Raw genomic sequence first — 57,671 nt, 5'->3', positions numbered from 1 at the left:
CGCGCCGGCCGACTGTGGCGAGCCTCTCCCTGTGTTCGAGACCGGTGCTATTCTGATCTACCTGGCCGAGAAGACGGGACGCTTTCTGCCAGTGGATGTGCGCGGCCGTACCCGGGTTGTCCAATGGGTGATGTGGCAGATGGGCGGTCTTGGACCAATGCTTGGTCAGCACGGTCATTTCCGTCTCTATGCGCCGGAGAAGATCCCGTATGCGATCGACCGTTATCAGCGTGAGGCAACGCGACTTTATGGTGTGCTTGATAATCAATTGGGCAAGACCGGGCGCTTTGTTGCTGGCGACGAATACACGATAGCCGACATGGCCTGCTTCCCCTGGACGATGACCCATAAGGCGCAAGGCTTCACACTCGACGACTATCCGAACGTAAAGCGCTGGTATGCGGAAGTTCGCGAGCGGCCACAAGTGCAGGCCGGCCTTGCGGTCGGCAAATTCGTGAAAGAGCCGTTTTCCGACGAAGCAAGGCGAATCATGTTCGGCGCATCCAGGTTCGTCACGGAGTGAACGCCATGGAGCCCTCTGGCGAGTGAAAATCGGAATGCCGGCTCGCAGAATGGCGCACCCGAGAGGTGGTGAGTGTAACGATCGATGATCGAGTTTTTCTTCGACTGCTCAAGTCCGTGGACCTATCTCGCCTTCCACAACATTCAAAAATTGGCGAAGGAGTTTGGCGAGTCGCTTTCGTGGCGGCCCGTGCTGGCTGGCGGCATTTTCAATACGGTCAATCCGGGCGTTTATGCCTCGCGCGAAAATCCGATCGCGCCGAAAGCGCAGTACATGCTGAAAGATCTCGCCGATTGGGCTCGCTCGGCCGGTCTTGTGATCAAGATGCCACCGACGGTCTTTCCAGTGAACAGCGTAAGAGCAATGCGCGGGTGCGTCTGGCTCGGCAGCGACGGGATGGTCGCGTTCGCAACTGCCGTGTTCGAAGCCTATTGGGGTGAGGACAAGGACATCTCACAGGATTCCGTGCTGACGGACATCTGCAAGAAGGTGAGCATCGATCCTGCGGAATTTTTCCGAAGCATCAACGAAGAGGCGGTCAAAAATCAGCTCAGGCTCAACACGGAGGAGGTAATCGCACGCGGCGGCTTCGGATCGCCCACAGTGTTCATCGACAGAACCGATATGTATTTTGGCAATGATCGTCTGCCTTTGATCCGCGAAGTGTTGGAGCGTCGGAAGACACGGTGTCATCCGGCCTGCAGTATTGCCCCCGGGACCTTCGAGGTCCTTCATTCCCGTGATGAGTAGCGCTGCAAGCGATACCGCGAGTGTGTTGGCCGGAGGCGCCGAGGTTGAAAGAGGTTGAGCGTCAAACGACCCAAAAACAGCTGCCAAAAACAGCTGCAATGACTTCCCGAAGCAACGGCGAGAGACCCGGCCGTCACGAAAACCCCTGTCGCCCCCAAGTTCCAGCTCAGCTCCGCGGGAGCCATGATCGCGTGAAAAACTTGCATAAAAGGTAGAAAAACGATTGCGCAAACGTTTTCGCGTGCCATAGTCCTGCAAAACTTGGATTGCCCAACAATATCCAGGCACGGGGGGGGACGTGGCGACCATCGCGGATGTCGCGCGCAAGGCGGGTGTTTCGGTCTCCACCGTCTCGCATGTCGTGAACGGCACGCGGCGCGTTGCGCCGGATACTGCGCGCGCCGTGGAAATGGCGATCGCCTCCTTGAGCTACCGTCCCAACATGATGGCGCGGAGCCTGAAGGCCGCTTCCACCCGCTCAGTCGGCATCGCCATCTCCTCGATTTCCAATCCCTATTTCAGCGACATCATCTGTTCGATCGAGGCCGAATGCGCGCGCCTCGGCATGATGATGTTTCTGTCCGACACCGAGGATGACCCCGACCGTGAGCTCGACGTCGTGATGGCGCTGCATCAGCGGCGCGTCGACGGCATTATTCTCGCGCCCAGCCCCGATCCCGGGCGTCGCGCGCTCGCCTATCTGCGCGACGTCGGCTTGCCCTGTGTGCTGGTGGATCGCATGCCCGATCCCGCCTTCGATCAAGTCGGCATCAACAACCGCGAGGCGATGCGCAATCTCGTCGAACGCGTCGCCGCGCTCGGTCATCGCCGTATCGGCTATGTCGGCGGCAATCCCGGATTCGCGACCACGCTCGAGCGCATCGCCGGCTATCGCGAGGGCCTCGCCGACGTGATCGACGAACGCCTTCTCGTCACCGGCAGTGCGACAACGGACAGCGCGATGCAGGCCGCGGAGCGACTGCTCGACCTCGACGAGCCCCCGACCGCATTGGTCGGCGGCAACAATCTCGCGACGATCGGCATCATGAAGGCGATCCACAGGCGCGGATTGCGGGTGCCGAAAGATATCTCGATCGTTGGCTTCGACGATTTCGAATGGGCCGATTGCTTCGAGCCGCGCCTGACCCTGGTCGCGCAGCCCTGCGCCGAGATCGGCCGGCGCGCCGCCTTCCTGCTCATGGAGCGGATTGCCGCGCCCCAGGGGGCGCGGCGGTCCATTCAACTCGACGCTGTTATCATCGAGCGCGAATCCTGCGGGAGGCCGAAATGAACACGGGCTCTCGCGCCCCGCTGCTCGCCATGCGTGGCATCATCAAGAGCTTTGGCGGCGCGCAGGCCTTGCGCGGCGTCGATTTCGATCTCGCGAGAGGGGAAATCCACGCGCTGCTTGGCGAGAACGGCGCCGGCAAGTCGACCCTGATGAATGTTCTCTCCGGCGTGATCGCGCCGGACCACGGCGAGATCCGCGTCGACGGGACCTCCGTCCGCTTCACCGATCCACGCTCCGCGCAGGCCGCGGGCGTCGCGACGATCTTTCAGGAACTCGATCTCGTCCCAAGCCTCGATGTGACCGCCAATCTCTTCCTCGGCCGGGAGTTGACGCGGGCCGGCGTGCTCGATGGCCGCGCGATGCGCCGCGCGGCGCGGGCCAGGCTCGACGAGATCGGCTTCGATGTGGATGTCGATCAGCCGGTCGGTGAGTTGTCGGTCGGCAGGCGGCAGATCGTCGCGATCGCCAAGGCCCTGACCTACGCGTCGCGAATTCTCGTGATGGACGAGCCGACGGCCGCGTTGACCGCCGCGGAGGTGCAGCGGCTGTTTCATGTGATGCGCGACATCGCAAGGCGCGGTGTCGGCATCGTCTACATCTCGCATCGGCTCGAAGAGGTCCCGCGCGTCGCCGACCGCGTGACGGTCTTGCGCGATGGCAGGATCGCGGGGACCGCGCCGCCGACCGCGCCGCAATCCGATCTGGTGGCGTTATTGGTCGGACGGCCCCTCGCGGAGCTCTATCCGCGCCGCAGCGGCACATTCGGCGGCCGCGTTCTGCATCTTGAGCACGCCGCCTATCGCCCGCGCCGGCCCAGGGCTGGTTGGCGTGCGCCCCGCAAGGTCTCGCTCGAGGTGCGCGCCGGCGAGGTCGTCGGCCTCGCCAGCATCATGGGAGCGGGAAGGACCGAGCTGCTCTCTGCGCTCTATGGCGCGGGCGGCCCCGGCGCCTGGTCGGGTCGCGTCGAGGTCGAGGAGCGGCCGGCCAGACTGACCTCGATTTCGGATGCTCGCCGCGCCGGAGTTGCCTTCGTCAGCGACGATCGCCGCGGCGCCGGCTTGATGCTGCGCGACAGCGTCGAACGAAATCTCGTCGCCTCGGTGCTGCGGCGCGTGTCGCCGTTCTTTCTGATGTCGCAGGCGCGACAGGCGAGGCTCGCCGGCCAGGCGATCAAGGCATTCGACGTACGTCCGCCGCGGCCGGAGCTCGCGGTCGGCGCCCTCTCCGGAGGCAACCAGCAAAAGGTCGCACTTGCCAAGGAGGTGCTCGGGGAGCCGCGCCTGCTTCTGCTCGACGAGCCGACGCGCGGCGTGGATGTCGGGGCGAAGGGCGAAATCTACGCGCGGATTCGCGAACTCGCCGCGGAAGGCGTCGGCATTCTCGTCGCCTCCAGCGAAATGCCCGAACTGATCGGCCTGTGCGACCGCATCGTCGTGCTGAGGGGCGGGCGCACTGTTGCCGAGTTTCCCGCCGGCGCCGCGGAGGACGACATCCTCGCGGTAGCCGAATCCAATGAGGACGACAGCGATGAATGACGCCGCTACACTCGTGAAGTCCGCGCCAGCGCAGTCGACACCGGCACGCCGTCTCGATTTCTTCGCCATCGCGGTGCGCTTTCAGAGCGTCATCGGCCTGATCCTCGTTGCGATCGGCGGCGTCATCTTCTCGCCGCGACGGCACGGCTCGGTGCTGTTTCTGGCCCCGGACAACATCGCGAACATCGTCCGGGCGATTTCCGAGACGGGCATCATTGCGGTCGGCATGACCTTCGTCATCATCACCGCGGGGATCGATCTGTCGGTCGGCGCGCTGCTCAGCCTGTGCAGTGTGCTCACCGCCACGATCATGACGACCTGGGGCTGGGGTCTTGTTCCGACGGTGCTGTTCGTCATGATCTGCGGCGCCCTGTTCGGTTGCATGCAAGGTGCGATCTCGACCCGATTCCGCCTCGAGGCTTTCATCGTGACACTGGCGGGCCTCCAGGTCGCACGCGGCCTGGCGCTGGTGATCTCGAACAATCAGTACATCAACATTTCCTACGGCAATGGTCCGGGTCTTGCGCCGCCGATTTTCTCGGTGCTGGGCGATCGCCTGTTCGACAACACGGTTCCGGTCGCGACGCTGGTGTTTCTCGTCGTCGCCATCGTGGCCACCTTCGTGCTGAACTTCACGCGCTTTGGCCGCTATGTCTTCGCCGTTGGCGGCAACGAACGGGCGGCTCGGCTCTCCGGCGTGCCGGTCACACTGGTCAAGATTTCGGTCTACGCGATCACGGGTCTCGTGTCGGCCATCGCCGGCATCGTTCACGCCGGCCAGTTCAATTTCGGCAGCGCCAATGACGGCACGGGCTATGAATTGACCGCGATCGCGGCGGTGGTGATCGGCGGGACCAGCCTGTTCGGCGGCGCAGGCTCGATGATCGGAACGATCGCAGGCGCGATCATGCTCGGTGCATTGGCCAACATCCTTCAGCTCAACAACATCAATGCGGCGCTGCAGCTGCTCGCGACCGGCGCGATCATCGTCGTGGCCGCGGTTCTTCAATCTCTCGTTCGTCGCCGCGAGGGATTGGGTCGTTGACCCCAATGGCGACGTAAGGATCTGGTGGTGACCAGCGGCCGCCGGCAAGTGACCGCTCGTGAGTGCGGATATTCGAAGCAAAAGGGGAGTGAAATCATGCGACGCGTATCTACGAAGACAAGGTTCTGGTCGAATCTGGTGCTGGGCGCCGGCACGGCGACGCTCGTCGCCGGTGCAGCGCAGGCCGCACCGCTCGCAAAGGAGTGCAGCAAGACCGGGGAGTTCGTCATCGGCTTCTCGCAGGCGAACAATGCTGAGCCCTACCGCCAGCACGTCAACGACCAGCTGACCGCTGCGGCGAAGAAAGTGCCGCAATTCAAGCTGCAGATCGCCGACGGCGCCGGCAACGTGAACACGCAGACCTCACAGATGGACAATTTCATCACCCAGAAGGTCGATCTGATCCTGATCTCTCCGTTCGAGGCCGCACCTCTGACGCCGGTCGTCGCGCGGGCCATGAAGGCTGGCATTCCCGTCATCGAGCTCGACCGCAAGACAGTCGGCGAGCCCGGTAAGGAATATACGGCCTTCATCGGTGGGGATAATTTCAAGATCGCCGAGGAGGCGGGAAAATACGTCGCGGACAAGCTCCTGCCGCAAGGCGGCGAAGTGGCGATCCTCCAGGGCCTGCCAAGCTCGACGCCCGCCGTCGAACGGCTCAACGGTTTCAAGTCCGGCGTGAAGGACAATGCGAAGGTCCAGGTCGTCGCCGAACAGGCCGCCGACTGGCTGCCGGACAAGGCGCAGACCGCGTTCGCCGCGATGCTGCAGGCCCATCCGAACATAAAGGCCGTCTATGCGAGCAACGATATGATGGCCGCCGGTGCGCGTCTCGCGGCGAAGGGCGCCGGCAAGCTCGATCAGGTGAAGATCCTCGGGACTGACGGCTTGCCCGGACCCGCCGGCGGCATCCGCGCGGTCGCGGAAGGCGAGTGGGCGGCAACCTTCACGTATCCGACCGGAGGCCCGGAGGCGATCGATATGGCAAAGTCCATCCTGCTCGATTGCGCCGACAAGGTGCCGACCGTGGTGACCGTGCCGACCACCGCGATTACGCCCGATAATGCGAAGCAGCTGATGCAGAACTGAACGGAGTTCCTCGCACATTGCTCGGTGTGGCGGGCGCGGCCTGACAACGGCCGAGCTCGCTGCGCTGCTGGCAGGCATCACCAACCGATCCCCAAAAGGCCGACCTCACCGCGACCGCAGACGCCATTGTCGTCAGCGAAGGCCCATCATCGGCTCTTGACGAGATAGAGACTGCTCTCGGCCCGAACGGTCAACCGCGAGCGCCGGTTCGCCAATCGCGATCACCTGGGGCGAGGACAGGGCTCATCGTCCCCGTTCATTTTTAGATGTGAATTGCATGCCCCAGCGACATCAGAGCGGCCTCGTGAAAGGCCTCGCTTTGGGTTGGATGCGCGTGGATGGTGAAGGCGACGTCCTCGAGACGAGCACCCATTTCCAGCGCCAGGCTGAACGCCGCAGAAAGCTCGGCGATGCCGGCTCCGACGCCCTGGATGCCAAGCAGGACATGATTGTCCGCCCGTGCCACGGTTCGGATGAAACCGTCCTCGCGTTCCAGCGTCAGTGCGCGGCCGTTGGCCTTGAACGGAAAGAGGTCCGTCTTGATGTCGAAGCCCTGGCCGGTCGCCTCGTCGGGCGACAAGCCGACGGTGACGATCTCGGGGTCGGTGAAGCAGATCGCCGGGATCGAGACCCGGTCCCAGGCGCGGTGACGGCCGGCGACGATCTCTGCGACCATCTCGCCTTGTGCCATGGCACGATGCGCCAGCATCGGCTCTCCCGTGACATCGCCGATGGCGAAGACGCCGCGCATCGAGGTGTGGCATCGGTCGTCAATCCCGACGAAAGGTCCGTTCATGTCGAGATCGAGAGTCTCCAGGCCGAAGCCCGATGTCACGGGCCTACGGCCTACCGTCACCAGAATCTTGTCGGCATCGAGAATCTGCTGGCCGTCAGCGGTCTCGACCGCGAGCGCTGTGCCGTCCGAAACGAGGGCTTTCGCCTTCGCGCCCGTCAGAACGTTGACCCCGAGCGCGCTCAGGCGCGTTCGGACCGGCGCGCTCAGCCCGGCATCGTATTGCGGCAGAATGCGTGAGGTGGCCTCGACGACCGTGACGGCCGCGCCCATCTTTGCGAACGCCGTGCCGAGCTCCAAACCGATATAGCCGCCGCCGACCACGATCAACTTGTTCGGAATGTCGGTGAGCGCCAGCGCCTCGGTGGACGAGATCACACGACCTCCGAACGGTAAAGTCGGAATCGCAATCGGCTCAGATCCTGTCGCGATCACCACTGTTTCCGCATGAATCATCTGCGAGCCGGATGGCGTCTTGACCTCGACGGACTTGCCGTCGCGAAAGCGAGCATGCCCGGCAATGAGCCTGACGCCGGCCTTCTTCAGCAGGCCAGCCACGCCACCGTTCAGGCGCCGGACAATGCCGTCTTTCCAGGCGATGGTCTTGGCGAAATCGAGCCCCGGTTTTGCGCTCGAAATGCCGGGCACGCTCTTGCCCTCGGCGGCGGCTGCAATCGTTTCATACTCGCCGGCCGCGTGGATCAGGGCCTTCGAGGGAATGCAGCCGACATTGAGACAGGTGCCACCCGGCTTTTCGGCTTCGACGACAATCGTATCGATGCCGAGCTGGCCGGCGCGAATCGCGCAGGTATAGCCACCGGGGCCGGCGCCGATGACGAGGAGCTTACAGGTGATCTCGGTCATCTTTCCTTCAGTCGATGAAGATCATGGCCGGCGTCTCCAGCAGCAGCTTGATGCGCTGCACGAACTGGGCGGCATCGAAACCGTCGATCACGCGATGATCGAAACTGGAGGACAGGTTCATCATCTGGCGCGGCACGAAGGCGGCACCGTCCCAATGCGGGCGGATGGCGATCCGGTTGACGCCGATAATCGCGACCTCCGGATGATTGATGATGGGCGTCGTCGCCAGTCCTCCCAGCGCACCGAGCGATGTGATGGTGATGGTCGAGCCGGTGAGTTCGTCGCGGGTGGCGCCGCCGTGTCGGGCAGCTTCCGCGAGCCGCGCGACTTCACTGGCGCAATCCCAGAGGTCGCGCGCTTCAGCGTGCCTGATGACGGGGACCACCAGGCCGGTCGGGGTCTGGGTAGCGATCCCGATATGAACGCCGGCGTGCTGGTGCACGATCCCGGCCTCATCGTCGAAATGGGCATTGAGATGCGGCAGCTCGGCGATCGCGCGCACCATGGCGCGCATCAGAAACGGTAACAATGTCAGCTTGGGCTTGTCAGGCAGCTTCCGGCCGTTGACCTTCGCGCGCAAATCTTCGAGCGCCGTGACGTCGATCTCCTCGACATAGGTGATGTGCGGAATGCGCGCGCTCGCAATCGACATCTTCTCGGCGATCTTGCGCCGCAACCCGACGATCTTGATGTCGGTAACTGCAGTTTGTGCCAGGTACGGCGCCGCCATCGTTCCCGCGCGGCCGCGGGAGAGAAGGGCGTCGAGATCGTCGTGAGTGATCCGCCCAGCCGGGCCCGTCCCGTGGATTTGCCGCAAGTCGACGCCTGCCTCCCGCGCACGGAGCCGGACGGCAGGGGCGGCCAACGGCCGTTCGATGGCGTGGTGGAGTGGCGGAGCAGAGCGCTGCGATCTCTGTGCATCGGGCGGCGCACTCGCCGGGGCGCGTGGGGCGCTTGCGCCGTGATCCGCCCTCTTGGCCGCTGCGCTTGCCGCGGGCAATGCCTGTTTCGCCGCCTCCGGCGCCCGCTCGCCCGCGCCGCTGACCTCCAGCCGAACGAAGTCCGAGCCGATGGCGAGAAGGTCGCCCACATTGCCGGCGAGCCAGGTGACGCGTCCATCGGCCGGCGAGGGGATTTCGACGGTCGCCTTGTCGGTCATGACGGCGCCGAGCACGGCATCCTCACGAACGACATCGCCGACCTTCACGTGCCATTCCACCAACTCGGCTTCCGCGATGCCTTCGCCGACGTCAGGCAGCCTGACCACACGCTCGGCCATCTCAGGCCTCCATCGTTTCGATCAGCGCGCGACCGATCCGCGCCGGACCCGGGAAGTAGTCCCATTCCTGGGCGTGCGGGTACGGCGTATCCCAGCCGGCGACGCGCAGGATGGGAGCTTCAAGATGATAGAAGCATCGCGTCTGGACCAGAGCACAGAGCTCGGCCCCGAAGCCGGATGTGAGCGTTGCCTCGTGCACGATCACGCAACGTCCGGTCTTCTTCACTGAAGCTTCGATGGTGTCGAGATCGAGCGGCAGCAGCGAGCGAAGGTCGATGATCTCGGCATCGATGCCGGTTTCGGTCACGGCGGTCTCGGCGACATGAACCATCGTGCCGTAGGCGAGGATGGTGACGTCCTTGCCCTGCCTGCGGATCGCGGCGCTGCCGAGGGGAATTGCAAAGTGTCCGTCGTCGACCTCGCCGAGATCGTGCTTCGACCACGGCGTCACCGGCCGGTCATGGTGGCCATCGAACGGGCCGTTATAGAGACGCTTCGGCTCGAGGAAGATCACGGGATCCGGATCCTCGATGGCCGAGATCAGCAGACCCTTGGCGTCGTGCGGATTCGACGGCACGACGGTCTTGATGCCGCAGACATGGGTGAACAGCGCTTCCGGGCTCTGGCTGTGCGTCTGCCCGCCAAAGATGCCGCCGCCGGTCGGCATGCGAACGACAAGCGGGCAGGTGAACTGGCCGTTGGAGCGGTAACGCAGCCGCGCAGCCTCCGAGACGATCTGGTCGTAGGCCGGATACATGTAATCGGCAAACTGGATCTCGACGCAAGGCTTCAATCCGTAGGCCGCCATGCCCACCGCGATGCCAACGATGCCGAGCTCGCTGATCGGGGTGTCGAAGCAGCGGCTCGTTCCGTACTTCGCCTGCAGTCCCTGGCTCGCGCGAAACACGCCGCCGAAATAGCCGACGTCCTCGCCGAACACGACGACACCGTCGTCGCGCGACATCATCACGTCCATGGCATCCCTGATGGCCTCGATCATGGTCCGCCGCGTCATGATTCAAACTCCAGCTTCCTGGCGCTGGCGGCGCAGATGCGGGGGCATCTCGGCGAACACGCCCTCGAACATGTCGCGTGCCGTGGGTCGCTGCTCGGAATGGAGCGTACCGTAGCTTTCGGCCTCCTTTTGCGCCGAGATCACGGTGTCGAGGATCTCGGCCTCTGTCTGCTTGTGCCGCTCCTCAGACCAGGCACCGCGAACGATCAAATGGTTCTTCAGCCGGATCACGGGATCGCCCAGCGGCCATGCGTCGGATTCCGTTTTCGGCCGATAGCCTGCCGGGTCATCGGAGGTGGAGTGGGCGCCGACGCGGTAGGTGACGTGCTCCACGAGAGTGGGGCCGAGATTGCGGCGAGCGCGCTCGCAGGCCCATTTTGCGACCGCATGAACCGCAAGGTAATCGTTGCCGTCGACGCGCAGCGCCGGAATGCCGAAGCCGAGACCGCGTGCGGCGAACGTGCCGGAGCCACCGCGTGCGATCCCCTGGAAGGTCGAGATGGCCCATTGATTGTTGACGATATTAAGCACGACCGGCGCGCGATAGGTCGAAGCGAACACCAGCGCGGCATGGAAGTCGGACTCAGCCGTTGCGCCATCGCCGATCCACGCGACGGCAATCTTGGTGTCGTTCTTGATGGCTGACGCGATCGCCCAGCCGACCGCCTGGATGTACTGGGTGGCGAGATTGCCCGAGATCGAGAAGAAGCCGTGCTCCCTGGAGGAATACATCACGGGCAATTGGCGCCCCTTCAGCGGGTCGTGGGTGTTGGAATAGATCTGGCAGGCCATCTCGACCAGCGGGTAGCCGCCGGCGATCAACAGTCCCGCCTGGCGATAGGTCGGAAAATTCATGTCGCCCGGAAGAAGCGCCTTGCGGAAGGCGCAGCTCACCGCTTCTTCGCCCATGTGCTGCATATAGAACGACGTCTTGCCCTGGCGCTGTGCCATTTGCATGCGCGCATCGAAGGCACGCAGCGTCATCATGTGGCGCAGGCCCTCGAGCAGCTCGCTGTCCGACAGCGCGCCGGCCCAGGGACCAACCGCTTCGCTGTCGCGATTGAGCACGCGGATCACGGAGAAGGCGAGATCGCGGATGGACTCGGGATCGACGTCGACACTTGGACGATCGACCTGGCCGGCGCGCGGGATGCGGATGTTCGAGAAGTCGGGCGTGCCGCCCGGGCGCACCGCCGGTTCCGGCACGTGAAGCTTCAACGGCTCGGGCCCGGGGGATTGAGCCACCTCGCGCCGCGGGCTCATGGTGTCATGAGGGAGGTCGTGGTCGGGCATTGGCTTTCACCTCTCACCTCGATCGCATCGATGCAGAACAACGCGCCGACGCGGCGAGCGATCCGGTCGACGGCGTCGCGATCATCGATGTCTATGGAAGCCGAGATGCGGCATTCGCTCGCGTCCGCCCGCGCGCTGACGGCCGCGAGCCGAAGCCCCGCGACACGTGCCTGGTCAAGCAGGCGGCCGAGTGCGGCGTGCATATCGCTGGTCTGGAGTTCGAGAAAAAACACCGCGTCTGTCTCAGTTTGTTAGTAAATCGTACTGCTAAATGTCAGGATTGTCGTTCCTTTAATCTGGGTGTACCGTAGTTTGTCAGGATGAAATTTCTGCACAACGCTAGAAGACCCGGAAAAAGATTCTCGGTATGGCGCCAGCCAGACGTGCCACAAGGCCGGTCAAGGCATCGCGCAAGGATGCGCTTCGGCTCGACGAGATCGATCGCAAGATCCTGCGCGCCTTGCAGCAGGATGCACGGCTGACGACGGCGCAACTCGCCGAAAGGGTCGGGCTTTCCACCACACCGTGCTGGAATAGGCTGAAGCGTCTGGAAACGCAGGGCTATATCGACGCCTACGTGGCGCTGCTCAACCAGGACAAGCTCGGCCTGCCCGAGACCGTCATCATAGAGTTGACGCTCGATCGTCACGACGAGGAGATGCTCGAGCGTTTCGGCCAATTGCTGACGAGCTTGCCGGAGGTGATCGAGGCCTATCTCACCACCGGCGACTATGATTACGTCGTGAAGGTCGCGGTCGAAAGCACCGCCGGCTACGAACGCTTTCTGCGCGAGAAGCTCTACCGCATTCCAGGCATTCGCCACAGCCGCTCATCGTTCGCGCTGCGCTGCCTGAAGAAGCTGACCTCGGTGCAGGTCTAGCCAAATGCATCCGCGGTCACCGCAGTAATCCTGGACGGTGTCAGTTTTCGCAACGAGCGATGTGTGTCTTCAGGCGCGGTTGAAGCAACCGGTAGTTCAGAAAAACCAAACAGGGGATCAGAAAAAGCGTGGAAATTGCGGCGCGGTTCCGTTCTTTATCGATAATGCGCTAAAAGCAACTCCGGAACATCCAAAGCGATCGCAGGCGGTGTCGGCACCGCCATCGCGGCTGTGGTCGAGAGCGGCCATGGCCAAGCCTATATTTCGGACCTGGCACGACTGCTTCGCAAGGCGAAACCGGCAGCCTGGGCCAGGAAATGCGTGTTGAGACAGGAAAGACCGAGCGAATGACGAAGACCGATATCCGATTCCCCGTAGACGGCCGAACGCGCAAGATGTTCGTCGATGGCGCCTGGGTCGAAGCCCGCTCGGGAAAAGTCTTCGAGACGCGCAATCCTGCGACCGGCGAAGTGATCGGGCGTGTCCCGCGTGGCGATGCCGGCGACATCGACATCGCCGTCACCGCCGCGCGTCGGGCCTTCGTGGGACCGTGGAGCCGCTTCAAGCCGTTCGAGCGGCAGGCGTTGCTCCTGCGCATCGCCGATCTCTTCGAGAAGCATTGGGAGGAGATCAGCCAGTCCGACACAGCGGACATGGGCATGCCAATCGCGAGGACGCGGGCGAACAAGCTTCGCGTGCTCGGCATGCTCAGATATTACGCCGGCATGGCGACCGCGATTCACGGGCAGACGATCGACAATTCGCTTCCCGGCGACATCGTCTCGTTCACGCGGAAGGAGCCTGTCGGCGTGGTCGGGGCGATCATTCCCTGGAACGCGCCCACGGCTGCATCGGTCTGGAAGATCGGACCGGCGCTGGCGACCGGCTGCACGATCGTGCTCAAGCCTTCCGAAGAGGCGCCGCTGACGCCGCTCCTGATCGCAGATCTGATGAACGAGGCAGGCGTGCCGCCCGGTGTCGTCAACGTCGTCACCGGCACTGGTCCCGAGGCTGGTGCGCCTTTGGCCGAACACCCCGGCGTCGACAAGATCGTCTTTACCGGGTCCACTGCAACCGGGCAGGCCATCATCCGCGCCTCTGCCGGCAACCTCAAGCGGGTGTCGCTGGAGCTTGGCGGAAAGTCGCCGGTGATCGTCTGCGCAGATGCCGACCTCGACAAGGCGGTTCCGATCGCCGCGATGGCCGCCTTTGCCAATTCAGGTCAGATCTGCATCGCGGGCTCCCGGCTGTTCGTCGAGCGGAAGATCCACGACGAGCTGGTCGAGCGGCTGGGGAAATTCGCCTCGGCCCTGAAGATCGGTGATGGCGCTGATCCCACGACGGAGATTGGCCCCCTTGTTTCCGAGCGGCAACTCGACAAGGTTGAAAGCTTCCTGAAGAGCGGACGCGACGAGGGCGCGAAGGTCGTGGCCGGCGGCCGGCGGTTGAAGGAAGGAAGTCTCGCCAAGGGCAACTTCGTCGAGCCGACCGTGTTCGCCGGCGTCTCCGACACCATGCAGATCGCCCGTGACGAAATATTTGGTCCGGTCATCTCCGCATTGCCGTTCGACACGCTCGATGAAGCCGTGGAGCGAGCCAATGCGACGCCATACGGGCTGGCGGCGGGTGTCTTTACGCGCGACGTGAGCAAGGCCCACATCGTCTCGCGCAGCCTGCGCGCGGGCTCGGTCTGGGTGAACACCTACCACGCCATCGATCCTGCTTTGCCCTTCGGCGGCTACAAGATGAGTGGATACGGCCGTGAGGGCGGCACTGAACAGCTCGACGAGTACCTGAACACGAAGGGGGTCTGGATCAAGCTGGACTGACCCGCCCTAGGATATGTTCATTTAGGTCAGCAACGGGTCAAAAGGGCCTCCCGCAGGTTGACTGGGCCAACGAACGGCAATTTCATGTCTCCGATCGTGTACGAGGACTTCCTCCCGGTCAGTGCGGCCGGCATCTTTCAGTCGAACCTTGGCGGCGACGCCCAGAGGAACTACGCCGTGGCCGCCGCATTAGAGGCGGCGCTTGGTGCACCCGTTCACGACGAAACTGAACCCTATGCGGAAGCCGAGAGAGCCTCGCTCGATCGGGCGCCTCGGTGAACTCGGCCTCTCCGAATTGCAGCGCCAGGCAACCGCGTGAGGAGGAATAGGGATTGACGAAACCACCCCTTCAGTTCGATCAAAGAGCTGTCGCGCGCGCACGATCCGCGTGATTGCGACCGTTCAGATTCACGCCGAGCTTCGGAAACACTGCCATGTCCGTCACACCCGCCGCGCGCACCCAGGCCCTTACCGTTGATCTCGCCATGGAGGCAGACAGGCTTCTTTCGACACTCGGCGTGCTCAGGGAGAGCTACACGAAAGGCTCGCTGGTGGTTCGCTCGCCGATCACCGGCAAGATCGTCGCCGAGGTGAGGGAAACCAGCGTCGAGGCCGCCAAAGCCGAGATCGAACGCGCCGAAGCGGCGTTTCGCGCATGGCGGCTGGTGCCGGCACCCAAGCGCGGCGAGCTGGTGCGGCTGCTCGGCGAGGAGCTGCGTGCCGGCAAGGAGGCGCTCGGCCGGCTGGTGTCGATCGAGGTCGGCAAGATCATTTCCGAGGGCCTCGGCGAGGTCCAGGAGATGATCGACATCTGCGATTTCGCCGTCGGACTGTCGCGCCAGCTCTACGGCCTGACGATCGCGACCGAGCGCGGCGAGCATCGCATGATGGAAAGCTGGCATCCGCTCGGCGTCACGGGCATCATTTCCGCGTTCAATTTCCCGGTGGCCGTGTGGGCCTGGAATGCGGCGCTGGCGCTCGTGTGCGGCAACAGCGTCGTCTGGAAACCGTCGGAGAAGACCCCGCTGACCGCGCTCGCAACCCAGGCCCTGTTCGACCGCGCGCTGGCGCGCTTCAGGAAGGACGGGGGCAGCGCGCCGGAAGGGCTCGCCACGGTGCTGCTCGGTGGCCGCGACATCGGCGAAATGCTGGTCGATCATGCGAAGGTGCCTCTGGTGTCGGCCACCGGCTCGACGGCGATGGGCCGCGCGGTGGGCCCGCGGCTCGCCAAGCGGTTCGCGCGCGCGATTCTCGAGCTTGGCGGCAACAACGCGGCGATCGTCGCGCCGACTGCCGATCTCGACCTGACGCTACGCGGCGTGGCCTTTGCGGCGATGGGCACCGCCGGCCAGCGCTGCACGACGCTGCGTCGCCTGTTCGTCCATGAGAGCGTGTATGACAGCTTCGTGCCGCGGCTGACGCGCGCCTACGCGTCGGTGACCGTCGGCAATCCGCTCGACAATGGCACGCTGGTCGGTCCGCTGATCGATGGTGCGGCGTATCGCGCCATGCAAGACGCGCTCGAAGCGGTCAGGGCGGTCGGCGGCAAAATCCACGGCGGCGAACGGGTGGCGATCGATGGCGCGGCCGACGCCCATTACGTCCGCCCGGCGCTGGTCGAGATTGCGTCTCAGACCGGACCGGTCGAGCACGAGACTTTCGCGCCGATCCTCTACGTGATCAGATACAGCGACTTCGATGCCGTACTCGAGTTGCACAACGCCGTTCCGCAGGGACTGTCGTCGTCGATCTTCACCAATGATCTGCGCGAGGCGGAAACCTTCCTGTCGGCTCGCGGCTCCGATTGCGGGATCGCGAATGTGAATATCGGCCCGTCCGGCGCGGAGATCGGCGGCGCATTCGGCGGCGAAAAGGAAACCGGCGGCGGCCGCGAGTCCGGCTCCGATGCTTGGAAGGCCTATATGCGCCGCGCTACCAACACCATCAATTACGGCCGGACGTTGCCGCTCGCGCAGGGCGTCAAGTTCGACGTGGTGTGACAAAGGGCGAGACGTGAACGTTCACGTTGCAATGCCGTCGTCGTCGTTCCGGCCGTCGAGCCGCCTACACTGGGTGACCTATGCCGACAGCGTGCTGATTGCGGGTGGCAAGCCCGCGCTGGTCCCAGTTATCCGCCACTCGATAGGCTGGCGAGTTTCGCAGCGAGGTCGCCAATGCTGAATGGCTTGACCATCCGCGGAAGATCAGGCGCGACGCCCTCGCTTTCCGCGTAGCCGGACACCAAGAGCACCTGCGTTCCAGGCACTTGTGCGCGTACGAGCCGGGCCAAATCAGTGCCGTTCATTCCCGTCATCAAATGATCGGTAACAAGGAGCTGAGGTTTGACGCCGCCGCCGATCAGCCGGATTGCTTCTTCCGCCGAGGTAGCTTCGAGAACCGCGTATCCAAGGTCCGTTAGCATGTCAGCGGCTGCTGCACGAACGAGAGGCTCGTCATCGACGAGAAGGGCGGTCCCAAGCGCCCCGCCGCTGGGCACCGACGCCGGCTGCTGGTTCTCCGACGCGACAGGCTCATCGGTCGATGGAAGCCACATTTCTATATTCGTACCCACCCCAGGCCGGCTTTGAATGGTCAGCGCGCCGCCCAACTGCGATGCCAGCCCGTGAGCCATGGATAGACCGAGACCCGTGCCTTTTCCGATGCCCTTGGTTGAGAAGAATGGCTCGATCGCCCGGGCCTTCACAGATTCGTCCATGCCGACTCCGCTGTCCGCAACGGATAGCCTGACATAGCGTCCAGGCCTCAAGTTGGTCCGATGTCCCGCATCGATCTGTTGGGCGTCTGCGGTAATACGCAACGTGCCGCCATCGGGCATCGCGTCACGCGCATTCACCGCGAGATTGAGGAGCGCCATCTCCAGCTGATTTTCATCGACCTTTGCGGCCGGCAGGTCCTGCTGGATCTCCACAGAGACTTTGACCTGCGGGCCGGACGTGCTGGAGATCAGCTCGCCCATTCCGTGAATCAGGTCCCCGACCCGCGTTGCTCTGGCTTGGAGAGGTTGCCGCCGGGCGAATGCGAGCAGCCGCTGGACGAGAGTCTTGGCCCTATCTGCTGATTGCATCGCTCCGGCGATCAATCGCTGCTCGCGCTCCCCTCCTACGCCTCTTCGCTGCAAGGCATCGAGGGCTCCGACGATTGGCGTCAACAGGTTGTTGAAGTCGTGGGCGACTCCGCCGGTAAGCTGACCCATCGCCTCCATTTTCTGCCCTTGACGGAGCTGCTCCTCCGCCCTTGCGAGCCGCTCCTGCTCCCGAATACGCTCCGTCACGTCATAGACGAACTGATAGGCGCCGATCCGCTCTCCTTTGCTGTTCCGCAAGGTATTGTACTTCATCTCATAGTGGCGACGTTCGCGATCTCCAAACGCCGCGATTTCGGTGAATTCCTCTCCGGATAGCGCGCGGGCCCAAACCGCGCGGACGGCTTCTCGCTCGATAGGTAGATGCGTCAACAGGTCGAGCATGCATTGCCCGGCCTGTGGACGAACTCCGAATATCTTCTCGAATTCATTAGCCGCGGCCTTGTTGATGGCGAGCCAACGGAATTCCAGGTCTACGACCTGGACGAACGCATCCGTCCCTTCGACAATGTCGGCCAAAACCTTCCTTTCGGCCAGGACCTCGGAGATGCGGCGCTCCAATGTCTCGTTCAGCTCTTTGAGCTTTGCTTCGTCAGCCTTGCGCGCAGTGATGTCGATCGCGGTGCCGGTCACTCGCATACAGCGGCCATGGTCATCAAACACGCCGCGTCCCTTCGCAGCGACCCAGCGAACGCGACCGTCTTCTTTGCCGATGGTTCGATACTCAACATCGTAGAGAGCACGCTTATCGGGATCTCGCGCCGCTGCATAAGCTTCGCTGACGAACTCCCGGTCTTCGGGGTGGAGGCCCGAATAGAACTCCAGCATCGAAACGGGGCTGTCTGGCGAGATACCGAACATCGCCTTGACCAAGGGTGGCCAGTGCAGGACCTCGCTGATCTCATCCACGTCCCAGAAGCCGACGTCCGCGTTGGCAGTAGCGAGTCGCAAGCGTTCTTCGTTTTCTCTCAGGGCGACATTCATCGCTCGCAATTCGTCTTCGGCACGGCGACGTTCGGCTTCCAATTCCTCTCTCTCGGTTACATCGACGTTGACGCCAATCATCCCGAGGAATTCACCGGAAGCTCCGAAGCGAGGATGCGCGACGGTTTCCAGCACCCGGTATGCTCCTGAGGCGCTGCGGTATCGCCCTTTCAGTTCTACGGGGACGCGTTTCTCCATTGCGGCCCCAACCTGTTCGCCGACGGCCTGAGCGTCGTCGGGATGAATGGTCGCCGACCAATCGAAGTCGGGAATGGCTGCTTCCTCTATCCCCCAGAAGCTTCGGAGCAGCCGATTCAGGTGAAGGCATTTGCCGGCGGAGTCGCTTATCCAGATCATGACAGGAGCGTGCTCCGACATGAGACGAAAGCGCAGTTCGGATTCCCTCAATTGCTCTTCCGTCATTATTCTGTCCAGTGACAGGCTCAACTGGCGTGCAATTGTGCTGGCTAGACGTGTCTCCCCCTCGCTAAATTGATGCGGGCACCTATAGTACGTCATGAACTTGCCCATGACGCGTCCGTTGCGGACAAGCGGAATGAAGGCGAGACCACGAATCCCTTCGCCCTCGATTACCTTCTTGAGGGCATCAGGTTCGTTCGTATCCCGAATATCAGCCACGAAGATCGGGGCAGCATCAGTCGTCTCTAGTGTCCACGGCGAGTGACCGTCTACGGCTTTGCGGTACTCCTCGCTGATCCCCTTCCATGCGACGAAGCGCATGACGGAAGCCGAATCGAAGAGCAGGATCGATGCACGCTCGCAGTCGAGCGCATCGGTGATCGCCTTGAGCGCCGCCTCGTAGACCTCATGGGCGGATTTCGCAGCCTGTAGGCGCTCGGTCAGGTGGAATAGCGTTCCAAGCTCGCGAACAGTCCGCGAAAGCGATTCCGCAGCGCTCTTACGCTCGCTGATGTCTCGGCAAAACGATGCTCCGCCCACGATCGATCCGTTCTCATCGCGCAGCGGGACGACCGTAATCTCCACGGCGAGGCCCCTACCATCTTTGGCCACCCTGACAGTTTCGAAGGGGCCAAAGGATTCGCCGGCGCTCACGCGAGCGATCATGTTCTCGGCGGCTGAACGCTCCGCGTGCGTGACCAGATCCAGCAGGGAACGACCGGCGATCTCCGAAGCCTCGAAGCCCAACAGGCGTTCTGCCGCGGGATTCCACTGAGTGATGACGCCGTCGGTGCGCCAGCACCAGATCGCGTCGGGCGAGCCGGCAAGGATCGCCGAAAGCACCACCGGTCCGGGTCCTACCTCCATGCGCAAGGCGGAAACCGGCCGGTCGGCCCCACTGGACATCTTTACCCCTCCCGGCCACCTTTCGAGAAGACGGCTTCCAAACGCCTGTTTTTAACCCGGCCAACAAAACCTTACCCAACCAAGCGGATTGAGTTTTGTTCCAAGAATGGGCCGGAGAATCCACGCGGGGCAGGCAGAGAGCATCAAGCGGGGCTCTCCTGCACGGGTGCAATCGGACAGAGCGTCAAGCGATTTCTCGAGCAACTTCGGCTGCGAAGATGATACACGTTCCTGGGCGCCGGACCCGGGCGGCGGGGTCCGTGCCGTCCCACATCCGCCACCCTCCCAAAGTAGACAGCACTGCGAGCCGCGACGGCATAGGGTGTGTCCAGCCAAGCTCCACAGAAGGGACTTTTCATGCCGGGAGTGCTCGAACGCAACAACGTGAAGGTCCGCGGAGCCGGTGAACAGTCCATGATGTTCGCGCATGGCTACGGGTGCGACCAGAATATGTGGCGGTTCGTCGCCCCGGCCTTCGAACCCGATTTCAACACCGTGCTGTTCGATCACGTGGGGGCGGGCGGGTCCGACCTCAGCGCCTACAACAAGCGCAAATATTCCAATCTAAGCGCTTGTGCCGATGACGTCGTCGAGATCGGGCGAGGGCTGGAGCTGCACGATGCCGTGTTCGTCGGCCATTCGGTAAGCGCCATGGTCGGTGTCCTCGCCTTGCAGAAGGGGCCCGGGATGTTCGGTAAGCTCATCCTAGTCGGCGCATCTGCCCGCTACATTGACGACGAGGGTTACGTCGGCGGCTTCAGCGCGAAGCAGATCGAAGAGCTCCTTGAGTTTCTTGAGGCCAATCACATGGGCTGGTCCGCGCAGATGGCCCCCCTGATCATGGGGAATCCGGACCGGCCAGAACTCGCGGAAGAGCTCACGAACAGCTTTTGTCGCACAGATCCGGACATCGCAAAGGCGTTCGCCCGTGTGACCTTCACCTCCGACAACCGCAAGGATCTCGCCGGGGTGACCGTCCCGACTCTCATCCTCCAGTGCAGCGAAGACATCATCGCCTCCGAGGCGGTCGGCTAGTTTGTGAATCGCAACATTCCAAAGAGCCGCATGATCGTTCTCAAAGCCACCGGGCACTGCCCGAATCTCAGCGCACCGGACGAAGTCGTCGCCGCCATGCGGACTTTCGTGTGAGCCGCGTGGACATCAACTCGCGCCCGGACTTCGAGGACATGGTAGAGAACGGGCCGTTCGGCTAGGTGTCTCTGCTACCCAACGCTCGCGTCGGATACGTGAACAGAGCGCTCCTGGAATGGAGCGGATGCACGGCTGGCCAGATGCTTGGAAGGCCGCTGCTCGAACTTCTGACGGTGCCCGGGCGCATCTACTACGAGACCCATCTTGCTCCTCTGCTTCGCATGCACGGCTTCTTCTCCGAAGTTGCCCTTGACCTCCTCGAGGGCGACGGCGAGCCGCTGCATACGATCGCCAACGGCAAGGAAACGCGGGACTCAGAGGGAAGGCCGACTTCGATCCGGATCGCGTTCGTCAAGTCCATCGATCGTCGCCGGTACGAACAGGAGCTGTTGAGATCACGCGAGATGGCCAGGGCCGCCGCCGAGGCGACCGAGGAGAAGCTGCAGCGAGAGCATCAGATGGCCGAGTTGCGCGAGCAGTTCATCGCCGTGCTTGGTCACGATCTGCGCAACCCTCTTGCCGCGCTCAGCGCTGGCGCTCGAATTCTTGACCGCACGGTGCAGAGCGAGAAGGAGCGCCAGATTGTCGCAATGATGCAGACCACGGTCATGCGAATGGCCGGCCTAATCGACGACGTCCTCGATCTCGCGCGCGGCCGCCTCGGCGGCGGAATCGCCGTCGAGCACAAGGCAGGCAAGCCGTTGGAGGCCGTCCTCACCCAGGTCGTGGTCGAGTTGCGGCTGGCCTCGCCGGGTCGGGAGATCGTGGTCGATCTCCACGTCGACCGGCCTGTCGATTGCGACAGCTCGCGCATCGGGCAGATGCTGTCGAACCTGCTTGGGAACGCCTTGACGCACGGCTCGGCCAGCAAGCCCGTCATGGTCCGTGCGGAGACGCGCGACGAAGCCTTGGAACTGTCGGTCAGCAACGCGGGAGAACGGATTCCCCCCGAGGCCATGGACAAGCTGTTCGAGCCGTTCTTCCGCGGGAAGGCCCGCGCCAGCAGGCAGGGATTGGGGCTTGGCCTCTACATCGCGTCCCAGATCGCTAAGGCACATGGCGGCGAACTCGTTGCTACGTCAACCCCTGAAGAGACCAGATTCACCTTCACGATGCCTGTGCAAGCGGAGTCGCGTGATCAGACCGATGGTCCAGTGGACAGCACGTGAGCCGACATAGTGCGCGGTGAGTCGCCGTTATGTCCCACCTGCTTTCGTTGGTCCTTCGGGGACGATCCGATGCGACATCAAGAGCTTTGGCGCCCAATTGTTGCAGCGCGCTTTTCAGAACCGCGTAGTGGAGAGTCGTGAACTTCTCTAACACGTAGCGGTTCTTGCGGCGGACCTGGACGCGCCTGTTCCCGGAAAGGCAATTGAGTAGAGCCGGCACGGCCGTGTGCACTCCCCAATTCGTGTTCGCTACGTGTGCACTGAGAGGTCAAAACAGGTACAAATGTGTGCAATTTCGACTAGTTTGGAATGCACATGTTCCGGGTTCATCCCATTCAGAACACAGGATAAAGTGTTGAAATCGCAAGGCTCTCGTTTTTCCGTAGCCCCCATGATGGATTGGACCGGGACATCTCGAAAAGCGAAGCAGCAGCAGCACTTAAGCCGCACCTCGATCGATCATGTCGTACCAAATGTAGTACTGCCGCTGGTGCGGAGCTCGCCGAGCAAGCATTGTCGCGCCCCAGCGTCTGTCCTGCGGCTATAGCGTAGCGCGGCGTAGCGGGGCGCGGCGGGAGGGCGACATGTGTCTCCGTCGTCCGCGTGCAACGTTGTGCAGCGATCATTCTGCTCGGAGCTTTGCTCTGCGCGTGTGCGAGGGAGGCGCCTTCGACCGAGATCCCCGCGGCGCCGGTGCCAGCGTTGAGGCAGCCGGCCGACCGAGCGAAACGTCGGCGCGAACGTCGCGAGCGGCGCCGGGAGGCTCGCGAACGGGCTCGGGCCAACGCATCTTGAGTTCGGATGATTTCGCGAGGTCGAGGCTGCCGTCATGGCTTCCGCGGCTACTGGCTCGCGACAAGAGGAACGAAACGCACTTCCTCAATCTGCTCCTCGATGAAATGCGCCTGCGGCCCGCGTGTCAGCTTCGTCAGCCACTGCACACCGTCGGGATCGCCTAGCGGGATGAGAAGTCGTCCCGACGGAGCTAGTTGAGTTTTGAGAGTCGCGGGCGTCTGCGCGCTAGCGGCCGACATCAGGAACACGTCGAACTCGCCGCCATCCGGCCATCCAGTAGCCCCGTCGCCCGGGCGCAGATCCACGTTGCGGCAGCCGAGATGCCGAAGGCGCGATCGGGCGCGCTGCACCAATGCTTCATGAGCTCGATCGCGTAAACCTCCTGCCCGAAGTTGGCGGCGAGTGCCGCCAGACAACCGGAACCCGCACCGATCTCCAGAACGCGGTCCGCCTTGGCGATAGCGGCAGCTTCAGCGCGCTGCGCCCGGGGCGGCATTTCCCGACTCGAGCAGGTTCAGCGCCGTCTCAATCTGCGCGAGCACGCGCTCGATTTCCTCGCGCTCGTTCGGTCAGGTACCGTTCGTTCTCCAGTCGCTCCATGAGCGCCTGCTTCCGCGCAAGCGGGTTTGCGACAGCCGACACATCGCACCTCCCCAGATTTAGCATCTGCAATCGAGTCGGTGCGGCCACGACGAACTTGCCAGTCCTGGCTCTGCGAGGTCGGGTCCAACCCGGACGGCCCTTCCAGACCACTATTTCGTCGGCAGCTTTCTGGCGGCGGGATCGTGCAACGGATCCCCGCTCATTACGGATCAATGTATTCCGCGTCCGCCATCAAGTCTTCGCTCAGCACGCACGGTGGCGGCTCGGCGTTCGTTCATTCCATAGTTCAATATAATGGCGGGCAATCGTGTGTGCGTCGATCATATCCTTCTCTCCGCTCCTCGGGGTTTCGCTAACGGAGAGGACGCGTCCAAATCGATTACCTCCGAGGTCAAGCCTCACGGCTCGATCTTGAGCGTCGCCTTCATGTTGGGATGAAAGCGGCAGTAGTAGTCGACGGAGCCCGGCTTTTCCAGGACGTAGGTCGCTGTCTTCTTCGGCGGCATCATCACGTCGAAGTCACCGTTTCTGGCGGTCGCAGTGTGCGTGAGCACGTCCTTGTTCACGAGCTCTATTGTGTCGCCGACCTTGGCCGAAGCCTCGGCCGGCGAGATCACCAAGTTCTCCATCACGATCCGGACCGTGGCTGCTTGCGCCGGGACGGCGATCGCGCCGAATGCGAGAGCTGCTATCATCAGGCGAAGGCGTCCCGGCTGCATGATCGGCTCCCTACTTCAGTTCCGCCGCGACATGCTCGGCGTGCTGCTCGTGGCCCTGAAAGATCTTCAGGCCTGTCTGAAGCAAGCTCTTCAACTCGGCATTGCTGGCCGACGGGATCAGCTGCGTCTCGAGCGCGCCGTTGACCGTCTTGTGATAGGCGACCTCGTTGGCGACATAGGCCTTGTCATAGGCCGCCCCCGAGAGCTTGCTGAGTTCGGCGAGCTTGTCGGCGGCAGCCTTCGACAGCGCCTTGGACGTATCGTTGTCTTCGGGCGTTACGTTAAGCTTTTTGACGAGGTCTAGGGCCTGCTTGTTGACGGCCTCATGGTCGCGAACCATGTCGTCGGCGAATGCCTTGACGTCCTTGTTGGTCGCCTTGGTCTGCGCCTGCTTGGCAGCGGCAATGTCGATGCTTCCCGCGGTGTAGGCAATATGTGCGATCTGCGGATCGGTGAGTTTTCCCTCCGCGAGCGCCGCGCCGCTCACGAGCGTGATGGCGGCGATTGCCGCACCCAATCGAACGAACATGTCTGATCCTCCTGTTGCGCCGTCATCGGCGGCGCGTTGTTGCACAAGAGTTAGATGGCGAAGGGGACGCGAGGTTCCCGGAATTTTTAGGCGTAACCCAATCGCGTCAGCACGGCATTCGTCAGCCGGTCGCAGCGGCGGCCGGCGAATGGAAACGCTTCCAATATCACGGGACCGATCTTCTTCTCGACATTGTCGCGCAGCATGGCGCGGGCGCGGTGCAGCCGCGTCTTTACCGTCTCCGGCTTCAGGCCGAGGATTTCGGCGGTTTCCTCCACATTCATGCCTTCGATCACGCGCGTCATGAAGACGATGCGGAATGGTTCCGGGAGTTCATCGATCGCGCCCTCGACGACGTGCTGTATTTCACGTTGAGCCATGGATTTTTCCGGGTCGTCCGCGGCGGACATCAGGGGAAACTGGATGATCTGGGCTTCAAGGGCGCCTTGCGGCAACGAGGATATTTCCACACAGGGACGCTCGCGGCGAAGCCGGCCGAGTGCCTCGTTGATGGTGATCCGCGACAACCAGGTCGAGAGGCTGGAGTCGCCGCGAAACTCATTGAGATGCGTAAAGGCGCGGACATAGGTCTCCTGCACGACATCCTCGGCTTCGCCGTCATTGCGCAGAATGCCGCGGGCGAGCCGGTAGAGCCGGCGGTTGTTGGCTTTGATGATGGCGCGCACGGCCACCTCGTCGCGGCCCAGCACACGGGCGACGAGCTCGGCATCGGTAAGGCCGACCGGCGCGGTAAGAGGGGCGGTGACGCTGGGCATTGGCAGCCTCGTTCCTAGCAAAACCTGGAAGTTGGATACGCCAGAATAGTGGAGGTTCCGAAAATCGCCTCGAATTGGGTTAGCAAAGGAGGGGTTTGTCTGCTGCGCCGCAGCGCAATGGGCGTGGATTTCAGGCATCCCGGGAAGCAGCGGACCTTGGCCCGCACGAACTGGCGGACGGGCAGCAGCGCGGGCGGAAGTCGAAGCAGGTGGCCGCCACTCTTAAGCCCAGTTTTTCCCCAACGGTGATGCAAGTCGTATTGGCGCACCTTGGTCTCACACAGCAAGAGGAGCCCATATGTCGATACAAGCAATAGCGCTTGTGTTAGTGGTGGCGGCGACTGCGGCCAACGCGCAAGATGCCCAGTCCGGACAAGTGCAAACCCCAGCCCCCGCCGGCGCAAATGGAACGCGGCCGTTCCTGTTCGATGGGCGAATGAAAGGTGATGGCGACCGCCAACGAGCGCCCACCAACGATCATCGTGGTGCCATCGTCATGCCGTCGAAAGCGAGCCCGCCGACCCCCGAACAATGAAACGCCGACCCGTCTACAAGTTGTCGTTATGGGCTCGCCTCCCGCGTCACGAGTCCCGATTGGGGTCATTACTTTTAAGGGATCGCGCAGCCAATCGTGCTCGTTGCGTTTGCTTGGCATGTTGAAACGCTCAGTTCATCACAGTGGCAGAATCAGTTTTCCGACTGAGCAGGGGCACCGAGTGACGCACACAGTCGGGAGCCACCCCGAAATATCAAGCAAGGAGACTGCGAGCGGAGGCGCCGTCCGATATAGCAATACCTCAAACATGGGGTTCATCTAGGCGTCACCCAATCGGGCGGGCTGCATTCACTTCAGCTTTCCGCTGGAGACAATATCGAGAAACGCACCAACTTCGCGGTTAAGAAAATCTACGTCCGAAGCGTTTAAGCCACCGGCAGATGCGTGGCCGGTCACAGTGCCCGGGCTGATCGTCATCATCTTCACACCGGGTATGCTTTTCCCCATCTCCGTCGGTTCGAACTCGGGATTGAGAAGGTCTTTGGTGCCGGTGAGGATCAACGTTTTGGCCTTGATGGAGGCCAATGCCTTGGCAGTGTCGCCACCGAAGCCGGCCGTGGCGCCGACGTCGTGACGCTCATACGCCCATGTCTGATAGATCCAGTCGTTGGCGTCGAATGCCTTCATCACCGCTGTCTCTTGCTGCTGCATCCAAGGCAGCACGTCCATCCCGTTGGTAAACTGAGCTTGGTACATATCGGGTGTGCGGGTTGAAAGCAGGTTGAGAATGTCGCGCCACAGCCGCACCCCCTTCTCGGGCGGAACATCGTAGTTGCCATCCTTCCAGGCCGGGTCGTTCATGATGGCTTTGCGGGAGGCTTCCAGGACCGCGACCGTCCAGGCGGGCGTCTTTGCGAGCGGCACAATCGCAATAAGAGCGTCCATGAACCCCGGATGGCTGACGCCCCATTGCAGCGTCTGCATGCCCCCCATTGAGGGGCCAATCACGGCCACTACGTGGTCGAGTCCCAGCTTCTCCTGGAGCAGCCGGCGCTGCGATTCCACCATGTCGCGGATGGCAAACTTCGGAAACAGCATGCGTGGCTGCACTTTTGAATTGCTGGGGGACGAGCTGAGGCCGTTGCCGATCGCATCGGTGCAGATGATGAAGTATTTCTCAGGGTCCAACGCCTTGCCGGGCCCAATCATAAAATCGAGCCGGTGATGATTGCCCGAGATCGCCGTTACCATGAGGATGGCGTTCGATTTGCTCTCGTTCAGCTTCCCGTGGGTGACGTAGGAAATCGAGAAATCCTTGATCACCTCACCGTTTTCGAGCTTCAGATCGCCTTCCGCGAACAGCTGGTGCGGCGGTTGCTGCGGCGTGTGCGCCGTGGCCGGCACTGAGGCAAGCAGCACAAGGGTAATCAGGCGGGCGATGTGTTTCATTATTTTCCCCTGCTGTTGAGCTCAGAGCTTCGGTGATAACGATCTATTTTCCCAAGTGGCGGTCGAAGAAGAAAGCGATCTCTTCGAAAGCTGCCTTTGCTTCGGGAGACGTATCATCGCGAGAGTATTGCGCGTGTGACTGGGCCTCGAAGACCTGGAGCTGGGCTTCGACGAAAGCTTCGCGCAGCTTGCGATGCACTCTTACCGTGTTGCTGAGTAGCAGATCGCGCGTGCCGCTGGTCAGGATAGTCGGCGGAAAGCCCTTCATGTCGCCGTAGACTGGCGACAGCAGAGGATCCTTCAAGTCGTGGCCATTGGCGTAGACGACCGTCCCGGCGTCGCAGAAGCCGTCGGGCGAGACCAGCACGTTGTCGAGCATCGCGTTGGTCACGAACGTGTCGCCGACTTTCGTCACGTCGGACATGGGGGTGCCCGGCGCAATGGCACCCGGCATCGGCAAACCGTCTGCCTTGGCCTTCAACATCATTTCGAGCGTCAGCGCGCCACCCGCCGAACTCCCGAACACGGCGATATTGTTCGGGTCGGTGGTCTTCAGGATCGACCTGTAGACTGTCATACCGTCCTCGATCGCGCCCGGGAAATAGGCTTCTGGCGGCATCCGGTAGTCGACCGAGATCACCTTGAAACCGCCAAAGCCCGCCATGAAGATGGCTTCTGGCAGCGCAGCTTCGCCGGGGTTCAGGACGTAGCATCCGCCGTGCATGTGAAGCAGAACGCGGTTCCGGTTTTGAGCGGGAATTGTGCCTGGCGTGACGATGAATGCTCTGACGCCGTCTATGATGGTGCTCTCGACCTTCACATGGAGCCGTTCCCGCATCCCTGGAATGTTTTTGATGGTGGCGGCCGCAGTGGCCTGCACGATCGGCACCCACTCTTCGCCCGACTTCGGCAGTACGTCCCATCCCTTTCGCAACGGCATCCCGATGATTTTGGCCAGCTGCGGACTGACCGTGCTGGGGACGGGTACCGATTTGGCCGGGACCTGCAGTGAGCCTTCCAGAGCCGACTGCGCGCGGACCAGGCACGGCATCGTGCTGATCAGGCAGGCCACAACGAGCAGGAAAGGGAGGGCCGCGCGAGTTTTGTCAGTCATCTTGATCCTCCAATTCTGCATGATGAACTACGGACGATGATCCAACCTACTCGCGCAGAAATTTGAGTACCTGGTCGAAGAACTCGAAGCGCTTCTTCTCGAACAAAACGAAGTGGGTGGCGTCGGAGATAACTATGTTCTTCTTGATGGGGGCGTGAACGAGATCGCGCATCAGCCCTTCGCGATCCTCGAGATAGGACCAGGTGTCGTAGTTGCCTCCGATGACGAGGGTCGGCGAATAGATGTTGGCCGCGTTCCAGAGCGGCCTACCGGTCGCTTGATAGAAGGAATCTTCCAGCACGCCGTTCGGTGCTCGCAGGCTCGGTGGAGAGCGAGAATTGCTGGTCGGGTCGGTGGCAAGACAGGCGTTCCAGAACGCCGCCGGAAGAGCGGGATCTCGGTACTCGTCCTTGTTTTCGAGCGGGATTTCGCCGTTCCAACGTCCGGTATTCGCAGCTTCCGACGCCAGACGATAGGCACCCATCGAGAAATTGAACTCATGTGGCTTGCGCTTGTTCTGCAGAGCGCTGCCCGGACCCAAGTTCGTGTGGTCGTTGAAGTTGTAAAGGGGTGCGTAAAGCACGAGCTTGCTCACATTCTCCTGATGTAGCGATGCGTAGTAGCCAGCCATCATCGCTCCCCATGACCAGCCGATCAGCGTCACCCGCTTGACGCCGCGCTTTGCCTTGATGGCATTCACCATCGCCTCCACATCGCGCAGTGCGAGATAGGAGCGCGTCATCGGCGGGTTCTTCGCGGCAGGCTCGTCCATTGCAGGCTCGCGCGTCGAACCGCCATAGTTGCGGTAGTCACCCATGTAGATGACGTAGCCCCGTTTCACGAGCCAGTCGGCCCAAGAGTAGTCCTTGTAGGAAAGGTCGAAGTCGCAGGTTGATGGGCTCGTCGCGCCGTGCAGGAAGAGAATGATATTGTCGTCCGTGAAGCGGGTGTTGCCCTCCGCTATCTTCTCCCGGAGGAATAACCTGATCCCGAAGTCCAGCGCGTCGATCTGCATATCGGTTTTTGTGATGGTCGCGTCTTGCGCGGAAATCGGCGTGGTGAATGAAATAAGTCCAACGGCAATGGTGGCAAAGAGCCACCCCAAAGCCGCGTGCCCTCGGCGATTGAGCATGGTTTCCCCGCTTTCAATTTATTAATTGACAGCGAGGCTACCGATCTGGCCGGTCACTTCAATCAATTCACCGGAAAAATTTTTGAGCGGTGCGGGGGAATAAATCGGCTTTGCCGGTGGCCTGAGAGCTCTCTCCTGAGGCCTGGTCGGGTGGACGTCTACCCCGATGCCTCAAACGATCGGCACTCCGCCGGGGTGCTTGGCCTTTTCCTCCGGCTCAACATGAATCGAGATCATCGCGTCGTCGATTTCGGCTTTCAAAGCCGCCTCGATCCGGTCGCAGAGATCGTGCGATTCGGAAACGGTCATGCTTCCAGGGACGACGAGATGAAAGTCAATGAAGGTCGCCCGACCGGCATGCCGGGTCCTGAGATCATGGGCTTCGAGCGCGCCACCTGCGTGCGAGGAGATGATGTTGCGAACCTTTGCCAGTGTAGGTTCCGGCAGCGCCTCGTCCATCAGGCCCCCAACGGACTCGCGCATGAGGCGCCAACCGGTCCACAGGATGTTAATCGCGACGAGCGCTGCAACCAGGGGGTCCAGCAAGAGATAGCCCGTGAACCAGACCAGGGCGACACCGACAAGAACTCCTCCCGATGTGACGACATCGGTCCAGAGATGCTGCGCATCCGCGAGCAGGGCGGGGGACCTCCATTTCCGGCCATAACGTCCGAGTATTACGCACCAGACTGCATTCACGGCGCTCGCACCCGCGTTGATCAGAAGACCAAGCAGCGGGGCGTCGAGCGGCTTGGCTCGCGAGAAGCCTTCGTAAGCAGCGTAGAATATCAATAGCGCTGCGACGACAATGAGAACGCCTTCCACGATTGCGGACAGGTATTCCACCTTATGATGACCATAAGGATGGTTCGCGTCGGCGGGCGCCGCGCTGATCCTTACCGCGGTGAACGCGGCGATCGCTGTGGCGACATTCAAAGTGCTTTCGAGGGCGTCAGAATAGAGCGCCACGCTTCCCGTAACGAGATACGCGACATACTTCAGCAGTAATACAATGCAGCCGACCGCGATGCTGCCGGCTGCCAACTTCAAAGTGCGATTCATGATTGCTCAGTCGGATCGATGCCTGGTCCGAATAGGCCGCATCTCGGGTTCGATCAACCGCAAACTTTGCTCTCGATAGTCACTTGCAACTGCGAAACGATTCAATCATTCGGGGCATCGGCGGTTACTCGGTCCGAGTGTACGGGACGTTGCGATCAGGCATCACTGTTGAGGACCGGTTATTTTCGATTGCTCCGCTTACCGGTCACCACGTGGCAGTATCAATGCGGAGAGACCAAGCTCAACCGAGCGTTCATTGCGTTGCTCTCAGCTTTGTTCGCGGCGGCCGGTTGACTCTAAGCCCACCCGACAATCTGATTGTAGCCAATCTTCGCCCTTCACCCTGGATTGCTCGGATTAATGCGCCGGATAGACCAGAGGTGCCCTCTCGTCTGCAAGACTCCACGCGCGCTGCAAGCTGACTCCTGTTCTGTGTCGGAATTTTTTGAGCATGGCTATTGCGCTCCCGGTCATAGTAAACTCACCACGTCCGGTTCCGCGAGAAGCTGCTTTATTGCTGATCCACCCGCAGCTAGTCTCCGACTTAGTTCGAGCGACTCCACCGTACTTCCGCCGCAGGCTGGCAAATCGGTGCGTTCCCTTACCTCGGAAGGGCGACAGATGCGAGCAGTAATCATCGGCGCGGGAATGGGCGGGTTGATGACGGCCTTGGCGCTGCGACAGTCCGGCGTCTTCACCTCGGTCGATGTTTACGAGCAAACCAAGGTGCCGAGCACCGCAGGCGCCGGGTTGAACGTCCCGCCCAACGGTGCGCGGTTATGTCGTTGGCTGGGCGTTGACCTCGATGGCGGGGATCCCAACGGCCCCGACGGGGTAATCGACGGTGGCCGGGCTGCAATTCTGGAGTCGACACGGCAATTCAACGCCGATGGAACGATGACGCAGAGGCGGTTCGATCATGTCACCGCTGCGGGCGATGGCGCCGGATTTCATCACATGCACAGGCTGGACTTGTTGATGTGCTTGTACAAGCGGGTGTTCGAATTCGGTCCCGACACAGGAGCTGCCTGCCCGATCACCGTGCACATGGACTGCCGGCTGACACAGCTGCGTCAGACCGCCCGCGAGGTGACGGCGACCATTTCGAATGGCCGAAGCACCACGGGGGAGGTTCTCGTGGGTGCCGACGGGATCAACTCTGCCACGTTGCAGCTGGCATGGCCGAACCCGCGTCCCAAGCGCTGGACGGAGGTGACCTGCTTCCGTGGACTTGTTCCGCGGGCGGTGGTCGCCTCGCTCCGCAAGGCTGACGGTAGCCCGCTGGATCACAACCCGATCGACTCCTTCAGCATGGACCGTCACCGCACCGACAGGAGCGGAGCGACGACCTACTGGGTGCGCGGCGGCGAATTGTTGAACGTGTGGATCGCCCGCTATGAGCCCGACTCCGCCGCATTCGAGAAGGAGGAGGGCGACTGGTTTCCCGTCAGTCGGGAGGAGATCCTTCACGAGGTGGGCGAGGCATTCACGGGCAGCGCCAGTCGAGACGACCTGCTCGCTCTGGCGGGGGCAATCGTTCGTCCGACGAAGTGGGGCCTCTATGATCGCGACGCGCTCGAAACCTGGGTGCAGGGGCGCATCTGTCTGCTCGGTGACGCGGCGCACCCGATGCTTCCGACCTTTGGACAAGGCGCCGCGCAGTCCTTCGAGGACGCCGCCGCGCTCGCCAGCGCCTTCGCCCTGCACAAGCGCGATGTGGCGACAGCGCTGTTGCACTACGAACGCGTGCGGCATTACCGCGCGACCCGCTTCCAGCTCGGCTCCAAATTCGCCTTCGATCACTTGCGGGCAAGGGACACCGCTGAGCAGAAGGCGCTGCTCGAGAAGCTCGACGAGCGGGTGAGCCCGGCCTTTGCGCACGACAAGCGCGGCGGCGAGGACGATTCCTGGATCTATGCCTACGACGCCCGCAAGATCGGCGCCGAATTGCCTCGCAAGAGACTGGGACCGTGGGACTTCCGCCGGGCCGCCAAGGCCAGCTACGCCACGATCACCTCCAAGCTCTGGACGCCGGCTGCTCCGCCAAAGGCTCCACGTCCCGTCACGCGCGAAGAGGTCGCCCTGCACAACACAAAAGAAGACTGCTGGATCATCGTCCGCGGAAAAGTCTACGACATCACCGAGTGGGCGCCCCATCACCCCGGAGGGGCCGGCATTGCCCGAATGTACGCCGGCAAGGAAGCCACCGCCGAATTCGGCGACTACCACAGCGCCGAAGCTGTCGCGCACATGGCGCATTTCTGTATCGGCGACCTCGTCGATGCTCCGACCACCTTGCCGTGACTGGAGATCACTGACTGGCCGGCCAACTCGGACTTCCGGGTTGACACACGCGCCATGCGCCAGTGAGAATCGGCTTCGGACGCAAGGTTCGCTTAGTCAAGATATTTGCTAAACCGTGCAGCGAATGGAAACGGGTGGATCAGCGCAGCCCGCTGGCGTTGCCTTCCCGAGCAAGCGTCTGCGAGACGGTGAGCCGTCTTTGCAAGAATGATGGAGACTATGTGGTGCAGCTTGAATCTACCCTCACTTGCCCGGAGTGCGGTCATCAAGCGGTTGAGCCGATGCCAGAGAACGCCTGTCAGTTTTACTATGACTGCAAGGGCTGCGGAAAGCGCCTCAAGCCCCTCGCCGGGGATTGTTGTGTGTTCTGCTCCTATGGATCGACGCCGTGTCCGCCGATTCAAAACGTTGGTTGTTGCAGCAAAGCCGTCTAGGACGCCGACCGTTCAAAAAGCCAGCGGGTAGGACTCCAGGTCCTTGATGATAGGACCGGAACATCTCGAAAAGCGCACTGTCATCGGAACTTGAGCTCAACAGTCTTTCTCCAAGTCGTACCAAATCCAGTTGTTGGGCCGGCCTTGTGCGCGTCGGCAGGACAAAAGTTTCATCAGCGTCCGCACGGGTCCTTCCGGAAGAGCAACCGCTAGCTCGACCCTTCTGTCCCAATTCGATCGAGACGGAGCCGGTGTCGATGATCTGTCAACAGGTGTGCGCCACCCAGGACGGCGGCCAGCGTTCCCAGTCCGGTCCCGCCAGCGATCAGAAACATGATCAGCAATTGATATTTCACTGCATCGACCGGCTCGACTCCGGCGAGAATCTGCCCGGTCATCATCCCCGGCAAGGAAACGAGCCCGATGGCCGCCATTGAGTTTAGGATCGGCATGAAGCCGCTTCTCAAGGCGTCCCGTATGACAGGCAGCAGGGCTTGGTGTCGGGTGGCGCTGAGCGCAAGACAGGCTTCCACGGCGGCCCGTTCGCGCACCAGGCTATTCGTCAGCACGTCCAGGCCCAGGCTTATTCCGGTCATCGTGTTTCCCAGCATCATGCCCAGCAAAGGCAGCGCATAGCGCGGATGATACCAGGGATCGGGGCGGAGTTCCGTCAGGAGCGCGAACATCGTGACGGTACCGGCGGCGAGCAGCGTGCATGCCGCGCCCAAGCCGTATTTCCAAACGCCCGGAAGGCGCCGCTTTTGCCGCGCGACGATTTCCCGAGAGGCGAAGAGAACCATGATAAGGGCGGCGAGTGCCGTCCAGAGCGGCGAGACCGCGGCAAACAGGAACGTCAGCACGTACCCAACCAGGACGAGCTGCACCACCATGCGCACGGTCGCGATGGCGAGTTGCTTTTCAAGTTTGAGGCGGAGAACAAGCGAGAGAACGCCGTCCATGACGACAAGCAGCGCGGGTAGGGCCAGATCGCCGTACGAAAGCTGGATGTAGGTCACGGCCGGTGTTCCTCGATGCTGCCGTCGGGCCTCATTGCAAATATCCTTGACCCGACGCGGCGCGCTTGGGCGTTGTCGTGGGTACTCCAAACGACGCTCGTTCCGTTCGAAACTCGTTCGGCTATCAAGGATTCCACAGCGGCAGCGGATGCCGAGTCGAGCGCGGAGGTCGGCTCGTCCAGCAGAAGCACCCGCGATCGCAGCATGAGTGCACGTACAAGCCCCAATCGCTGTCGCTCGCCGGTCGAAAGTCTTTGGATCGACCAAGGTCCGCAGTCGTCCGGCAGCCCCAAGCGTTTGACCAGCGACAGGGCATTATCCCACGCCACGAAGTGTTCCTGCACGATGTCGGACCGCCAGCCAGGCTCGGCGGCGAGGTAGGTCACTTGTTTTCGCCAGGCGGGGGCGGGCATCGCCTCTCTGAGCACGCCGTCCAGCTTGACCGTTCCTTCGTTGGGGTCGAGATCCGCGATGGAGCGAAGCAGCACGGTTTTCCCAACCCCAGAGGGCCCTTGCAGGGCGACGCATTCGCCGTCCTGCAAGTCGAATGACACGGAGAGGTGCAGGCGCTTGAGCCCGCTGACCGTCAGCATACGTCAAAGCTTAAGCTGCAGCCGATCGGCAACACGCCCGGCTATCTCCGCGGGCGCCTGGCCCGGGTAGGGATGCACTGAGCTGACGTTGATCTCGCCGAGCACGTAGCTGTCGCTCCCGTCGGCCTTGATGGGGCCGAGCATGAAGTCGGCATCCCAGATCGCAGGCAGGTCACTTGGCGCGATATCCAGCAGCGAAGTTAGCTGTGGCGTCCATTCGTCCTCCATCAACCGGCGCAGCCGCTGGAAGCGGGGGTCTGCGTTCGACGTGTAGAGCCGCGGTCCGGCTTCGGAACGTGCGGCCGGCGAGTCGACCAGAGCTTTGACCTTATGATGACCGAAGCCGGCGCAGCGATCACCTGCCATGTAGCAACGCGCCACGCCCTCGCTCAGGCGAGGCTGGAACGCCTGGTCAATCACGCTGCCGTTCTCGAAATACTCGGCGCAGCGACGAAGGAAATCATCCAGCGTCAGTTCCTCGGGCGCGTCCTTGGTCGCGTCTAAGACCTTGATCATGGAGGAACTCGGTAGCTTCTCGACCTTCCAAACGCCTTGGCCACCGTTGCCCCGGTTGCGTTTGATCACGCGCGGCCCGGCGGCGAGCCGAGTCGGCAGTTCGGTGCGCATCGCCGCGGCGGTTTGGTACAGCGCTGTGTCGGATCCCCATCCCATCGCGTGGGTGCGATAGAGGACCTCCTTAGTGCCCATCTTGAGGATGACGTCCGGATGAGCGCTTACCCACACGCCCTGCGCCGCGACGTCGCGCAACAGGGCGTCTAGTCCGGTGCGGTTACGACCGCCCTGAATCGGGTTGACCCAGACGAGCACGCCATCCACTGCGAGCAATTCTTCGCGCACGGCATCGGCGAAGCTCTCGTCGTAGATCGCGGGGCGCGCTTCGACGCCGACGGCGGCCAGCGCTTCGAAGACATCGACGAAGCGGCCGTTTTTCGAGGTCGCATCTCGACGCGCGGCTGCATCTCCTCGCGAGAGGACGGCGACGGTACGATTGGAAGAGGGGTGTCGTTCGGTATCCATGCGCAAGCTCCACGTGTTGCGTGCTGCGCAGAGCTTGGACCGAAGTCTCGCGGGGAGTCTGCCAACCCCGTGCATCCGAGACTATGCGAAATCGTGTCCGGGTATCAAGGGGGGGACCTTTGGCTGTTCGTTCAGACAGGCGACCTTCGCCGATCGCGACGCAGATCTGCATCGCCACGCAGCTCACCAAGCTATTTGTCGGTTCTCGGGCGGTGCACCGGTCAGGAGGGGCTTGCCAAATACCGACGGTATCAGGTCATCGAGAAACAGCAGCATCTGAGCGCGGAAGCCCGGACTGTTTCCTCCCGCGTGGTTCATGGGAAGAATGATTTCGGCCGAGGCTTGCCACGTGACCGCGACATAGGCGACGCCAGGATTGGCGGTGGCCACTGTCTTCTGGCCGCGAGGGCTATCGAACCTGAACTCGACCAACGGCACCCACTGATTCAACGGCTCTTCCTTGGGCGGGCCACCGTCGAAGCGTCGGGTCAGGTAAAATGTGCTGTATTGGATGGAGAAGCCCCAGTGAAGGGTTTGCACGGCCGGAGACGAGACGTTCAGGAAGGTGCCTGTAGCGAGGTTTGGCGCAAACGCCCGACCGCCTTGTCCCATGGGCTCTTCGTCGACAATCGCACCCGTGATGGCGAATGGCCGAAGCCAGGAAAGCGAGTCCGGTAAATCACCGAATCCCTTCCCGAAGGTTACGCCAGCCTGGATCGTGTTCGGCGCGTCGGCGCCCACACCCACGGCGCCAGAGTGAGCGATGCCCCAAGCAAGGCTCACTGAAGCCAGCGCCTCATGCTTGTTGTCGCGAAAGGCTTCGTATTTGAGACCGAGGCTGGTCTTATCGAAACCTGACGTGTGGCCGATCGGCCAGTTCTGGTGGACCCATCCGCTGTCGAGCGTGGCCGCAAGTGTGGGCGTCAGCAAACGTGCGAAGGACCAGTTGATACGGTTCTCCAGCACGTTGCTGTCCTGGGTCGGATAGCTGAGGTATGAGAAGTCCGGGACGATCGCCTCGTCGGCCACCGCGGGGTCGTCGAACGTCATGGTGCCGTTAAAATAGCGGTTACCGGCGATGCCGTGGGCACGGGCGGACTGCGTCCAGACCGAAAGGGCAGCCATCGCAAGGATTGAGGCGCATTTCCTCATGTTGTTGCCCGCCGACTGCACCGACATCGAGCAGGACGATAACACGGCGAAGTGCAGGGCCAAATCTCGGTCGACACTCCATTGCGCGCTTGCGACCCTCGACGTCCGCCACGATTTCGTTCCATTCGGTCGATGAAAATCTTGGCGTTGTTTTCTTTTCACCGTCCCGCACGCGGGTTGACAGCCCAGCCATCTGGGCTTTTATTTGCGCCACGGGGATGTGCGATCTCCTCGCGAGGCGTCATGCCCAAGAATCGCGTCCTGATCACCAAGGGCGCAGCATGTCAGCATCGTACACCTCCATTTCACCCGATAAACTGTCCCGGTTGGTAGGCACGGCGGCCGCGCCGACGCTCATCGATGTCCGCATCGACGAGGACTTTTCGGCCGACCCGCGCCTGATTCCCGGAGCCTTGCGGCGCCAGGCTCTGTTGCAAGTTGAACGCGAGTCTCCAGTTCTGCGACGCGTTCCACCGATGGTGCCGCGACGCGACCAAGGAGTTGCACAACTGGCCGACCAACAAGGGCAAGTGAGGCCGAAGGCCTGATGACTTCTGGGGCAGGGACAACCAGGAGATCAGACATGCGAACATCCACGATCTATCGGGCATCGCTCTTCGTAGCGCTTGTTGCGGGCTTCTCGCCCGCCCGAGCCCTGACTCAGGAAGAGCTGGTCGCCAAGATTCAGGCGGCTGGCTACTCGCAGGTGAAAGACGTCAAGTCGACGGCCGAAGGCACCACCGCCAAGGCGGTGAAGGACGGCAAGCCGGTGACGCTCGTCGTCGACAGCAGCGGCCAGATCAAAGAGCGAAACTGAGTTCGAGGAGCAGTACGATGAAATGGACAATTCACGCGCTGATCGTCGGCTCATGCCTCCTCGCAACTGCATCCTTCGTTTCGGTGGCGCATGCGCAGAGCGTCGACTGGCAGAAGGTCGACGAGACGCTGGGGCGTAAACCCGCCGTCTCGGACGACGTGCACCGCTACGGCTTCCCCCGTACCGATCTTTCCGTGACGCTGGACGGCGTGGCGATAACGCCGGCGCTGGCCCTCGGCGGCTGGGTTGCGTTCAAGCCCGCGCACGGCGGCGCCATGGTCATGGGCGACCTTGTGTTGCTTGAGACCGAGATCAACCCTGTGATGGCGAAGATGATCGCCAGCGGTCTCGAGATCACCGCCGTGCACAATCATCTGCTGCGGGCGAGCCCGACGACCTTCTACATGCATATCGCCGGCCATGGGGACCCCGTCAAGCTTGCCTCGGCGATCCACGATGCATTGGCCGAGAGCAAGACGCCGCTGACAGTCGCGGCGCCGGCGAGCCCGCCGCCGGCCGTCGATCTCGACACGGCGAAGCTCGACCAGATCATCGGCGTGAAGGGCCAGGCCAACGGCGGCGTCTACCAGTTCAACGTCAAGCGGCGAGACCCGATCACGCAGGACGGCATGCCGTTGACCCCCGTCGGCCCGATGGGCGTCGCGATCGGCATCAATTTCCAGCCGACCGGAGGCGGAAAGGCCGCTATCACCGGCGACTTCGTGCTGACTGGCGATGAGGTCAACCCGGTCATCCTGGCGCTGCGGGCACATGGCATCGAGGTGACCGCGCTGCATAGCCACATGCTCGACGAGCAGCCGAGGCTCTTCTTCATGCACTTCTGGGCGAACGATGACGCCGTGAAGCTCGCCGAAGGCCTGCGCGCGGCACTCGACAAGACTGCCAGTGCGAAGAGTTGAGCCAAGATTAAGCGAAGGAGTTGCCTGATGCCCTACGAAACCAAGCCGCTGCCGTTCGACCCGAAGTCGATCAGCGGCATATCTGAGAGGGTTCTTGTGAGCCACTATGAGAACAACTACGGCGGTGCGGTGAAGCGGCTCAACGCCATCAGCGCGCAGCTCGCCGAGCTGGACTTTGCCAAGGCGCCGAACTTCGTCATCAACGGCCTGAAGCGCGAGGAGCTGATCGCGGCGAACTCGATGATCCTGCATGAGATCTACTTCGACGGTCTCGGCGGCGCGAGCAAGCCGGGCAGCGCGCTCGCCGAAGCGATCGTGCGCGACTTCGGCAGCATCGATCGATGGCGGACGGAGTTCGCGGCGATGGGCAAGGCGGAGGGAGGAGGTTCGGGTTGGGTGATCCTGTCCTATTCCCCTCGCGACAAGCGGCTCATCAACCAGTGGGCTGCCGATCATACGACGACGCTCGCCGGCGGCCGTCCGGTGCTGGTGCTCGATATGTATGAGCACGCCTATCACATGGACTTCGGCGCTGCGGCAGCCCGCTATGTCGACGTCTACATGGAGGCCATTCGTTGGGAGAACGCCTCCGCGCTCTATGATCAGTACGCGAAGGAGATCTGATGGAGATGAGAAGGACGAGAAGCTTTGCCGTCGCTGTGTTCGCGCTGACCGGTCTGCTTGTCGCCCCACAGGCGGGTCGCGCGCAAAGTTGCAAGGTCTGCGCCGACCAGCGTGCCGCCTGCATGAAGAACTATGCCGGTCCCGCCTGCAAGACCGAGTACCAGATGTGTCGGAAGGCGTGCAAAAAGTGAGGCTGGCCGAATCAAAGAGCCAGCTTGCGAAGTGTTTCATCGCGACACTCGCTACCGGCATCGGGGGACTAGTCACCTTCGATGCCGGCTTTGTCGCGGCCGAAAGCGTTCGGACGTTGACCGGCGCGCAGATTCGAGCGGCCTTCGCGGGTAAGCAACTGACCGACGAGGTCCACTACAGTTTTGTTTATGACGGCGACGGGACGCTGCGAACTTACTCGATGGGTGTGAAGCAGGTCGGAAAATGGCGCATCCAGAAGGATGAAATTTGTCTCTATATCAAGGAGATGGACGACGACTGCTACCGCGTGACACAAAGCGGTAAACGGTTTGAGCTGAAGCCGACGGGGCCCGGCGGTCCGATCGACGGCATATTGGAGCCCGCATATCACGGGGATGGGGAGAAGTGATGACGACGACAACGACGAACGTCGAACGCGGGAACATGGGCGAGCTGGTACGCTATTTCCTGCGACTGGGCTTTCTCGGCTTCGGCGGTCCGGTCGCGCTGGTCGGCCAAATGGAGCGCGAGCTCGTCAACGACAAGAAGTGGCTCACCAAGGAGCAGATGCGCGAGACCATCGCCATTTGCCAGTCGCTTCCTGGCCCACTGGCGATCCAGGTCGGCATCTTTATCGCCTATTTGCGCTGCGGCTTTTGGGGTGCGTGGGCCGGTGGCTGGGCGTTCATCCTGCCGAATTTCGTCATCGTCGCGGCCCTCGGCGCGCTCTATGTCCATCTCGGGGATCTCAAGGCCGTCACCGGCATCTTTTACGGTGTCAGTCCGGCCGTGATCGCGTTGATCCTGCATTCCTGCTATCGGCTCGCCAAGCTCGGCATGGAAGATTGGCTGCAATGGGCGATCGCCGCGGTCTGTCTGGCCGTCACCGTGATCCTGCAGGCCGAGGTCGCATTTCTGTTCATTGGGGCGGGGATGGTCGGTATCGTTTATTACGGACACATCAAGCGCCCGCCGGTCGCTCTCCAACTCGCGCTGCTCCCGGCGGCGGCGCCCGCCGCCGTGCCGGCCGCAACCGGGTCGACGCTCGGCAAGCTGCTGCTGTTCTTTCTCAAGGCGGGCTCGCTGACCTTCGGCAGCGGCCTCGTCATCGTTCCCTTCCTGGAGCAGGGGCTGGTGCAGCAATACGGCTGGCTCAACGAGCGCGAATTTCTGGTGGCTGTCGCGATCGGCATGATGAGCCCCGGGCCGGTCGTGATCACGGCAACCTTCGTCGGCTATCTGGTGGCGGGCTTCTGGGGCTCGCTCGTTTCCACGGTCGGCATCTTCCTGCCGTCCTTCCTGCTGGTCCTGATCGTGGCGCCCCTGTTGGCACGGCACCGCAAGAATCCCAATGTGCAGGGCTTCGTGAAGGGCGCCTATGCGGCGGCGATCGGAACCATTTTGGGCGCGAGCTTCCTGCTGGGCAAGATCGCGATCGGCGACTGGCTGACTGCGCTCATAGGCATCGTCTCGCTCGCCGTGCTGTTTCGCTGGAAAGTCAGCAATCCCTTGCTCATTGCCGCGACGGCGGTCATTGGGCTGGTCGCCTATCCGATTCTGCAGCCGGCATGGGTGCTCACAGGCCTGAAGTGAGATGCAGAAGATGCGAACGCTGCTCGGGAATGCTCAGACAGGGCTGCGCGCTGCGGTCGCCGTCCTCGCGATCCTGCTGACGTCGGTCGCCCTCGCGCCGGCGGCCGAGGACGAGACCGTCGTCTTTGTCTGCCAGCACGGGGTGGTGAACAGCCAGATCGCTGCGGCCTACTTCAACAAGGCCGCGCAGGAGCGAGCGCTACCGTTCAGGGCGGTCTCGCGGGGCATCGATCTTTACCGGTCGGTGCCGGTGCGGGTCCGGGACGGCCTTGCACTGGATGGTCTGGAAGCGGCCAACACGCCACAACAGCTCGTCGTGGAAGACATGGCCGCGGCAGGCCGGGTTGTAGCGTTCGACGAAATTCCGGCAGAGCAGCGAGGGGGCGTCAACGTGACCTACTGGTCAGGCGTTCCCTTGGGCATCGACGATTACGAAACCACCCGGGATCAGATCGTCCAGCGCATCGATGCGCTTATTCCGACGCTGGTGGCGGCGGCCGAATCCGCTGGAAACAAGGCGCCTCTGCAGCTCGAAACCAAGATCCCGCTCGGCGATGTCCGCGGACGGATCGATCATTTGGCGGTCGACCTGAAGCGGCAGCGATTGTTCGTGGCCGAACTCGGCAACGACAGTGTCGGCGTCGTCGATCTGGCCGCAAACACCGTCCTCAAAACCATCACAGGGCTCAGCGAGCCCCAGGGCGTCGGCTATGAGCCGTCGACCGACACCCTCTATGTCGCCAACGCCCGCGATGGATCGGTCCGGCTCTACGAGGCCAACGAGTACAAGGCGACCGGACGGATCGAGCTCGGCAGCGATGCTGACAACATCCGGATCGATGCGGCTAACAAACGCGTCATCGTCGGCTATGGCAATGGTGGTCTGGCGATCCTCGATCCGGCGACTCGCAGCAAGGTCCAGAGCATACCATTGAAGGCGCATCCGGAGGGCTTCCAGCTTGAGCCCAGCAGCGGGCGCATCTTTGTCAACCTGCCCGATGCGCGCGCGGTCGCGGTGGTGGACAGCGCATCCGGCAAGCAGATCGCCAACTGGCCAATGGACAAGGGCGGCAATTTTGCGATGACCATCGATCGCGACCGCAGCCGTGTGCTTCTGGCGTACCGCAGCCCGGCCGTACTCGCAGTCTTTTCGACGGACGGCAAACCGATCGCGAGTGCGGAAATCTGCGGCGACGTCGACGACCTCTTCGTCGATGCAAAACGTGAACGTGTCTATGTGAGCTGCGGCGCCGGCTACATCGACGTGCTCGAAATCGATGGATCGGTTTATCGACGGATCGCGCGCCTGCCGACGGCAACGGGCGCGCGGACGTCCCTCTTCGTGCCGGAGCTGGACCGCCTGCTCGTCGCGGTGCGTGCGGGCCCCGCGGGTCCGGCAGCAATTTGGGCGTTCAAGCCGATGCCTTGAGATCTAAAATGCGGGAGGCCATGCATGCGCGTATGGAGCCGAGGCTTTCGCGGCTTTCCGAGACGGCTCGGGCCGAGCCTGATGGCCGTACTGGGATTGGTCGCATGGTCTGGTCCAGCGTCGGCCTATCGCCCCTTCGACGGCACCGATGCGGCCGTCGCGAAGAAAGGGGAAATGGAAATCGAGCTGCAACCCGCCGGGCGCTTGCGCGACGAGAGCGGGACAAGCCTGATCGCGCCGGCCTGGGTCATCAACTACGGTCTGAGCGAGGATTGGGAAGCCGTCTTCGAAGGTCAGGGACAAACACCGCTTTCTCCATCTGGACCAAGCAGCCTGACTGCGGCCGGGGCGTTCCTCAAGCATGTGGTGGTGCCCGGGAGTCTGCAGGACAAGACCGGCCCAAGCGTTGCGACCGAGTTTGGCGTCCTTTTACCTGACAGCACGGGCAATTCGGGCGTCGGCTTAAGCCTGGCCGGGATCGTCTCGCAGCGCTGGGATTGGGGGACCATCCATCTGAACGCCGAGACGGCCCTCACCCGGGACCATCATGGCGACCTCTTCCTCGGTGCCATCATCGAAGGGCCAGCGACCTGGACGGTGCGCCCCGTCGCCGAGATCTTTTATGAGAACGAGTTTGGAAAGGAGAAGACGTTTTCCGGCTTGGTCGGGCTGATTTACCGCGTCCGAGACGATCTGAGTTTCGACGTCGCAGTCCGTCATGCGCTCACCGGCAGGTATCCGGTGAACGAGATTCGTGCGGGCTTGACCTTCGGCTTTCCGCTTTCTTTCTTCGAAGGTCACGCCGCGCGCCAGGCGTCGCCAATTCCGCCTAGATAGCTACTTGCGGTCCTGGTTCTCGGGACGCGCACGCCAGTCGCGGCCGACGGTCTGGTGGCTGTCGTCGGGTGTTGCTTGATTGGCATGGTTGTTCTCGCCGCCCTCGGCTTTCCAGTCGCGCCCGATTTTGACGTCCTCTGCGCGACTACGATCCTGTTCGCGGGTTTGCTCCGACTGCTGGGGCGACTGCGCCTCTTGGACAGGGGCCGGCTGTGCCTGGGCTCCGGCGCCCCCGAATGCGAAAATTAGCGCGCAAGTGGAAAACGCAGCAAGCGATGTAGAATGTTTCATGGCTGTCTCCCTCACCAGGACCTTGCACACAATTAACTCGCTTGAACGCGTATTGTTCGTAAAGCGAGCAGGTCTTCGCCTACGCGAGCTATTTGATGAGCTCGGCAGAGCCCGTCGCGCACAGCAAGAGGCGCCGCGATACCTCTGGTCCGTAAGGTGTTAGCTTGAGCCCGCTAAAACCGATGGCCGCACATCCGTCCTCCGATGTCGAGGGCTTTGGTGAGTTTCGTACCCGGGCCGAAATCGCCTGCAAGCTAACGAGGTTTCAAGGCCGGTCGGTTGTTCTGAAGTGATGGCTTGGCATGGCCACGTAGCCCGGGGGACATGCGCCCAACTTTCTAGCGCGCCAGAGGACTCCCGGCCCGTGAGCTAATACAGCCAGATCGAGCGCGATTTCGGAAGCGAAATTCGAAGAGCGCAAGCTTTCGGGAATTCCGAGGCTAAGCCGCCCGCCGTCCGGAGCCGCCGCGGGGAGTCGTCACCGGCTCCGAACTTGTCTGGCCAGGAGCGTCAAGAACAGCCACATGATGGCTATAGACCATCTCCCAGCCCTTCCAGCCCGTGAATAGCAGGATACCGACGACCACGAGCGAGAGGATCACGCCCCATGGTTTGATCGCAGCTTCCGCACCGTGAGCGTACCGAAGCAGGAAATTGACGAGGGCAATGACAACTGCGGTGAGATTGCCGAGCATGTGATACCAGGCATCGTTCAGCGCCCGGATCCGGGGCTCGCTGAAGAAGTCCGTGAAGCCAGCCAACGCGGCGAGAAGCGCCATCGCGACGCCTGCGCCGAGCAACCACAGCGAGGCTCTCGCCCAGAAACCGTCGCCCGTCCCAACAAACGCAAGGTCGGTGACGAACGCTCCGACCAGGAAGGCGACGGGGAATGGAATCAGCATTGGATGAAGGGGGTGGGTGCCCAGCTTTGCCGTGCTCAGAGGATTGACACTCATAGGTCATACTCGCGAACTGATCTCCCGGAACAATCTCCGATGCTCCCACTTGTTCCTTAGAAGACGTCGGCGCAGTGCGACATCTGGCTCCTTCGCAAACGGGTCTGGCTCCTTCACAAATGGGCAAGAGTGCCGCGGAAGTGTCGTTGTCGCGCCCCAGCGTCTGTTCTCCGGCTATAGCGCAGCGCGGCGTAACTGCGCGCGGCGGCCAGGCGGTATGCGCCTTGCGTCGTCCGCGTGCAACGTTCTGCAGCGATCGTTCTGCTCGGAGCTTTCGTCTTGGCGTCGGCGAGGGCGCTCAGCGAGTTTCAAGCAACGCGCCTGAGGGCGCCAAAAAGGGGGAGGCGGTGGACCGCTAGGCCGTCAAGGCTGCCATTTCCTTTCTGGCGGCCTCGACTCTCGCATCAAGGTATTTGGCCAGATCCAGAAGGTGGATGCCCTTAGCGCATTTCTGACTTGCTTCCATACGCACCAGCGGGATTGCTATTTCACCTGCGCTGATCTTCTGCACAAGCTTGGTAGGATTGAGGTGTGAGAAGTAATCCCGACACACGTCTTCAATCGGGATGATGGCCCTACCTCCGTACTGCGCCATCAGAAGGAATGCAGTGTTCATTGGGCCAGCTCTCAATCGCTCGTTGTTCGATCTAGCTTGAGAGCTTCCGGCTTGTGAGATCCGTTTCCGTCGTCGGCGGAATTTGGCTTGCCTAGCGTAGTAAAAGGAGCGCTCGGCGCGTGCGGCTCTCTGCAAAAGGAAGGGCCGTACATGACGCGACTATCTTCTTCGAGTTCGAACCTGAAAGCACACCGTTATGAGTGGCGGGATAGCGATTGGCTTCGTTGATTTTTCTGACTTTTTGTTTGAATCTGATCGCGTTCCTAGCGCTTCGGGTGGGTCGTTTCTGGTGGGAAACTGGTGCATTAACGCCCGCTCATGCAGACGAGCCGGGGCCTGACACCCGTAAGGTCTCCCCCTCACGATGATCATCAAGTGGTTCGACTTTTCCCTCTCAAGGCTGAAACAGGGGTTCGATTCCCCTAGGGAGCGCCAGCAAATTCAGGCACTTAGTTAGCCATCAACCGCGTTCGTTGAATAATGGTTGAATAAGACGCCGGTGAACAGCGGCGAACGCTTGCGGAATTTGCTCCCGATATTGGCAGACCAGCCTCGGCGCGATACCTCACTGTGTCCGGCGCAGTCGCGAAAATTCCTCGTCGCACTTGGCTATCCAGAAATACTCAAACCGTCGCTGACGTGCGCTGTCGTACGCCAGCGCCCTCGGACGTGCGCATTGACGTTACTCCTCGCGCAGCCAACTCTCGCATCAAGCTTTGTGCAAATAGGAGGGCGATGTGAGATACAATCGACGTGAGAAACCTGGCGGGCAACAGTCACAAGTCAGTCTATCCACTCCGAAAGCCGCAGAACCGCGCACCATGCCATTCGCCCAGCGGCTCACTTGCACGGTTGACGATGCGTGCGAAGCGACCGGCTTGGGACGCACGAAGCTTTACGAGTTGATAGGAGCTGGGGATATCATTACGACAACGATCGGACGTCGGCGACTAGTGGTGGTGCACTCACTTATGGCGCTCCTTGACACCAACATGTCGAATTAGCGCGACTTAAGGGAGCAACCCACCTTCAACGCGCTCTTCCTCAGGCACTCATTTTGATGACACGATTGTCCTCCGTCATATAGCCAATGAGTGATAGGTGTCGGGCTTGTCCTTGCGCCAGCTGTTGGTGCTCGGCTCGACCGCGGCCCCGAATTCGGTCTTAAACCGCTTTAGGAAGCTGCCCAGGCGGGGCGCTTATTCTTGATGCCCTCGATACGGAAGTCATCCGCGCGCACCGGCGCAACTCTCGACTTGGATTGTGAATATGTGGACGTTCGGTAGGCTGAACCATTGGCCACCAGAGCGGCGGCCCCTTCGCTTAGGTGCTCGGGACATTGAATGCCAAGATCGTCAAAAATACCTCGCTCCCCCTACGACACTGGACGTCTACATTGCGGCGCCCAGTCTCCTCGAAACCGTTAGCAAAAGAATTATCATCTAAGCGCCACCTGCCTTTTTGGCGATAAAGTCATTCATACATTTTGCAAGGGCGGCTCGCCGCGCTTTCAAGAAGACCCTGTAATTTTCGAGCTTGAGAAGCTCCGGGTCGTTCGGCACGAGCTGCGCATCAAGCGACTCCTGCCCCTGTTTTGCAACGATGCTTGGAAGATAGGCCGTTGGTTCCTTGTTACTTAAGCGACGATTGGTCTGGCCCGTGATGAAAGCCATGTTGGCAATCTCATTGATTTCGCCTGTCTCGTATCGCCGATCTTTGAGAAGAGATTTTGGGAAAATGTGATGCCACTGGATGAAGTGCAATTTGCCTTGGTGCGTCAGGGAAAGGCCGAGGCCGCTGAACCAATCCTTCGCGCCGGCATCCTTGAGCGCGAGATAGGCCAGCGAGAAGAGCGGACTGTTCACGCCGCGTGCGGCCAAGTCGTCGGGCTCAATATGGAGCCGTCCAAATTGCCGCTTCACGGGATCAATCAGAGCCGCGATTTCGCCGGTGCGGAAGATGATCGCCAGGTCTTCATTCAAAAGCGTTTCGGTCGAGCCGCGCGAATACCGGCCACGGGTATTCGCCGTAAGAAGCCAGTAAAGCAATGCACGGCTCTCTTCTTTCGTGAGCTTGTTGTCTTTGTCGCGACTCACAGCGGCGAGGGCGATCACGAACATCGGAGAAGAAAGCAGGCTCTCGTCTTCGATACCGGCATTGGTCCGCAGGAAATTGATAGCGAAGCGTAACCCTTCTTTCGCGTCTTCCCATCCCTCCTTCAGGCGCGCAACGGGTGTCGCTCCGACGACGCGGAAGAGGCCCTGCTTTGTGGCGAACACCACAATGGCGCGAACGAGAAGACCGAGATCCAGAGTGAATCCATTGTCCTCGCATTCGTCCTGGAACTCTTCCAATTCTTGCAGAAGATTTTACCACCGCGATGTCATCTGCGCCAAGGCTAGGTCCGAAGATCGCAGCTTCGCGCCCAGAGAATTCACGCGGACGAATATCTCGGTCACTTCCTCGTAGCTCATTCCTCGTTCGAGAACATGGACCACGTAGGAATAGCTCTTGACCTGTCTCAAGCGCGTCAGCCGATCGAGGTACTTCTGATAGCGCGGATCATCGAACCCCGTTATGCCCGCTTTTTGAAGGATGGCCGTGTCACTGGACTTGAAGATCTCGCTGACCGGCACCCAGTTTGGCATCGCCAGAAGCGCGCGGCTTGCGACGACGAAGGTGCGGCGGCTTAGCCGCTCGGCAAGGCCCTTATCATCTCCGCCGCCATCCTCGTCCGCGTTGTCATCCCCATTCCCGTCCTCTGCGACCTCGTCATCGGCCGAAAGGAGTGACTCTTGGTCGCTATCGACCTCCAGCGCCTCGCTTGGCGGTCCGTCGGGATGGTCGAGATTGAAGAGGATGTCGATGGGTCTTTTGCGGTGTTTGACCGTGACCGGCTCGCCGTTGATAACCGCCGTGAGGGAGGTAAGCCGCTGCTGCCCATCAAGGAGCAGTTTGCGTCCCGCGAAGGCTGTTGTGTCCTGTGCAATGGCGAAGTCGCGCGTCGGAATGGGCTCGTCCGTTTCCCACATCAGAATGGAGCCGCTGGGATATCCACGATACAGCGAATCCAGCAGATCGCGAACGCGCGTTCCCTTCCAGACGTAGTGGCGTTGAATCTCAGGAAGCCTGAGCTCGCCCCGCTTGTACATGTCGACGAGCGCGCTGATCGGAACGTTTTGTTGCTGCATGAAGCCCCCACGGTTGGTGATGAAGCTACCGCAGGTTGACGCGTCAGGCTATTTGCTCGGACGATGGTCGTTAGGTTGCGCGAAGGGACACGTTATTGCGGATGGTTGTGCAGGGGATTAGGCGGGCAGCAGTTCGGTCTGAATGGGGCGGCTCGCTGTTGAGATATCAATGATCCGGGCCAAAGTTAAGTAAAATCAATTACTTGATTGCGATTGTTGATCGGGGGCGGGCTCGAATGACTTGGGGACTACCAAAGTTCGTACTTGTTATGTTCGCGAGAATCCGCAATCTTGAAGGGCATGCCCCACACCGCCAGCATCACCCGCCTTTGCTCGCTGTTGAAACCTGACAATGATGCGCGCCCGACGTTTCTCTTCGGTGCCGGCGCGTCGTTCTCTTCCGGCATCCCTTTGGCAGCCGAATGCGTGAAGCGGCTGGCAAAACAAGCCTATGCCGATTTCGTGCTCGGCGGCAAAACCCATCCGGATCAGATCAAGCCTTCGGAATGGACAACTTGGCTCCAGGGTCAGCGTTGGTATATTCCTGGCGAGAACAATCTGGCGGAGAACTTCCCGCTGGTTGTCGAACATCTTTTGAAGCCCGAGGCATATCGGCGCCGCTCGCTTCTTGATTTGATGGCGCTTCGTCAGGATGTGGGTGACGGATATCGGGCCGTGGCCGAACTAGTTCTGCGCGGCCTTGCCGGGACGATCCTCAGCACCAATTTCGACGTTTGCCTTCCCAAGGCGCTCAACGATAAGCAGCCACACATCCGGCACGTTGCCGAAGTGAACCGCGGCCCGCAAGATTTCAACGAGTTTGGTCTTTTTGCCAAGGCGCAAATCGTATGGCTGCACGGCAAGGCGGAGCAGTACACCGACCGAAACCTTATCAGCGAAACCCAAAAGCTCGATCCGGAGCTTATTCAGCGATTGGCTCCACTTCTTGAAGCCACGCCTCTGATCGTCGTGGGCTATCGCGGCGCTGAGCCTTCGATCATGCAATCGTTGCTCGGCGAAGAGGCCGGAATCAAGTTTCGGAACGGCGTGTACTGGTGTTCAAGGCCAGGCGAAAAGCCTCATCCTCAGGTCGACGCGCTCGCGCGGCGCCTAGACGGGAACTTTCAGCATCTCGAAATTGAAAGCTTCGATGCTTTGTTTCGCGATCTCAACCATGAACTCGCGGGCGTTCAGCGCTTCGCGGCCGCTCCCTCGTCGGACGATCTCAAGCAATTCGACGACCAAACGGTGTTCGAGGCAAGCCTGGCGGATGTTGACGTTGATCTCGCCCTGACCACGCTCAAGCGCTACAGCGCAAAGCTGGAACGTGGCGACATCGGCTCCCAGCAGCTAAAGCCGTTGATGCGTGAGCTGGGCTTGCTCGTGAATGACAACGGCATTGAGCGCCCGACAGTTGGCTGCATCCTCTTGTTCGGTCGTGATCCGGGACGCTTCTTTCCTCACAGCATCATCGCGGGGACCGTCAACGAGAAGAAGCGGAAATTGTTTGGCGGCAACCTTATCCAGCAACACAAGGCCGTGCTGGACTGGTTTGAAGAGGAAAAAATCAATCCGCAAATCAAGGTCAAGGGACGCCGGCAGCACGAGAGCCGTTCTGTCTATCCGGAGCGGGCCTTGGTCGAGCTGCTCGTGAACATGATCGTGCATCGCGATTATTCGGTGCAGCAACCCTCCAGCATCAATGTGGTACCACAACATGGGGTCCGTTTTGCGAACCCCGGCGCGCCGTCCGCCGTTGCCTCGCGCCGTCTGGCGCTTGGCCCGGACGGCGCGTTTGAGCCGGTCCCGCAATTTAGCGACCTCCGGAATCGTACCCTGTGCGACGTGTTTTTCGGTATTAGCGCGATGGAACGCGCCGGCACCGGGTTGACCGATACGCGCGAGCTCGCCGAGGGATTGGGCGGAGCCGCCACCTTCGCGTATCCACCGGGCATGGACAGCTTTACGGCTGAACTTTTCCGGCTGAGACCTTCCGCCGGGTCTGACATGGTCGCGCGCGACAACCGGCCGGTGGGCACCTATGTGCTCAATCTGCTGCCATTCGCGTCCATTCCCAACGGCATGACGCACATCGAGGTCACCACCAACCGTTGGGACGAGCTGCGCGAAAAGGTGCCGCTCAGCGATGCGGGGGAAGTTATTTTTGAATGGCGGACGGGCGACCTCTGGTCCTTTGCTCCCGACGTTCTCGTGAACACCTTGTTCGCCCCTGTTGCGAAAGGGCGCGCCAGGACCATCTCGGTTGAAGAAATCGAGAAGAGTCCAATTCTGCAAGCGAAGTTTTCGTGGCTGTGCCGCCTGCATTTCGAAGCTTATCTCAAGCGCTTTGAGCCGCGGGGATTGATCATCGAGAAGGACAAGAAGGGCCATCCGGCGAGACGCGCTTATTTCACGGCGCTCAAGGGCAACAACCGGCCGATCTTCTACGATACGCCGCTTCGCAAGAATATCCGCCGTGATGTCGTCAAGCGGCGCGGCGAAGACCAGAAAGCATGGTTCGAATGTGAAGGCTTCGGCTACGAGGTCGTCCGGCAGGCGGATATTTGGGGCATCCGGATCAAGCCATTCTACATGTTCGCCAAGCGCGATGGCGCGTCACCGTTGCCAGGTTATATGCGTACCAGCAAGGCCACGCGCCGAATAAAGTTCGACCGTAACGCAAACGTGGAGAGCGATCTCACATTCTGGGGGCGTTTTCTTGCAGAGGGTGGCCCTACCATCAACATTGGCAACGGGTACGTCGGCGATCTCTTGCTTGAGGGAAGCTTTGTAAGCGTAGACGTTCAGGAAGGAGGTTTGATCGATGGCTCTTCCGCTGAAGATCGACGTACTGCCTGAACCCGAACTCGAGTTCGCCAACGCCGCGCGAGACATTGATCCGCGCCGGGCGCTCGCAAAGCACGGGCCCATTGATGACCGGGGTCTCCGGACGATCAAACTCGGGCTTGTGGGATTGCCGGAGGACATCGAGGCTGCGAAAGGCTGGCTTAACCGGTTGGCCCAGTTCGCTCCGGCTTCCGAAGGGAATTCGAACCGCTTCCGCGACTGGCCGGGGCTGGAGAAGGCTCTGCACTGTCGTTTCATCACGGATGCTGCCTGGATCAGACCTATTGAGCCCGGACACTACAATGCTCTGTTCAAGGATGCGCTGACCGGCAAGACATTCGGCGAGCTGGTCGAACTCTTCGATGGCCGCATCAGCAGCCTTTACGGGGACGATGCTCCGGACTGCATCCTTGTCTGCATCAAGCCAGAACTTGGGGATTTGCGGGTCGCGAACCCGGGACTGTCTCCGGAGGAACGAAAGGCCCTCGAAGTTCTCCGCGCTGAGGAAGAGAGCGACCAGCTTGCATTGTTCCAGCCTTCGCCCGAGGAGCTAAAGCAGGCGGAAGCGCTCTTCACGATGGCAGATGATTTGCTCTTCAGAACCTTCTATCGCGCCCTCAAGGCGCGAACGATGACGCATGACGAAGCTGTGCCCATTCAGGTCCTGCGGCGTGACACCATCGATCGTCCGGACGACAAGGGACAGAGCTTTGCGACGCGCTTCTGGAACATGGCCACATCGACCTACTACAAGGCGAAAGGCGTGCCTTGGCGACCCACCGACTTGCCCAAGAACGTTTGCTTCGTCGGCATCTCCTTCCATCACATGAAGAAGCGGAGCGGGCATCTCGTCTATGCGAGCGTTGCCCAAGCGTATTCAACGGATGTCCAGCCATTTGCGTTGAAGGGCGCGAGCATCGATCACGAGCAACGCCGCGACCGTCAGCCTTATCTCAATGAGGGCCAAGCCAAGAGCCTGCTCGACGACGTCCTCCATCAATATGCCGAACGCGCGGGGGTCGCGCCGGACCGCATTGTCATCCACAAGACTTCCAGCTACCAGCCCGAGGAACTAAAAGGTTTCGCGGCCGCAGCGAAAGACAAGGTTGCGTCGCTCGATTATGTTTGGTTGAGGGCGACGTCCTTTCGGATGGTCAGGAAAGGCTTGGAAGAGCCGTGGCGCGGGACGCTGTGTCGGCTAAAGGACCACTCCTACTTTTTCACTGGCGGTTACATTCCGTGGTGGAACGAGTATCCTGGAATGCACATTCCGGCACCGCTTGAGATCGGCAGCGCCTTTCCGACAGATATGAAACTAAGGTCGAAGGAAATCCTCACGCTTACAAAAATGAACTGGAATTCGAGCGACGGCATTTCCCGGTTGCCGATCACGCTCCTATTCGCGCGGCGCGTAGGCGAGCTGATGAGTGAACTATCAGATAACGCGACGCCGAAGGCGTCGTACCGCTTCTATATCTAGCTCAGGAGGACGCGCCGTCGCATGGGCCAATTCCAGATTTAGGCCTTGTCCAACTGGGAAAGTAACCATTTCTCTCGCGCCCGTCCGCAACAAACCAAGATTGCCGGTCTCGCGAACGAATCCGGTTCATGAATAAGAAGACGCCGACTAGCTCGCTTATCTCATGGCCGAGCTGAACCTCCCGGTTCGTCGCTGACAACCACAAGACGAATTGATACGTTGGCCGGAGGCCGGCAAGGAGTATCCGTTAAATCAAGCCGACTTTCTTGCCGGGGGCGAAGTGTGTCTAAAATTGTTGAAGGTCTTACTGCGTTCGTCGACTATGCCAAGCAGCTTGCAGGCGATGAAAAGGGCGAAGCTCAAGTCTTTTGTGACCGGCTTTTCCAAGCCTTTGGACACGCCGGTTACAAGGAGGCAGGTGCCACACTAGAGTTTCGGATAAAGAAGAACTCTAGCAAGGGTACGCAGTTCGCGGATTTGATGTGGAAACCTCGTCTCCTTTTGGAGATGAAGAAGGCCGGAGAGAAGCTCCACCTCCACTATGGCCAAGCGTTTGACTACTGGCTGAATGCCGTACCGAACCGACCGCGCTATGTCGTGCTCTGCAATTTCAAAGAGTTCTGGATCTACGATTTCGACAAGCAGCTTGACGAGCCGGTCGACGTCGTAAGTCTGGAGGACCTTCCCAAGCGGTACACCGCTTTCAATTTTCTTTTCCCCGACGAGCGGAAACCACTTTTCAACAACGACCGCGAAGCCGTTTCACGCAAGGCGGCCGACGCTATGGCCGAACTTTTCAAGAAGCTAACGCATCGCACGTCCAACGCGGTTCCACGCGTTCAGGCACAGAGGTTTGTTCTCCAGACCGTCATCGCCATGTTCGCTGAAGACATCGACCTGCTTCCCTCAGGAACAGTCAAAGGCATTGTCGATGATTGCATTGAGCACAAGCAGAGCTCTTATGACCTTTTTGGTGCGCTCTTTCATCAAATGAACAGCCCCACGCCGGCCACAGGGGGACGCTTCAAGGGAGTTCGCTATTTCAACGGCGGCTTGTTCTCTAAGGTTGACCCAATCGAACTAACCAAGACCGAACTCGACCTGATCGGCGGAGACGACGGTGCGGCCGTGAAGGATTGGTCAAAGGTCAATCCGGCGATATTTGGTTCACTTTTCCAGCAGAGCATGGATGCCGAAGAACGGCATGCGTTGGGCGCGCACTTCACGTCTGAAGCCGATATTCAGCGCATCGTTGGCCCGACCATTGTGCGCCCTTGGCGTGATCGCATCGATCAGGCCAAAACCGCTAAAGAGCTTTTCGACCTCCGCCGCGAATTGATGAATTTTCGCATTCTCGACCCGGCTTGCGGTAGCGGCAACTTTCTCTACGTGTCCTTCAGGGAGCTGGCGCGCCTCGATTTGCGTATCCTGACACGCGCTGAAAGCATGCTCACTCCCAAAGAGTTTGCAAATCGAGCGAAACCGATCAGTGCCGTTAGCCCGTTACAGTTTTTCGGTCTGGATATCGACACCTTCGGCGTAGAGCTAGCCAAAGTGTCATTGATGATGGCAAAGAAGCTAGCGCTTGACGAGGCGATCGCGACGCTCTCGCATGACCAAACAGAATTTGCCTTCATCGCTGAAGATGCACTGCCTCTAGATAATCTGGATGACAACGTGCGTCGCGATGATGCGCTTTTTTGCGACTGGCCAAAGGTTGAGGCCATCATCGGAAATCCCCCCTTCCAATCGAAGAACAAAATGATCGATGAGTTTGGCCGCGCTTATGTGAACAAGGTTAGGAGCGCATTTCCGGAGGTGCCGGGGCGTGCAGATTATTGTGTCTATTGGCTCCGCAAGACGCACGACGAGCTGGCGCCAAGTCAGCGCGCCGGCCTAGTCGGGACCAACACTATAAGACAAAATTACAGCCGCATCGGTGGGCTCGACTATATTGTGCGAAACGGTGGGATGATCACGGAGGCCGTCAGCAGTCAGGTATGGTCTGGCGATGCGGTTGTTCACGTTTCTATCGTGAACTGGTTGAAAGGCGAGCAAGCCGGGTCGAAGAGACTTTTCCGCCAAAACGGCGACCAGTTGGAAAGTCCTTGGGAAGTCCGAGAAGTTGAACTGATCAACTCAGCTCTTTCTTATGGAATTGATCTCAAGGATGCCGCCGCGCTACATGCGAACGCCAAGTCCGACGCGTGCTACCAAGGACAGACGCATGGGCACGATGGCTTCTTGTTGAGCGCGAATGAGGCCAAGCTCCTGCTCGCAAGCGATCAATCGCTATCGGGCGTGCTTTTCCCTTTCTTGATTACCGATGATCTTATTGGGACTGTGACCGGAAAGCCATCTCGCTATGTCATAGATTTCGGCCGCCGCTCACTTCTTGAGGCGCAGGAATACAAGGGTTTATTCAAGCGCATCGAAAACCGGGTCCTGCCGGACAGAACTGCTGCAGCCCTGAAGGAGAAGGAACAGAACGAAGAGGCGCTAAAAGACAATCCTAATAATTGCGAAGGATCATACGCTGGCATTGGAGAAATGGTGGCTTCTTTTTCGCGCACGCGAAAAGATGTTGGGCGCGATAGCCAAGCTCCCCCGCTACATTGCGTGTGGCCGCGTGACCAAACGTCCCATCTTCGAGTTTATCGACCCGGCCATCCATCCAAATGACTCTTTATCGGTGTTTCCGTTGGCCGACGATTATTCGTTCGGCATTTTGCAATCGGGAATCCACTGGCAGTGGTTCATCGAACGTTGTTCTACGATGAAAGCCGATTGGCGCTACACGTCTAATACCGTGTTCGACAGCTTCCCGTGGCCGCAAAATCCAGCGGAAAAGAATGTTGCGTCGGTCGCGGAAGCGTCCCGCGCTCTTCGGACGCTTCGATCGGAGCTGCTTAAAAAGCATAATTTGTGCCTCAGGGATCTGTACCGCACGATCGAGAAGCCTGGCGCGCATCCGATGAAGGATGCTCAAGCAAAATTGGATGACGCAGTGCGCGCCGCCTACGGGATTCCAAAGGAAGGTGACGCCATCCAGTTTCTATTTAATCTGAACCAACAGCTAGCTCAATCCGAAGCAAATGGGCAGGCCGTGCGGGGGCCGGGCTTACCGGATTCCATCGCCAAGCCGGAGAGGTTCATTTCTACGGACGCTGTGAGATTGTGAGCGAGTTGGAGAGGTTAGAAGCGCGGGCGTTTTTGCCGGCGGCATTGCGGTTTTCTTTATGACTGACCATACATCCGTATCGATATCTCCGCCAAGCGACTGGCAGGCCTTTGAACGAAATTCGAGGCTGCTCTTTCAGCTAACGCTCAATGATCCGGCCGTACAGAACAACGGCACATCCGGTCAGCGTCAGCATGGCGTCGACATCTTTGGAAGGCGGGGTGGCGGTGCCGGCCCCCTCGTCGGCATTCAGTGCAAAGGCAAAAATGGCGACTATGGGAAGAAGGTAACCGAAAAGGAGCTGCGGGACGAAGTCGAAAAGACCAATAAGTTCGTCCCGTCTCTTGACGAGTTTATTCTGATAACAACGGTACAGACCGACGCGACGATTCAGCGGCTAGCACGCCTGTTGGAGGCTGAACTTCGCAGTAAGGGGCGGGCACTTTCTATACAAGTCTGGGGTTGGGATCGCGTACAGCAGGAGATCAACCTCTTCCCGCAAGCGATCGAGATATTCCATCCCGACGCCACTCCATTCACCGGTAAGATACTTGATGCCAACCGGGAAACACAGCGGCTCGTTCAGCAAACAGGTGACGCGACCCTCGGGTCACTTGCAGGCATCGAAGCGCAGCTCGCAAGCATCAAAGCTCTGCTTCCCTCCATAGCTGCCGACAATTCCAGCAGCAGCGATGCGCTTGATAGGGAGTTTAATAGCCAGATTGACGGCTACCGAGACGATTTACTGCGCGCCGACAAGCCACGGACAGCACTTGGCCTGCTAGTGAGGATGAAAGATCGGGTTTGGGCAACAGCATCCCAGCACATCCGTTATCGGCTTCTCGCCAACATCGGCGCTGCTCACTACAACCTTGGGGAATACGATGAAGCGGCAGACTGGCTGCTCCAAGCTGGCGACCTCAATCCGACTGATCCGGGCAGCCTATCAAACAAGATCGCGGCGCTGATTATTAAGGGGCGCAAGGCTGAAGCTCACGCGCTAGCGGTCTTTGCCATTTCTGAACATCGAGATCACCCGGAGACTGGTCAGCAGCGGCTGCAAGCTCTTGCAGAAAGTGAGGATGTTGAAACGGTCTGGGGTTCACTATCTGAGAAGGCCAGAAACAGCCCGCAAGCCTACGCCATCCGTATTGGCCTCTTACGAGAAGCTGGGAATGACCGGTGGCTCCATGCAGTTTCAGAGGCACTAAAGGCATTTCCCGACGATGAGGGCGTGAGGATTCTAGATGCCGAAGCCGTCGTTCAGTCCTTCCAGAAGACTGACCCAGGGGCGGTCGGCAGACAATCCGCTGGATCGCCGTCGCAGGACAAATTGAGGGCCGCGGCAGAAACGCTCGAGGCGGCTTACCGCGCTTCCGTAGGGAAAGAAGCGCCTGCCAAGGCTGTTTGTGCGCACAATGCTGCGCTGGCGTGGAGCCTCTTGGGAGAAGTCAAGAGAGCGGCGGAGTTGCTCGACGCCGCAGCGGCGGGCGGGCTCGATGGCAACGAAACGCGTCACAACCGGATAATGCTGTATCGGCGCAACGGTCAGCTCGAGGAAGCGC

49 protein-coding genes and 4 pseudogenes (2 of these 53 cut by a window edge) are annotated in these 57,671 nt (G+C 61.0%); 29 read left to right on the top strand and 24 right to left on the bottom strand.

Features of this window, described 5'->3' with window-relative positions:
- From BM222_RS01165 to BM222_RS01140, 6 genes and pseudogenes are all read left to right on the top strand, one after another.
- Nucleotides 1-523: pseudogene (locus BM222_RS01165) on the top strand (glutathione binding-like protein); it begins 172 nt to the left of the window's first position.
- Nucleotides 524-607: 84 nt separating this feature from the next.
- Complete coding sequence (locus BM222_RS01160) at nucleotides 608-1,273, top strand: 2-hydroxychromene-2-carboxylate isomerase (RefSeq protein ID WP_092226429.1); 666 nt, start codon at nucleotides 608-610, stop codon at nucleotides 1,271-1,273.
- Nucleotides 1,274-1,571: 298 nt separating this feature from the next.
- The gene (locus BM222_RS01155) at nucleotides 1,572-2,564 is read left to right on the top strand and encodes a LacI family DNA-binding transcriptional regulator (RefSeq protein ID WP_092226427.1); all 993 of its coding nucleotides are present in this window, start codon (nucleotides 1,572-1,574) and stop codon (nucleotides 2,562-2,564) included.
- Entirely contained in the window at nucleotides 2,561-4,099 is a 1,539-nt protein-coding gene (locus tag BM222_RS01150) for a sugar ABC transporter ATP-binding protein (RefSeq protein WP_092226425.1), read from the top strand. Before BM222_RS01155 ends, BM222_RS01150 begins: the two co-directional genes overlap by 4 nt.
- The gene (locus tag BM222_RS01145) at nucleotides 4,092-5,144 is read left to right on the top strand and encodes an ABC transporter permease (protein WP_092226423.1); all 1,053 of its coding nucleotides are present in this window, start codon (nucleotides 4,092-4,094) and stop codon (nucleotides 5,142-5,144) included. Before BM222_RS01150 ends, BM222_RS01145 begins: the two co-directional genes overlap by 8 nt.
- Nucleotides 5,145-5,240: 96 nt before the next feature.
- Complete coding sequence (locus tag BM222_RS01140) at nucleotides 5,241-6,233, top strand: substrate-binding domain-containing protein (protein WP_092226421.1); 993 nt, start codon at nucleotides 5,241-5,243, stop codon at nucleotides 6,231-6,233.
- Nucleotides 6,234-6,495: 262 nt separating this feature from the next.
- Here the strand turns inward: BM222_RS01140 and lpdA are convergent, their stop codons facing one another.
- The 5 genes from lpdA to BM222_RS01115 are packed head-to-tail and all read right to left on the bottom strand — an operon-like array spanning nucleotide 6,496 to nucleotide 11,680.
- The gene (lpdA, locus tag BM222_RS01135) at nucleotides 6,496-7,890 is read right to left on the bottom strand and encodes a dihydrolipoyl dehydrogenase (protein ID WP_092226419.1); all 1,395 of its coding nucleotides are present in this window, start codon (nucleotides 7,888-7,890) and stop codon (nucleotides 6,496-6,498) included.
- A gap of 7 nt (nucleotides 7,891-7,897) precedes the next feature.
- Nucleotides 7,898-9,169: a dihydrolipoamide acetyltransferase family protein gene (locus BM222_RS01130; protein ID WP_092226417.1), complete on the bottom strand. Its 1,272-nt coding sequence runs from the start codon at nucleotides 9,167-9,169 to the stop codon at nucleotides 7,898-7,900.
- Between the two features lies 1 nt (nucleotide 9,170).
- On the bottom strand, nucleotides 9,171-10,184 hold the full coding sequence (locus BM222_RS01125; protein WP_092226415.1) for an alpha-ketoacid dehydrogenase subunit beta: 1,014 nt from the start codon (nucleotides 10,182-10,184) through the stop codon (nucleotides 9,171-9,173).
- A gap of 3 nt (nucleotides 10,185-10,187) precedes the next feature.
- Complete coding sequence (locus BM222_RS01120; RefSeq protein ID WP_092226413.1) at nucleotides 10,188-11,447, bottom strand: 3-methyl-2-oxobutanoate dehydrogenase (2-methylpropanoyl-transferring) subunit alpha; 1,260 nt, start codon at nucleotides 11,445-11,447, stop codon at nucleotides 10,188-10,190.
- The gene (locus tag BM222_RS01115; protein ID WP_143105888.1) at nucleotides 11,444-11,680 is read right to left on the bottom strand and encodes a hypothetical protein; all 237 of its coding nucleotides are present in this window, start codon (nucleotides 11,678-11,680) and stop codon (nucleotides 11,444-11,446) included. The genes BM222_RS01120 and BM222_RS01115 overlap by 4 nt, the downstream gene beginning before the upstream one ends.
- A 164-nt stretch (nucleotides 11,681-11,844) precedes the next feature.
- On the opposite strand from BM222_RS01115, the gene BM222_RS01110 reads away from it, so the two are divergent.
- The 4 genes and pseudogenes from BM222_RS01110 to amaB all read left to right on the top strand — a co-directional run bounded on the left by BM222_RS01110 (nucleotide 11,845) and on the right by amaB (nucleotide 16,186).
- Nucleotides 11,845-12,357, top strand: a complete 513-nt coding sequence (locus BM222_RS01110; RefSeq protein WP_092226409.1) for an Lrp/AsnC family transcriptional regulator — start codon at nucleotides 11,845-11,847, stop codon at nucleotides 12,355-12,357.
- Between the two features lie 347 nt (nucleotides 12,358-12,704).
- Nucleotides 12,705-14,186 carry an aldehyde dehydrogenase family protein gene (locus tag BM222_RS01105; protein WP_092226407.1) on the top strand — a complete coding sequence of 494 codons (1,482 nt, stop codon included), beginning with the start codon at nucleotides 12,705-12,707 and terminating at the stop codon, nucleotides 14,184-14,186.
- Nucleotides 14,187-14,273: 87 nt separating this feature from the next.
- Nucleotides 14,274-14,505 (top strand): annotated as a pseudogene (locus tag BM222_RS01100) (2-oxoadipate dioxygenase/decarboxylase family protein); the annotation flags it as partial.
- A gap of 115 nt (nucleotides 14,506-14,620) precedes the next feature.
- Entirely contained in the window at nucleotides 14,621-16,186 is a 1,566-nt protein-coding gene (amaB, locus tag BM222_RS01095; RefSeq protein WP_092226405.1) for an L-piperidine-6-carboxylate dehydrogenase, read from the top strand.
- Between the two features lie 128 nt (nucleotides 16,187-16,314).
- Here the strand turns inward: amaB and BM222_RS01090 are convergent, their stop codons facing one another.
- Nucleotides 16,315-19,599, bottom strand: a complete 3,285-nt coding sequence (locus BM222_RS01090) for a PAS domain S-box protein (RefSeq protein WP_092226403.1) — start codon at nucleotides 19,597-19,599, stop codon at nucleotides 16,315-16,317.
- A gap of 357 nt (nucleotides 19,600-19,956) precedes the next feature.
- Here BM222_RS01090 and BM222_RS01085 point away from each other — a divergent pair.
- Nucleotides 19,957-20,748, top strand: a pseudogene (locus BM222_RS01085) (alpha/beta fold hydrolase).
- A gap of 65 nt (nucleotides 20,749-20,813) precedes the next feature.
- A complete protein-coding gene (locus tag BM222_RS01080; RefSeq protein WP_244546979.1) occupies nucleotides 20,814-21,920 on the top strand; it encodes a PAS domain-containing sensor histidine kinase in 1,107 nt (368 codons plus the stop codon).
- 842 nt (nucleotides 21,921-22,762) lie between these two features.
- On the opposite strand, the gene BM222_RS43200 is transcribed toward BM222_RS01080, so the two are convergent.
- The 9 genes from BM222_RS43200 to BM222_RS01030 all read right to left on the bottom strand — a co-directional run bounded on the left by BM222_RS43200 (nucleotide 22,763) and on the right by BM222_RS01030 (nucleotide 30,595).
- Nucleotides 22,763-23,020, bottom strand: a complete 258-nt coding sequence (locus BM222_RS43200) for a protein-L-isoaspartate O-methyltransferase family protein (RefSeq protein ID WP_502690860.1) — start codon at nucleotides 23,018-23,020, stop codon at nucleotides 22,763-22,765.
- The gene (locus BM222_RS40805) at nucleotides 22,954-23,211 is read right to left on the bottom strand and encodes a class I SAM-dependent methyltransferase (protein ID WP_177242921.1); all 258 of its coding nucleotides are present in this window, start codon (nucleotides 23,209-23,211) and stop codon (nucleotides 22,954-22,956) included. Before BM222_RS40805 ends, BM222_RS43200 begins: the two co-directional genes overlap by 67 nt.
- Nucleotides 23,212-23,716: 505 nt before the next feature.
- The gene (locus tag BM222_RS01065) at nucleotides 23,717-24,037 is read right to left on the bottom strand and encodes a cupredoxin domain-containing protein (RefSeq protein ID WP_092226399.1); all 321 of its coding nucleotides are present in this window, start codon (nucleotides 24,035-24,037) and stop codon (nucleotides 23,717-23,719) included.
- 10 nt (nucleotides 24,038-24,047) lie between these two features.
- Nucleotides 24,048-24,566, bottom strand: a complete 519-nt coding sequence (locus BM222_RS01060; RefSeq protein WP_092226397.1) for a DUF4142 domain-containing protein — start codon at nucleotides 24,564-24,566, stop codon at nucleotides 24,048-24,050.
- Nucleotides 24,567-24,652: 86 nt separating this feature from the next.
- Complete coding sequence (locus BM222_RS01055) at nucleotides 24,653-25,342, bottom strand: RNA polymerase sigma factor (protein WP_092226394.1); 690 nt, start codon at nucleotides 25,340-25,342, stop codon at nucleotides 24,653-24,655.
- Between the two features lie 844 nt (nucleotides 25,343-26,186).
- Complete coding sequence (locus tag BM222_RS01045; RefSeq protein WP_092226390.1) at nucleotides 26,187-27,287, bottom strand: alpha/beta fold hydrolase; 1,101 nt, start codon at nucleotides 27,285-27,287, stop codon at nucleotides 26,187-26,189.
- A gap of 43 nt (nucleotides 27,288-27,330) precedes the next feature.
- Complete coding sequence (locus tag BM222_RS01040) at nucleotides 27,331-28,359, bottom strand: alpha/beta hydrolase (RefSeq protein ID WP_244546978.1); 1,029 nt, start codon at nucleotides 28,357-28,359, stop codon at nucleotides 27,331-27,333.
- Nucleotides 28,360-28,447: 88 nt separating this feature from the next.
- Nucleotides 28,448-29,533, bottom strand: a complete 1,086-nt coding sequence (locus tag BM222_RS01035; protein ID WP_092226388.1) for an alpha/beta hydrolase — start codon at nucleotides 29,531-29,533, stop codon at nucleotides 28,448-28,450.
- A 171-nt stretch (nucleotides 29,534-29,704) separates the two neighbouring features.
- Nucleotides 29,705-30,595: a cation diffusion facilitator family transporter gene (locus tag BM222_RS01030; RefSeq protein WP_092226386.1), complete on the bottom strand. Its 891-nt coding sequence runs from the start codon at nucleotides 30,593-30,595 to the stop codon at nucleotides 29,705-29,707.
- 621 nt (nucleotides 30,596-31,216) lie between these two features.
- Here BM222_RS01030 and BM222_RS01025 point away from each other — a divergent pair.
- Together BM222_RS01025 and BM222_RS41825 are read left to right on the top strand one after the other, a co-directional pair.
- Nucleotides 31,217-32,899: a cytochrome b5 domain-containing protein gene (locus tag BM222_RS01025; RefSeq protein ID WP_092226384.1), complete on the top strand. Its 1,683-nt coding sequence runs from the start codon at nucleotides 31,217-31,219 to the stop codon at nucleotides 32,897-32,899.
- A gap of 224 nt (nucleotides 32,900-33,123) precedes the next feature.
- Nucleotides 33,124-33,333 carry a GDCCVxC domain-containing (seleno)protein gene (locus BM222_RS41825; RefSeq protein ID WP_092226799.1) on the top strand — a complete coding sequence of 70 codons (210 nt, stop codon included), beginning with the start codon at nucleotides 33,124-33,126 and terminating at the stop codon, nucleotides 33,331-33,333.
- Nucleotides 33,334-33,542: 209 nt separating this feature from the next.
- Here the strand turns inward: BM222_RS41825 and BM222_RS01015 are convergent, their stop codons facing one another.
- The 4 genes from BM222_RS01015 to BM222_RS01000 form a co-directional block, all read right to left on the bottom strand.
- Nucleotides 33,543-34,349: an ABC transporter permease gene (locus BM222_RS01015; RefSeq protein ID WP_092226382.1), complete on the bottom strand. Its 807-nt coding sequence runs from the start codon at nucleotides 34,347-34,349 to the stop codon at nucleotides 33,543-33,545.
- The gene (locus tag BM222_RS01010) at nucleotides 34,346-34,942 is read right to left on the bottom strand and encodes an ABC transporter ATP-binding protein (RefSeq protein ID WP_092226380.1); all 597 of its coding nucleotides are present in this window, start codon (nucleotides 34,940-34,942) and stop codon (nucleotides 34,346-34,348) included. Before BM222_RS01010 ends, BM222_RS01015 begins: the two co-directional genes overlap by 4 nt.
- Nucleotides 34,943-34,945: 3 nt before the next feature.
- Nucleotides 34,946-35,980: a Cj0069 family protein gene (locus BM222_RS01005; protein ID WP_092226378.1), complete on the bottom strand. Its 1,035-nt coding sequence runs from the start codon at nucleotides 35,978-35,980 to the stop codon at nucleotides 34,946-34,948.
- 183 nt (nucleotides 35,981-36,163) lie between these two features.
- Complete coding sequence (locus BM222_RS01000) at nucleotides 36,164-37,195, bottom strand: hypothetical protein (RefSeq protein ID WP_143105885.1); 1,032 nt, start codon at nucleotides 37,193-37,195, stop codon at nucleotides 36,164-36,166.
- 218 nt (nucleotides 37,196-37,413) lie between these two features.
- On the opposite strand from BM222_RS01000, the pseudogene BM222_RS41820 reads away from it, so the two are divergent.
- The 9 genes and pseudogenes from BM222_RS41820 to BM222_RS00960 form a co-directional block, all read left to right on the top strand.
- Nucleotides 37,414-37,554: pseudogene (locus BM222_RS41820) on the top strand (rhodanese-like domain-containing protein); the annotation flags it as partial.
- 161 nt (nucleotides 37,555-37,715) lie between these two features.
- Entirely contained in the window at nucleotides 37,716-37,949 is a 234-nt protein-coding gene (locus BM222_RS40800) for a PepSY domain-containing protein (RefSeq protein ID WP_177242938.1), read from the top strand.
- A 17-nt stretch (nucleotides 37,950-37,966) separates the two neighbouring features.
- Nucleotides 37,967-38,869 (top strand): DUF1259 domain-containing protein, encoded by a 903-nt coding sequence (locus BM222_RS00990; RefSeq protein ID WP_177242937.1) that lies wholly within the window; start codon nucleotides 37,967-37,969, stop codon nucleotides 38,867-38,869.
- A gap of 27 nt (nucleotides 38,870-38,896) precedes the next feature.
- Entirely contained in the window at nucleotides 38,897-39,493 is a 597-nt protein-coding gene (locus BM222_RS00985; RefSeq protein ID WP_092226370.1) for a superoxide dismutase, read from the top strand.
- 5 nt (nucleotides 39,494-39,498) lie between these two features.
- Nucleotides 39,499-39,684 (top strand): hypothetical protein, encoded by a 186-nt coding sequence (locus BM222_RS00980; protein ID WP_092226798.1) that lies wholly within the window; start codon nucleotides 39,499-39,501, stop codon nucleotides 39,682-39,684.
- Nucleotides 39,660-40,094: a hypothetical protein gene (locus tag BM222_RS00975; protein ID WP_143105884.1), complete on the top strand. Its 435-nt coding sequence runs from the start codon at nucleotides 39,660-39,662 to the stop codon at nucleotides 40,092-40,094. The genes BM222_RS00980 and BM222_RS00975 overlap by 25 nt, the downstream gene beginning before the upstream one ends.
- Nucleotides 40,094-41,278: a chromate efflux transporter gene (gene chrA / locus BM222_RS00970; RefSeq protein WP_092226366.1), complete on the top strand. Its 1,185-nt coding sequence runs from the start codon at nucleotides 40,094-40,096 to the stop codon at nucleotides 41,276-41,278. Before BM222_RS00975 ends, chrA begins: the two co-directional genes overlap by 1 nt.
- A gap of 10 nt (nucleotides 41,279-41,288) precedes the next feature.
- Nucleotides 41,289-42,707 (top strand): YncE family protein, encoded by a 1,419-nt coding sequence (locus BM222_RS00965; protein ID WP_244546977.1) that lies wholly within the window; start codon nucleotides 41,289-41,291, stop codon nucleotides 42,705-42,707.
- Between the two features lie 24 nt (nucleotides 42,708-42,731).
- A complete protein-coding gene (locus BM222_RS00960) occupies nucleotides 42,732-43,544 on the top strand; it encodes a hypothetical protein (RefSeq protein WP_244546976.1) in 813 nt (270 codons plus the stop codon).
- On the opposite strand, the gene BM222_RS00955 is transcribed toward BM222_RS00960, so the two are convergent.
- The 3 genes from BM222_RS00955 to BM222_RS00945 all read right to left on the bottom strand — a co-directional run bounded on the left by BM222_RS00955 (nucleotide 43,545) and on the right by BM222_RS00945 (nucleotide 45,407).
- Complete coding sequence (locus tag BM222_RS00955) at nucleotides 43,545-43,835, bottom strand: hypothetical protein (protein WP_092226363.1); 291 nt, start codon at nucleotides 43,833-43,835, stop codon at nucleotides 43,545-43,547.
- A 440-nt stretch (nucleotides 43,836-44,275) separates the two neighbouring features.
- Complete coding sequence (locus tag BM222_RS00950) at nucleotides 44,276-44,791, bottom strand: DUF2231 domain-containing protein (protein WP_092226362.1); 516 nt, start codon at nucleotides 44,789-44,791, stop codon at nucleotides 44,276-44,278.
- A 355-nt stretch (nucleotides 44,792-45,146) separates the two neighbouring features.
- Entirely contained in the window at nucleotides 45,147-45,407 is a 261-nt protein-coding gene (locus tag BM222_RS00945) for a pyocin activator PrtN family protein (RefSeq protein WP_092226361.1), read from the bottom strand.
- Nucleotides 45,408-46,228: 821 nt separating this feature from the next.
- Between BM222_RS00945 and BM222_RS43195 the strand changes: the two genes are divergently transcribed.
- Nucleotides 46,229-46,411 carry a helix-turn-helix domain-containing protein gene (locus BM222_RS43195; RefSeq protein ID WP_092226360.1) on the top strand — a complete coding sequence of 61 codons (183 nt, stop codon included), beginning with the start codon at nucleotides 46,229-46,231 and terminating at the stop codon, nucleotides 46,409-46,411.
- Nucleotides 46,412-46,849: 438 nt separating this feature from the next.
- Here BM222_RS43195 and BM222_RS41815 read toward each other — a convergent pair whose 3' ends face one another.
- Nucleotides 46,850-47,761 carry a hypothetical protein gene (locus BM222_RS41815; protein WP_244546975.1) on the bottom strand — a complete coding sequence of 304 codons (912 nt, stop codon included), beginning with the start codon at nucleotides 47,759-47,761 and terminating at the stop codon, nucleotides 46,850-46,852.
- A 15-nt stretch (nucleotides 47,762-47,776) separates the two neighbouring features.
- The gene (locus tag BM222_RS41810; RefSeq protein WP_244546974.1) at nucleotides 47,777-48,598 is read right to left on the bottom strand and encodes a DUF262 domain-containing protein; all 822 of its coding nucleotides are present in this window, start codon (nucleotides 48,596-48,598) and stop codon (nucleotides 47,777-47,779) included.
- A gap of 300 nt (nucleotides 48,599-48,898) precedes the next feature.
- Between BM222_RS41810 and BM222_RS00930 the strand changes: the two genes are divergently transcribed.
- From BM222_RS00930 to BM222_RS00915, 5 genes are all read left to right on the top strand, one after another.
- A complete protein-coding gene (locus BM222_RS00930; protein WP_092226358.1) occupies nucleotides 48,899-51,457 on the top strand; it encodes an SIR2 family protein in 2,559 nt (852 codons plus the stop codon).
- Entirely contained in the window at nucleotides 51,423-52,925 is a 1,503-nt protein-coding gene (locus BM222_RS00925; protein ID WP_092226355.1) for an argonaute/piwi family protein, read from the top strand. Before BM222_RS00930 ends, BM222_RS00925 begins: the two co-directional genes overlap by 35 nt.
- Nucleotides 52,926-53,207: 282 nt before the next feature.
- On the top strand, nucleotides 53,208-55,607 hold the full coding sequence (locus BM222_RS00920; RefSeq protein WP_210188482.1) for a DNA methyltransferase: 2,400 nt from the start codon (nucleotides 53,208-53,210) through the stop codon (nucleotides 55,605-55,607).
- On the top strand, nucleotides 55,555-56,106 hold the full coding sequence (locus BM222_RS41670) for a type IIL restriction-modification enzyme MmeI (protein ID WP_210188481.1): 552 nt from the start codon (nucleotides 55,555-55,557) through the stop codon (nucleotides 56,104-56,106). The genes BM222_RS00920 and BM222_RS41670 overlap by 53 nt, the downstream gene beginning before the upstream one ends.
- A gap of 58 nt (nucleotides 56,107-56,164) precedes the next feature.
- A protein-coding gene (locus BM222_RS00915; protein ID WP_092226352.1) for a PIN domain-containing protein crosses the window boundary here: on the top strand, nucleotides 56,165-57,671 show its 5' end (the start). It continues 2,414 nt past the right edge of the window; the window shows 1,507 of its 3,921 coding nt (coding positions 1-1,507); its start codon is at nucleotides 56,165-56,167; its stop codon lies off the right edge, out of view.

This window comes from Bradyrhizobium sp. Gha, from assembly GCF_900113735.1.
In the GTDB taxonomy this organism is placed as follows: Bacteria; Pseudomonadota; Alphaproteobacteria; order Rhizobiales; family Xanthobacteraceae; genus Bradyrhizobium.
This window is presented reverse-complemented; position numbering and strand designations above follow the sequence as displayed.

Excerpts from the sequence above, each read along its gene's own strand:
- BM222_RS01160 (WP_092226429.1), top strand. The coding sequence starts at position 608 with ATGATCGAGTTTTTCTTCGACTGCTCAAGTCCGTGGACCTATCTCGCC.
- BM222_RS01025 (WP_092226384.1), top strand. The coding sequence starts at position 31,217 with ATGCGAGCAGTAATCATCGGCGCGGGAATGGGCGGGTTGATGACGGCC.
- BM222_RS01055 (WP_092226394.1), bottom strand. The coding sequence starts at position 25,342 with ATGCCCAGCGTCACCGCCCCTCTTACCGCGCCGGTCGGCCTTACCGAT.
- BM222_RS00980 (WP_092226798.1), top strand. The coding sequence starts at position 39,499 with ATGAGAAGGACGAGAAGCTTTGCCGTCGCTGTGTTCGCGCTGACCGGT.
- BM222_RS01065 (WP_092226399.1), bottom strand. The coding sequence starts at position 24,037 with ATGCAGCCGGGACGCCTTCGCCTGATGATAGCAGCTCTCGCATTCGGC.
- amaB (WP_092226405.1), top strand. The coding sequence starts at position 14,621 with ATGTCCGTCACACCCGCCGCGCGCACCCAGGCCCTTACCGTTGATCTC.
- BM222_RS01115 (WP_143105888.1), bottom strand. The coding sequence starts at position 11,680 with ATGCACGCCGCACTCGGCCGCCTGCTTGACCAGGCACGTGTCGCGGGG.
- BM222_RS01145 (WP_092226423.1), top strand. The coding sequence starts at position 4,092 with ATGAATGACGCCGCTACACTCGTGAAGTCCGCGCCAGCGCAGTCGACA.
- BM222_RS01030 (WP_092226386.1), bottom strand. The coding sequence starts at position 30,595 with ATGAATCGCACTTTGAAGTTGGCAGCCGGCAGCATCGCGGTCGGCTGC.
- BM222_RS00925 (WP_092226355.1), top strand. The coding sequence starts at position 51,423 with ATGGCTCTTCCGCTGAAGATCGACGTACTGCCTGAACCCGAACTCGAG.
- BM222_RS40800 (WP_177242938.1), top strand. The coding sequence starts at position 37,716 with ATGCGAACATCCACGATCTATCGGGCATCGCTCTTCGTAGCGCTTGTT.
- BM222_RS01035 (WP_092226388.1), bottom strand. The coding sequence starts at position 29,533 with ATGCTCAATCGCCGAGGGCACGCGGCTTTGGGGTGGCTCTTTGCCACC.
- BM222_RS40805 (WP_177242921.1), bottom strand. The coding sequence starts at position 23,211 with ATGCCGCCCCGGGCGCAGCGCGCTGAAGCTGCCGCTATCGCCAAGGCG.
- BM222_RS41810 (WP_244546974.1), bottom strand. The coding sequence starts at position 48,598 with ATGCAGCAACAAAACGTTCCGATCAGCGCGCTCGTCGACATGTACAAG.
- lpdA (WP_092226419.1), bottom strand. The coding sequence starts at position 7,890 with ATGACCGAGATCACCTGTAAGCTCCTCGTCATCGGCGCCGGCCCCGGT.
- BM222_RS01120 (WP_092226413.1), bottom strand. The coding sequence starts at position 11,447 with ATGAGCCCGCGGCGCGAGGTGGCTCAATCCCCCGGGCCCGAGCCGTTG.
- BM222_RS01140 (WP_092226421.1), top strand. The coding sequence starts at position 5,241 with ATGCGACGCGTATCTACGAAGACAAGGTTCTGGTCGAATCTGGTGCTG.
- BM222_RS01125 (WP_092226415.1), bottom strand. The coding sequence starts at position 10,184 with ATGACGCGGCGGACCATGATCGAGGCCATCAGGGATGCCATGGACGTG.
- BM222_RS01060 (WP_092226397.1), bottom strand. The coding sequence starts at position 24,566 with ATGTTCGTTCGATTGGGTGCGGCAATCGCCGCCATCACGCTCGTGAGC.
- BM222_RS01105 (WP_092226407.1), top strand. The coding sequence starts at position 12,705 with ATGACGAAGACCGATATCCGATTCCCCGTAGACGGCCGAACGCGCAAG.
- BM222_RS01045 (WP_092226390.1), bottom strand. The coding sequence starts at position 27,287 with ATGAAACACATCGCCCGCCTGATTACCCTTGTGCTGCTTGCCTCAGTG.
- BM222_RS00965 (WP_244546977.1), top strand. The coding sequence starts at position 41,289 with ATGCGAACGCTGCTCGGGAATGCTCAGACAGGGCTGCGCGCTGCGGTC.
- BM222_RS00955 (WP_092226363.1), bottom strand. The coding sequence starts at position 43,835 with ATGAAACATTCTACATCGCTTGCTGCGTTTTCCACTTGCGCGCTAATT.
- BM222_RS00945 (WP_092226361.1), bottom strand. The coding sequence starts at position 45,407 with ATGAACACTGCATTCCTTCTGATGGCGCAGTACGGAGGTAGGGCCATC.
- BM222_RS00990 (WP_177242937.1), top strand. The coding sequence starts at position 37,967 with ATGAAATGGACAATTCACGCGCTGATCGTCGGCTCATGCCTCCTCGCA.
- chrA (WP_092226366.1), top strand. The coding sequence starts at position 40,094 with ATGACGACGACAACGACGAACGTCGAACGCGGGAACATGGGCGAGCTG.
- BM222_RS01150 (WP_092226425.1), top strand. The coding sequence starts at position 2,561 with ATGAACACGGGCTCTCGCGCCCCGCTGCTCGCCATGCGTGGCATCATC.
- BM222_RS01090 (WP_092226403.1), bottom strand. The coding sequence starts at position 19,599 with ATGTCCAGTGGGGCCGACCGGCCGGTTTCCGCCTTGCGCATGGAGGTA.
- BM222_RS01005 (WP_092226378.1), bottom strand. The coding sequence starts at position 35,980 with ATGGATACCGAACGACACCCCTCTTCCAATCGTACCGTCGCCGTCCTC.
- BM222_RS00950 (WP_092226362.1), bottom strand. The coding sequence starts at position 44,791 with ATGAGTGTCAATCCTCTGAGCACGGCAAAGCTGGGCACCCACCCCCTT.
- BM222_RS00960 (WP_244546976.1), top strand. The coding sequence starts at position 42,732 with ATGCGCGTATGGAGCCGAGGCTTTCGCGGCTTTCCGAGACGGCTCGGG.
- BM222_RS00985 (WP_092226370.1), top strand. The coding sequence starts at position 38,897 with ATGCCCTACGAAACCAAGCCGCTGCCGTTCGACCCGAAGTCGATCAGC.
- BM222_RS01010 (WP_092226380.1), bottom strand. The coding sequence starts at position 34,942 with ATGCTGACGGTCAGCGGGCTCAAGCGCCTGCACCTCTCCGTGTCATTC.
- BM222_RS01110 (WP_092226409.1), top strand. The coding sequence starts at position 11,845 with ATGGCGCCAGCCAGACGTGCCACAAGGCCGGTCAAGGCATCGCGCAAG.
- BM222_RS00930 (WP_092226358.1), top strand. The coding sequence starts at position 48,899 with ATGCCCCACACCGCCAGCATCACCCGCCTTTGCTCGCTGTTGAAACCT.
- BM222_RS01130 (WP_092226417.1), bottom strand. The coding sequence starts at position 9,169 with ATGGCCGAGCGTGTGGTCAGGCTGCCTGACGTCGGCGAAGGCATCGCG.
- BM222_RS43195 (WP_092226360.1), top strand. The coding sequence starts at position 46,229 with ATGCCATTCGCCCAGCGGCTCACTTGCACGGTTGACGATGCGTGCGAA.